This window comes from Pseudomonas sp. NFX98 (assembly GCF_047784845.1).
Lineage (GTDB): Bacteria > Pseudomonadota > Gammaproteobacteria > Pseudomonadales > Pseudomonadaceae > Aquipseudomonas.
This window is the reverse complement of record NZ_JBLNNF010000002.1, coordinates 1-56,070: the sequence shown is the minus strand read 5'-3', so window position 1 is coordinate 56,070 and position 56,070 is coordinate 1. Positions and strand designations below refer to the sequence as shown.

42 protein-coding genes are annotated in these 56,070 nt (G+C 60.1%); 17 read left to right on the top strand and 25 right to left on the bottom strand.

Annotated elements, in window-relative coordinates:
- Positions 1 to 116: 116 nt before the first annotated feature.
- A complete protein-coding gene (locus ACM110_RS02675) occupies positions 117 to 854 on the bottom strand; it encodes a TorF family putative porin (protein ID WP_416126445.1) in 738 nt (245 codons plus the stop codon).
- Between the two features lie 123 nt (positions 855 to 977).
- Positions 978 to 2,720: an amidohydrolase gene (locus ACM110_RS02670; protein WP_416126444.1), complete on the bottom strand. Its 1,743-nt coding sequence runs from the start codon at positions 2,718 to 2,720 to the stop codon at positions 978 to 980.
- A gap of 103 nt (positions 2,721 to 2,823) precedes the next feature.
- Here ACM110_RS02670 and ACM110_RS02665 point away from each other — a divergent pair, with 103 nt between their 5' ends.
- From ACM110_RS02665 to ACM110_RS02645, 5 genes are all read left to right on the top strand, one after another.
- Positions 2,824 to 3,747, top strand: a complete 924-nt coding sequence (locus tag ACM110_RS02665) for a LysR substrate-binding domain-containing protein (RefSeq protein ID WP_416126443.1) — start codon at positions 2,824 to 2,826, stop codon at positions 3,745 to 3,747.
- 161 nt (positions 3,748 to 3,908) lie between these two features.
- Entirely contained in the window at positions 3,909 to 4,526 is a 618-nt protein-coding gene (gene lexA, locus ACM110_RS02660) for a transcriptional repressor LexA (RefSeq protein WP_338581119.1), read from the top strand.
- Positions 4,526 to 5,143, top strand: a complete 618-nt coding sequence (gene imuA / locus ACM110_RS02655; protein WP_338581118.1) for a translesion DNA synthesis-associated protein ImuA — start codon at positions 4,526 to 4,528, stop codon at positions 5,141 to 5,143. Before lexA ends, imuA begins: the two co-directional genes overlap by 1 nt.
- A gap of 7 nt (positions 5,144 to 5,150) precedes the next feature.
- Positions 5,151 to 6,566 (top strand): Y-family DNA polymerase, encoded by a 1,416-nt coding sequence (locus tag ACM110_RS02650; protein WP_416126442.1) that lies wholly within the window; start codon positions 5,151 to 5,153, stop codon positions 6,564 to 6,566.
- Positions 6,542 to 9,640, top strand: a complete 3,099-nt coding sequence (locus tag ACM110_RS02645; protein ID WP_416126441.1) for an error-prone DNA polymerase — start codon at positions 6,542 to 6,544, stop codon at positions 9,638 to 9,640. Before ACM110_RS02650 ends, ACM110_RS02645 begins: the two co-directional genes overlap by 25 nt.
- Before the next feature lie 119 nt (positions 9,641 to 9,759).
- Here the strand turns inward: ACM110_RS02645 and ACM110_RS02640 are convergent, their stop codons facing one another.
- From ACM110_RS02640 to ACM110_RS02610, 7 genes are all read right to left on the bottom strand, one after another.
- Positions 9,760 to 10,422, bottom strand: a complete 663-nt coding sequence (locus ACM110_RS02640) for a flavin reductase family protein (protein ID WP_416126440.1) — start codon at positions 10,420 to 10,422, stop codon at positions 9,760 to 9,762.
- 24 nt (positions 10,423 to 10,446) lie between these two features.
- A complete protein-coding gene (locus ACM110_RS02635; RefSeq protein WP_416126439.1) occupies positions 10,447 to 11,931 on the bottom strand; it encodes an amidohydrolase family protein in 1,485 nt (494 codons plus the stop codon).
- Positions 11,928 to 13,124, bottom strand: a complete 1,197-nt coding sequence (locus tag ACM110_RS02630) for an amidohydrolase family protein (RefSeq protein ID WP_416126438.1) — start codon at positions 13,122 to 13,124, stop codon at positions 11,928 to 11,930. The genes ACM110_RS02635 and ACM110_RS02630 overlap by 4 nt, the downstream gene beginning before the upstream one ends.
- 144 nt (positions 13,125 to 13,268) lie before the next feature.
- The gene (locus ACM110_RS02625; RefSeq protein ID WP_416126437.1) at positions 13,269 to 14,318 is read right to left on the bottom strand and encodes an extracellular solute-binding protein; all 1,050 of its coding nucleotides are present in this window, start codon (positions 14,316 to 14,318) and stop codon (positions 13,269 to 13,271) included.
- Positions 14,319 to 14,335: 17 nt separating this feature from the next.
- Entirely contained in the window at positions 14,336 to 15,124 is a 789-nt protein-coding gene (locus ACM110_RS02620; RefSeq protein WP_416126436.1) for an ABC transporter permease, read from the bottom strand.
- Positions 15,121 to 16,038, bottom strand: a complete 918-nt coding sequence (locus ACM110_RS02615) for an ABC transporter permease (protein WP_416126435.1) — start codon at positions 16,036 to 16,038, stop codon at positions 15,121 to 15,123. The genes ACM110_RS02620 and ACM110_RS02615 overlap by 4 nt, the downstream gene beginning before the upstream one ends.
- A 1-nt stretch (position 16,039) precedes the next feature.
- Positions 16,040 to 17,125: an ABC transporter ATP-binding protein gene (locus ACM110_RS02610; RefSeq protein ID WP_416126434.1), complete on the bottom strand. Its 1,086-nt coding sequence runs from the start codon at positions 17,123 to 17,125 to the stop codon at positions 16,040 to 16,042.
- Between the two features lie 140 nt (positions 17,126 to 17,265).
- Here ACM110_RS02610 and ACM110_RS02605 point away from each other — a divergent pair, with 140 nt between their 5' ends.
- The 3 genes from ACM110_RS02605 (at position 17,266) to uvrA (ending at position 23,046) form a co-directional block, all read left to right on the top strand.
- Positions 17,266 to 17,955, top strand: coding sequence for a GntR family transcriptional regulator (locus tag ACM110_RS02605; RefSeq protein ID WP_007987445.1), 690 nt, complete (start codon positions 17,266 to 17,268; stop codon positions 17,953 to 17,955).
- Between the two features lie 213 nt (positions 17,956 to 18,168).
- The gene (locus ACM110_RS02600) at positions 18,169 to 20,280 is read left to right on the top strand and encodes an ATP-binding protein (RefSeq protein WP_416126433.1); all 2,112 of its coding nucleotides are present in this window, start codon (positions 18,169 to 18,171) and stop codon (positions 20,278 to 20,280) included.
- Between the two features lie 141 nt (positions 20,281 to 20,421).
- The gene (gene uvrA / locus ACM110_RS02595) at positions 20,422 to 23,046 is read left to right on the top strand and encodes an excinuclease ABC subunit UvrA (RefSeq protein WP_416126432.1); all 2,625 of its coding nucleotides are present in this window, start codon (positions 20,422 to 20,424) and stop codon (positions 23,044 to 23,046) included.
- 106 nt (positions 23,047 to 23,152) lie between these two features.
- Here uvrA and ACM110_RS02590 read toward each other — a convergent pair whose 3' ends face one another.
- From ACM110_RS02590 to ACM110_RS02565, 6 genes are read right to left on the bottom strand one after another with little or no spacing between them, the layout of a single operon-like run.
- Positions 23,153 to 25,096, bottom strand: a complete 1,944-nt coding sequence (locus ACM110_RS02590) for a response regulator (protein ID WP_416126431.1) — start codon at positions 25,094 to 25,096, stop codon at positions 23,153 to 23,155.
- Entirely contained in the window at positions 25,086 to 25,961 is an 876-nt protein-coding gene (locus tag ACM110_RS02585) for a sensor histidine kinase (protein WP_416126430.1), read from the bottom strand. The genes ACM110_RS02590 and ACM110_RS02585 overlap by 11 nt, the downstream gene beginning before the upstream one ends.
- On the bottom strand, positions 25,954 to 26,958 hold the full coding sequence (locus ACM110_RS02580; protein WP_416126753.1) for an ATP-binding protein: 1,005 nt from the start codon (positions 26,956 to 26,958) through the stop codon (positions 25,954 to 25,956). Before ACM110_RS02580 ends, ACM110_RS02585 begins: the two co-directional genes overlap by 8 nt.
- A complete protein-coding gene (locus ACM110_RS02575; protein ID WP_338581102.1) occupies positions 26,955 to 27,359 on the bottom strand; it encodes an anti-sigma regulatory factor in 405 nt (134 codons plus the stop codon). Before ACM110_RS02575 ends, ACM110_RS02580 begins: the two co-directional genes overlap by 4 nt.
- The gene (locus ACM110_RS02570) at positions 27,356 to 27,718 is read right to left on the bottom strand and encodes an STAS domain-containing protein (RefSeq protein WP_338581101.1); all 363 of its coding nucleotides are present in this window, start codon (positions 27,716 to 27,718) and stop codon (positions 27,356 to 27,358) included. Before ACM110_RS02570 ends, ACM110_RS02575 begins: the two co-directional genes overlap by 4 nt.
- A 4-nt stretch (positions 27,719 to 27,722) precedes the next feature.
- Entirely contained in the window at positions 27,723 to 28,574 is an 852-nt protein-coding gene (locus tag ACM110_RS02565; protein WP_416126429.1) for an STAS domain-containing protein, read from the bottom strand.
- 260 nt (positions 28,575 to 28,834) lie between these two features.
- Here ACM110_RS02565 and ACM110_RS02560 point away from each other — a divergent pair, with 260 nt between their 5' ends.
- Positions 28,835 to 29,059, top strand: a complete 225-nt coding sequence (locus ACM110_RS02560; RefSeq protein ID WP_338581097.1) for a hypothetical protein — start codon at positions 28,835 to 28,837, stop codon at positions 29,057 to 29,059.
- 57 nt (positions 29,060 to 29,116) lie between these two features.
- On the opposite strand, the gene ACM110_RS02555 is transcribed toward ACM110_RS02560, so the two are convergent.
- A complete protein-coding gene (locus ACM110_RS02555; protein WP_416126428.1) occupies positions 29,117 to 29,641 on the bottom strand; it encodes a DUF4142 domain-containing protein in 525 nt (174 codons plus the stop codon).
- A 208-nt stretch (positions 29,642 to 29,849) separates the two neighbouring features.
- On the opposite strand from ACM110_RS02555, the gene ACM110_RS02550 reads away from it, so the two are divergent.
- Both ACM110_RS02550 and ACM110_RS02545 read left to right on the top strand, forming a co-directional pair.
- Positions 29,850 to 30,083: a DUF465 domain-containing protein gene (locus ACM110_RS02550; protein WP_150700636.1), complete on the top strand. Its 234-nt coding sequence runs from the start codon at positions 29,850 to 29,852 to the stop codon at positions 30,081 to 30,083.
- A 111-nt stretch (positions 30,084 to 30,194) separates the two neighbouring features.
- Positions 30,195 to 30,353: a hypothetical protein gene (locus ACM110_RS02545; RefSeq protein WP_416126427.1), complete on the top strand. Its 159-nt coding sequence runs from the start codon at positions 30,195 to 30,197 to the stop codon at positions 30,351 to 30,353.
- 34 nt (positions 30,354 to 30,387) lie between these two features.
- Here the strand turns inward: ACM110_RS02545 and ACM110_RS02540 are convergent, their stop codons facing one another.
- The 3 genes from ACM110_RS02540 to ACM110_RS02530 form a co-directional block, all read right to left on the bottom strand.
- On the bottom strand, positions 30,388 to 31,476 hold the full coding sequence (locus ACM110_RS02540) for an SMP-30/gluconolactonase/LRE family protein (protein WP_416126426.1): 1,089 nt from the start codon (positions 31,474 to 31,476) through the stop codon (positions 30,388 to 30,390).
- Entirely contained in the window at positions 31,473 to 32,618 is a 1,146-nt protein-coding gene (locus tag ACM110_RS02535; RefSeq protein WP_416126425.1) for a sterol desaturase/SRPBCC family protein, read from the bottom strand. Before ACM110_RS02535 ends, ACM110_RS02540 begins: the two co-directional genes overlap by 4 nt.
- A gap of 106 nt (positions 32,619 to 32,724) precedes the next feature.
- On the bottom strand, positions 32,725 to 33,588 hold the full coding sequence (locus ACM110_RS02530) for a LysR family transcriptional regulator (protein WP_338581092.1): 864 nt from the start codon (positions 33,586 to 33,588) through the stop codon (positions 32,725 to 32,727).
- Between the two features lie 125 nt (positions 33,589 to 33,713).
- Here ACM110_RS02530 and ACM110_RS02525 point away from each other — a divergent pair, with 125 nt between their 5' ends.
- Positions 33,714 to 36,344, top strand: coding sequence for an MGH1-like glycoside hydrolase domain-containing protein (locus ACM110_RS02525; protein WP_416126424.1), 2,631 nt, complete (start codon positions 33,714 to 33,716; stop codon positions 36,342 to 36,344).
- A gap of 170 nt (positions 36,345 to 36,514) precedes the next feature.
- Here the strand turns inward: ACM110_RS02525 and ACM110_RS02520 are convergent, their stop codons facing one another.
- Both ACM110_RS02520 and ACM110_RS02515 read right to left on the bottom strand, forming a co-directional pair.
- Entirely contained in the window at positions 36,515 to 36,829 is a 315-nt protein-coding gene (locus tag ACM110_RS02520) for an SCP2 sterol-binding domain-containing protein (protein WP_339556166.1), read from the bottom strand.
- 64 nt (positions 36,830 to 36,893) lie between these two features.
- On the bottom strand, positions 36,894 to 37,604 hold the full coding sequence (locus ACM110_RS02515; protein ID WP_416126423.1) for a histidine phosphatase family protein: 711 nt from the start codon (positions 37,602 to 37,604) through the stop codon (positions 36,894 to 36,896).
- Positions 37,605 to 37,805: 201 nt separating this feature from the next.
- On the opposite strand from ACM110_RS02515, the gene sohB reads away from it, so the two are divergent.
- Entirely contained in the window at positions 37,806 to 38,828 is a 1,023-nt protein-coding gene (gene sohB / locus ACM110_RS02510) for a protease SohB (RefSeq protein ID WP_416126422.1), read from the top strand.
- A 69-nt stretch (positions 38,829 to 38,897) separates the two neighbouring features.
- Here sohB and ACM110_RS02505 read toward each other — a convergent pair whose 3' ends face one another.
- Complete coding sequence (locus ACM110_RS02505) at positions 38,898 to 39,392, bottom strand: DUF934 domain-containing protein (RefSeq protein ID WP_338581082.1); 495 nt, start codon at positions 39,390 to 39,392, stop codon at positions 38,898 to 38,900.
- Entirely contained in the window at positions 39,376 to 41,034 is a 1,659-nt protein-coding gene (locus tag ACM110_RS02500) for a nitrite/sulfite reductase (protein ID WP_416126421.1), read from the bottom strand. Before ACM110_RS02500 ends, ACM110_RS02505 begins: the two co-directional genes overlap by 17 nt.
- A gap of 523 nt (positions 41,035 to 41,557) precedes the next feature.
- Between ACM110_RS02500 and ACM110_RS02495 the strand changes: the two genes are divergently transcribed.
- Complete coding sequence (locus ACM110_RS02495) at positions 41,558 to 42,643, top strand: ABC transporter substrate-binding protein (RefSeq protein WP_416126420.1); 1,086 nt, start codon at positions 41,558 to 41,560, stop codon at positions 42,641 to 42,643.
- A gap of 6 nt (positions 42,644 to 42,649) precedes the next feature.
- Here the strand turns inward: ACM110_RS02495 and ACM110_RS02490 are convergent, their stop codons facing one another.
- Positions 42,650 to 42,868, bottom strand: coding sequence for a DUF2970 domain-containing protein (locus ACM110_RS02490; protein ID WP_416126419.1), 219 nt, complete (start codon positions 42,866 to 42,868; stop codon positions 42,650 to 42,652).
- Between the two features lie 179 nt (positions 42,869 to 43,047).
- Here ACM110_RS02490 and ACM110_RS02485 point away from each other — a divergent pair, with 179 nt between their 5' ends.
- A complete protein-coding gene (locus ACM110_RS02485) occupies positions 43,048 to 47,922 on the top strand; it encodes a dermonecrotic toxin domain-containing protein (protein WP_416126418.1) in 4,875 nt (1,624 codons plus the stop codon).
- A gap of 154 nt (positions 47,923 to 48,076) precedes the next feature.
- Positions 48,077 to 49,618 (top strand): NEL-type E3 ubiquitin ligase domain-containing protein, encoded by a 1,542-nt coding sequence (locus ACM110_RS02480; protein ID WP_416126417.1) that lies wholly within the window; start codon positions 48,077 to 48,079, stop codon positions 49,616 to 49,618.
- A gap of 152 nt (positions 49,619 to 49,770) precedes the next feature.
- On the opposite strand, the gene metH is transcribed toward ACM110_RS02480, so the two are convergent.
- On the bottom strand, positions 49,771 to 53,481 hold the full coding sequence (gene metH, locus ACM110_RS02475) for a methionine synthase (RefSeq protein WP_416126416.1): 3,711 nt from the start codon (positions 53,479 to 53,481) through the stop codon (positions 49,771 to 49,773).
- A gap of 155 nt (positions 53,482 to 53,636) precedes the next feature.
- On the opposite strand from metH, the gene ACM110_RS02470 reads away from it, so the two are divergent.
- The gene (locus ACM110_RS02470; protein WP_416126415.1) at positions 53,637 to 55,934 is read left to right on the top strand and encodes a fatty acid cis/trans isomerase; all 2,298 of its coding nucleotides are present in this window, start codon (positions 53,637 to 53,639) and stop codon (positions 55,932 to 55,934) included.
- The last annotated feature ends 136 nt before the right edge of the window (positions 55,935 to 56,070 follow it).

Below are 56,070 nucleotides of genomic sequence, written 5' to 3'. Positions count from 1 at the left end.
GTAGGAGCTGTCGAGTGAAACGAGGCTGCGATCTCTTGATCTTGTCTTTAAAAAAGCAAAGTCAAAAGATCGCAGCCTCGTTTCACTCGACAGCTCCTACAAGGGATCATCGTTGTTTAGAAGGACTTGCTCACGCTCGCCACCACTGTCGCGCTGCACACATCATCGAAGCCCCAATTACTGGCGCACTGGCTCTTCGACAAATCGGTATCGATGTAACTCAGTCCGAGCATCACCCCCGCCAACTCGTGAGTCAGTTTGACCTCCCATTCACGGTACGAGTCTTCGGCCTCACCCGAGCGCGAGTACAGGTGCGGGTCCTTGAAATCCATGTCGCCGTAACGCAGTTTCAGGCCCACGCCGTAAGGCAGCTCGGTTTCATAACCGACGTAGCTGTAGAGCGAGTTCTGTTCGCTGTCGATACCCGGCGCATCGGCGGAGTAATAGGCCGCCAGTTTGACCCCGTAGACGCTGAGAATGCCGTAGGCCTCGCTCTGATTGAACTGACTTTCCTTCGGATACGAATACTTGAGATAGCCAAGATCCAGGCTGACGTCATCGGTGGCCTGCCACAGCCAACCGGCGTAGTAGTCGACTTCCTGGCGGGTTTTCAGGCCGCCGCCAAAGTCGACGTTGGATGTCCACGCGCCCAGATAAAGGCCACTGCTGTGGGCCAGGGTCGTGCCGAATTGAATGGTCGGATCGTTCTGGGTCTGCGAGATGCCGCGAGTGCGGTAGTCGCTGGCCAGGGTTGCATCCAGCAACAGTGAGAAATCATCGTTCAAGGTGATGGCCTGGCTGCTCAAGGGCAGCAAAGTCAAGGAACCGAGGGCGATCAGGGTGAAGGCTTTCATGGGTTACGTCCCGTTATTGTGCTTGTTATGGGCAGGTTTGTTATGGGTAAAAGCGGGGCAAGGCTGCGCCGGGCCTCGTGCTGAAAAACACGAGGTCGGGCAGAGGGGTGGTTGCAGTTTTTGTTAGAGAGTCGGTGCGTAGACTTGACGGCCGGCGAACCAGGTTTGAAGCACTTGGGTGTCGTGCAGGGCTTTCTCATCGACGCTGAACACGTCGCGGTCCAGAACGATAAAGTCAGCCTGTTTACCGACGCTCAACGAGCCGATGGTCTTGTCCAGGCCAATGGTGCGCGCAGCGTTGAGGGTGTAGGCGTAGAACATGGTTTCGCGGTCGATGCGTTCATCGGCGTTGAGCACCCCCAAAGGGCCGACCCGCGTCATGGCCTGGGCCATGGCGTTGAACGGGTTCGGCGACGACACCGGCCAGTCGCTGGCGCCGGCGATGGTCGCGCCCTGTTTGAGCAACGAGTGCGCCGGGTACTGGTAACGAAACGCCAGGGCGCTGACATAGGGCTTGATCATGTCCGTGGTGTAGTCGTCGGCGCTGGCCCAGAGCAGTTGCATCGAGGCGATGACGTCGAGGGGCTTGAACCGGGCGAATTCTTTCGGGTTGACCATCTGCAGGTGAGTGACGGAGTGGGTCACGCCGCTCTGCCGGTCTTTGCGTGCCTGGGCGATACCGTTAAGCGATTCAAGTACCGCGCGGTCGCCGATGGCGTGGATATGCACCAGCCAGCCCCGTTGATCGATGGCGCTGACCAGCTCACCGAAGTGTTTTGGATCGATCAGCAGCTCGCCCTGTTTGTGCGAGTTGCTGTAAGGGTCGATCATCGCCGCGCTTTGCGCCGGGTACTCGATCACGCCGTCGGCGAAAATCTTGATGCCGGGCAGCGTCAGGTTGGGGATGCCCTGAAATTGTTGGCGAACCTTGTCCAGCGTGTCTAGGTCGGCGGGCACGCTTTTCGAGTTGGCCACCAGCAGCGCCGCGACGTGGGCGGTCATGCCGCCGCTTTCGGCCAGCGCCTTGTACACCGGCAACACGCCGACGGTTTTTTCCGTGGGCTTGAGGGCGAACACTGGCTCGCCCGGCGCAGCGTTGGCAGCGGGGTCCATCCAAGCAGTAATGCCGACGCTGTTGTTGTAGCTCACGGCGGTTTGCGCGGCCTTGAGCATGTCGGCGGCGCTCGGCGCCGGCATTTTCGAGGCGACCCGGTCCCAACCGGCGTCTACCAGAAAGCCGTTGGGCGCGCCGTTCTTGAGCTTGCCGATGGTGCCGTCTTCAGCCGTCGGCAATGACGTGATCAGCGCAGCATCGACCCCGGCGCGCTTGAGCATCACGTCGTTGGCCCAAGCCGTGTGGTGGTCGCTGCCGATAAACACAACGGGCACACTGGCCCATTCGCCGCTGTTGAATTTCTTGCCCAACGCTTCGGCCTGAGCCCAGTACGCCGAACTCATGCCGGCGATGCTGAGCACGTCGCCGTGCTTCGCCGTGCCGTCATCGCGCCAGCTGCGCAGGCGTTTTTCCAGTTCGTCGAGCTCGACCACTTCATCGGCCATGTTGGCCGAGACCATTTCCAGACCGCCGAAAATCGCGTGGGAGTGGCTGTCGATCAGTCCGGGCATCAAGGTCTTGCCCTGCAGATCGATGACCTTGGTTCCCGATTCGATCAAGGCCTTGATCTGCGCATCGCTGCCCACTTGCAGCACTTTGCCGTCCTGCACCGCCAGCGCCTGAACCTTGGGCTGGTTGCGGTCGGCGGTGAATATCTTGCCGTTTAACAACACCAGGTCAGTCGCCGCCATGGCTTCCAACGAGGCAAAACTCACTGCGGCCATCAAGAGATTCGGGATGAATCTTTTCATTGAATGTTTCCTTGTTATTGCGTCTGATGGCCAGATTAGTGGCTTGCCGCGCTCGGCAGAACGCCTCGCTCACGAAAAACGTTTTTGCCTGAATGGAAAAAGTATGGACAAGCTGGGTGCATTGAAAATGTTCGTGGTCACGGCGCAACTGGGCAGTTTCAGTCGCGCCGCCGAGCAATTGGGCAAGACCCCATCGGCGCTGACCAAAGCGGTCAATCACCTGGAGGCCGAGCTCGGCGCGCGTTTGTTCGAGCGCAGTACTCGGCGGATTTTGCTGACAGAATCCGGGCGGCTTTATCTGGAAACCGCACGTCAGGTGTTGCAGCGCCTCGACGAGGCCGGCGAGGAAATCGAGCAGTTGCAGCATGGTTTGCGCGGCAGCCTGAAAATCACCGCGCCGCTGGCCTATGGGCAGGCTTTCCTCGATCAAGTGTGTGGCGGTTTTCTTGAGCAGTATCCGCAGATCAACCTGCAAGTGGACTTGTGCGACGAGTTCGTCAATCTGCTGGAGAGCGGCTACGACCTGGCCTTGCGTGAAGGCCACGACGATTTGCCGGGGCTGATCGCCCGCGTGGTTGGCAGCAATCGCCTGGCACTGTGCGGCAGCCCGGAGTATCTGGCGCGCAAGGGGCTGCCGGTCACCCCGCAGACCCTCGACGACCACGAGTGGTTGCTGTATCGCCATCCATTGTTGAGTCGCGAATTCTGGTGGGCCGAGCGTGACGGGCAGCGCCTGAGCCTGCCGCAACCTCAGGCACCGCGCCTGCGCAGCGACAATTACGACTTGCTGCTGGCCAATGCCCTGGCCGGGCGCGGCTTGCTGCACACGCCGCTGTGGAGTGCCGCGCCGTACATCGCTGACGGGCGACTGGTGCGGGTCATGGCCGACTACGACATCGATCCGGACAGCTTCGGCCCGTACATTCTGGCGGTGTACCCGAGCCATCGACGGGCCACGGCCAAGGTGTTGGCATTCATCGATTACATCGCAGGGTTTTTGGCGTCTCGCGGGTTGATCGCTGACTGACTTGCCCCTCGCTCTCCTGTAGGAGCTGTCGAGTGAAACGAGGCTGCGATCTCTTGATCTTGTCTTTAAAAAACAAAGTCAAAAGATCGCAGCCTCGTTTCGCTCGACAGCTCCTACGCACGTCGACAAGTGCTTGTCAGGTAAATGCCAAAAGAGTACAAATGTACTCCATGACGACTCTCACTCCCCGCCGTACCGCCATCCTGACCTTCATCCGCGAGCGTATCGCGGAACACGGTCAGTCCCCGAGCCTCGCTGAAATCAGCGAGGCGTTCGGCTTCGCCTCCCGCAGCGTGGCGCGCAAGCATGTGCTGGCGCTCACCGACGCCGGGTTTATCGAGGTCAACCCGCATCAGGCCCGGGGCATTCGCCTGCTTGGGCAACCGCCGCGTCCCGAGTTGCTGGACATCCCGGTACTCGGCCGGGTGGCGGCCGGTGCGCCGATCGGTGCCGATGCCGAAATCCATAGTCGCTTGCTGCTCGATCCGTCGATTTTCTCGCGGGTGCCGGACTACATGTTGCGGGTGCGCGGTGATTCGATGATCGAGGACGGTATTCTCGATGGTGATCTGGTGGGCGTGCACCGCAGCCCCGAGGCGGTCAACGGCCAGATCGTTGTGGCGCGACTCGACGGCGAAGTCACCATCAAGCGCTTCGAGCGGGTCGGTGACACGGTTCGCCTGTTGCCGCGCAACCCGGCTTATCAGCCGATCATCGTCGAAGCCGACCGGGACCTCGCTATCGAAGGGGTGTTCTGCGGTCTGGTGAGGCAAGGCTGATGGGCGCCGTCGTTGCGTTGGATACGCTGTTCAATGGCGGCCAGGTCTGGAAGGGCCGGCCTGCGCCGCCGGCCGTCAGCCCGCAACCCACCGGGCATGCCACGCTGGATGCGGCGCTGCCCACCGGTGGCTGGCCCGAGGCGGCGCTGACGGAAATCCTGCTGAGCGGGCAGGGTGTCGGCGAATTGCAACTGGTGTGGCCGGCGCTGGCACGGCTGTCGGCGGCGGGCGAGCGCATCGTGTTGGTGGCGCCGCCTTACGTACCGTACCCCCAGGCCTGGCAGAATGCGGGTGTCGATCTGCGCCAGTTGTCGATCATCCAGGCCAGCGAGCGCGATGCGCTGTGGGCCGCGGAGCAATGCCTGCGTTCGGGCAGTTGCGGCGCGGTGCTGTGCTGGCCGCACAAGGCCGATGATCGCGCCTTGCGTCGCTTGCAGGTGGCAGCGGAAACCGGCCAGACCCTGGCGTTCGCCTATCGCTCGCTCAGTGAAGCGATCAACCCGTCGCCCGCGGCCCTGCGCATCGCCATCGATGCCAAGCCTGCGCAATTGCGGGTACTCAAGTGCCGGGGCGGGTTGGCTCGTTCGGCGCCGATTGCCTTCGCCGTGGGGCATTGAGGTTGCCATGCGTTGGGTCTGTATTCTTTTCCCGCAATTGGCGCTGGACGCGGTACTGCGTCAGCGCACCGATCCCGATGAGCCATTGGCGCTGCTGACCGGTCCGGCCCAACGCCGGGTATTGCAGGCGGTCAATGGCCCGGCGCGGGAACTGGGCTTGCGCCCCGGCCAGTCCATGAGCGCCGCGCAGGCCTTGAGCAAAGGCTTTGCCACCGCCGAGTACGACGCCGCTCAGATCGAACACTGGCAGCAGTTTCTGGCCGCTTGGGCCTATCGGTTCAGCGCTCAGGTCAGCGTGCATTACCCGCGGGCTCTGGTGTTCGAAATCGAGTCCAGCCTGGGCCTGTTCGGCAATTGGCCGCAGTTCGAGGCGCGCTTGCGTCGCGAACTCGGCGAACTGGGTTTTCGTCACCGTATCGTTGCTGCGCCCAATCCGGTGGCGGCACGAATACTGGCCAACGCCTATGACGGTCTGGTGGTGCCCGACGATCAAGCCTTGCAGCATCACCTCGGGCAAATGCCCGTCGACCGCATCGGCCTGGAGGCCAACGTCGCCACGGCGTTGTCACGCATGGGGCTGCGCACCTTGAGTCAGCTGCAGGCGTTGCCCCGGCAGAGTTTGGCCCGGCGTTTCGAGGCCCAGGTGCTCAAGCATCTGGACGCCTTGCTCGGGGTGCGGCGGCTGGCGCTGGCGTTCTACCTGCCGCCGGATCGCTTCGATGTGCGCATCGAGCTCAATTTCGATGTGCAATCCCATCAGGCCTTGCTGTTTCCGCTGCGCCGCTTGACCGGTGACCTGTCGGCGTTCCTGTGCGGGCGCGACAGCGGCGTGCAGCGTTTCGACTTGCACCTGGAACACGCCGGGTTGCCGGACACGGTCATCAAGGTCGGCCTGCTCAGCGCCGAGCGTGATCCGGCGATGCTGTTCGAACTGGCCCGGGGGCGACTGGAGCAGGTGCAGGTCGAGGCGCCGGTACGCGGTTTTCGCCTGCGCGCTGAAGACTTGCCGGCCTTCGTGCCGCAGTGTCAGGAACTGTTCGACGACCGCCCACAGCAGTCCTTGCCCTGGGAGCAACTGCGCGAACGCCTGCGCGCACGGCTGGGCGATGACGCGGTGCATGGCCTGCGTTTTCAGGCCGATCACCGACCCGAGTGCGCGTGGCAGGCCAGTGCCGATAACCAGCCCTGCGGCGGGTTCCCGACCGTGCAGCGACCGGGCTGGCTGCTGACGGAACCGCTGGCGGTACACGAAGGCTCGACCCGCATCCTCATGGGACCGGAGCGCATCGAATCCGGCTGGTGGGACGGTGATGATGTGCGCCGCGATTACTACCTGATCGAAACCCGTGCCGGCCAGCAGGGCTGGGCTTATCGGGCGGTGGGTGAAGACGGCCCGTTGTGGTTGCAGGGCTGGTTCGCATGAATGTCGAATATGCCGAGTTGCATTGCCTGTCGAACTTCAGCTTCCAGCGAGGTGCCTCCAGTGCCCTTGAGTTGTTTCAACGGGCAAAAAAACAGGGTTATCAAGCCCTGGCGATCACTGACGAATGCACGTTGGCCGGCATCGTCCGCGCCTGGCAAGCGGCGAAGTCCGTAGAGTTGCCGCTGATTATCGGCAGCGAGATTCGCATCGAGAACGGTCCGAAACTGGTGCTGCTGGTGGAGAACCTTGAGGGTTACCAGACGCTGTGCCGACTGATCACCCGCGCCCGTCGGCGCACGCAGAAAGGCCAGTATCAAATACTGCGCGATGACTTCAGCGAGCCGTTGCCGGGGCTATTGGCGCTATGGGTGCCGGACGCGGTCGATGATTTCGAGCAGGGTCACTGGCTGAAGCAGGTTTTCGCCGAACGCCTGTGGCTGGCGGTGCAGCTGCATCGCAGCCAGGACGACACTCGTCGGCTGAACGATCTGCTGACCCTGGCCCGGGAGCTGCAAATTACTCCGGTGGCCAGCGGCGATGTGCACATGCACGCACGCGGGCGGCGTGCCTTGCAGGACACCATGACCGCAATCCGTCATCACCTGCCGGTGGCCGACGCCGGGTTGCGCTTGCACCCCAACGGTGAACGGCATCTGCGCAGCCTCGATGTTCTCTCTGGTCTGTACCCGCAAGCTTTGCTTGATGAAACGTTGGCGATTGCCCGGCGTTGCACGTTCGACCTCGGCCAGTTGCGTTATCAATATCCACGAGAGTTGGTGCCGGACGGACACACGGCCACGTCGTGGCTGAGTCATTTGACCGAGGAGGGCATTCGCGCGCGCTGGCCGCAAGGTGCGAGTGAGAAGGTGCGCGGGCTGATCGACAAGGAACTGGGACTGATCGCCGAGCTGGGCTATGAGAGTTATTTCCTTACGGTCCAGGACATTGTCGCCTTCGCTCGGCGCGAAAAAATTCTTTGTCAGGGCCGAGGCTCGGCGGCTAACTCTGCGGTGTGCTTTGCCTTGGGCATTACCGAGATCGACCCCGACCGGATGAACATGTTGTTCGAGCGTTTTCTCTCCAGGGAACGCGATGAACCACCGGATATTGATGTGGACTTCGAGCACGAACGCCGCGAAGAAGTCTTGCAGTATGTGTTCCAGCGCTATGGCCGGACCCGCGCGGCATTGACCGCCGTGGTCAGCACCTACCACGCGGCAGGCGCCGTTCGCGATGTGGCCAAGGCGCTGGGTTTGCCGCCGGATCAGATCAATGCCCTGGCTGATTGCTGTGGTCACTGGAGTGATGAAACTCCGCCCGTGGAGCGTCTGCGTGAAGGTGGGTTCGATCCCGAGAGCCCGGTGCTGCGCCGGGTGTTGAGTTTGACCCAACAGTTGATCGGGTTTCCCCGGCACCTGTCCCAGCACCCCGGTGGTTTCGTGATTTCCGAGCAGCCGCTGGACAGTCTGGTGCCGGTGGAAAACGCCGCCATGGCCGAACGCACCATCATCCAGTGGGACAAGGACGATCTGGATGCGGTCGGTTTGCTCAAGGTGGATATCCTCGCGTTAGGCATGCTCAGCGCGATTCGTCGTTGTTTCGATTTGCTGCGTCGTCACCGCAATCTGGACTTGAGCCTGGCGTCGGTCCCCTCCGAAGACTCGTTGACCTACGACATGATTGGCCGCGCCGACACCGTCGGCGTGTTCCAGATCGAATCACGGGCGCAAATGTCGATGCTGCCCAGGCTCAAGCCGCGTAAGTTCTATGACCTGGTGATCGAGGTGGCCATCGTTCGCCCCGGGCCAATTCAGGGTGGCATGGTGCATCCGTACCTGCGTCGCCGAAACAAGGAAGAACTCGAAAGCTATCCGTCAGAAGAGTTGCGGGAGGTGTTGAAACGTACCCTCGGCGTCCCTTTGTTCCAGGAACAAGTGATGCAGATCGCGATTGTCGCCGCCGACTACAGCCCCGGCGAAGCCGATCAGCTGCGCCGCTCCATGGCCGCGTGGAAACGCCACGGCGGGCTCGAACCGCACAAGGAACGCCTGGCAGCGGGGATGAAGAAAAAAGGCTATACCGCAGACTTCGCCACACAGATTTTCGAGCAGATCAAAGGCTTCGGCAGTTACGGTTTTCCCGAATCCCACGCTGCCAGTTTTGCCTTGCTGACCTACGCCAGTTGCTGGTTGAAGTGCCATGAGCCGGCAGCGTTCGCCTGTGCGCTGATCAATAGCTGGCCCATGGGTTTCTACAGCCCGGACCAGATTCTGCAGGACGCACGCCGTCATCATTTGCAGATTCGCCCGGTGGACGTGCGGGCCAGCGACTGGGATTGCAGCCTGGAGCCGATCACCGGTGCGCAACCGGCGATTCGCATGGGTCTGCGCATGATCAAGGGCTTTCGCGAGGACGATGCCCGACGCATCGAGGCGGCGCGCTCAAGAGGTGCGTTTGCCGACATAGCCGACCTCGGCGAACGGGCGCGGCTCGATGCCCGCGCCCAGGAACAACTGGCCGATGCCGGTGCGCTGCGCGGGTTGGCCGGTGATCGTCATCGTGCGCGCTGGGAAGTGGCGGGGGTGCAGAAACAGCTTGGGTTGTTCGCCGGGCTGCCGAGTCAGGAAGAGGGCGCAATCGCGCTGCCCAAACCCACTGTCGGCGAAGACCTGCGGGCCGATTACGCCAGTGTCGGCACCACCCTCGGGCCGCATCCGCTGGCGTTGTTGCGCGCTGAATTGAAAGCCCGGCGTTGCCGCAGTTCGAAGGAGTTGCTGGAGGTCGAGCACGGACGACCGGTCAGCGTCGCGGGGCTGGTGACCGGAAGACAAAGGCCGTCCACCGCCAGCGGCGTGACCTTCGTCACCCTGGAAGACGAGTTCGGCAACGTCAACGTGGTGGTGTGGCGCGACCTGGCCGATCGGCAGCGAAAGGTACTGGTCGGGTCGCAGTTGCTCAAGGTTGATGGGCGTTGGGAGAAGGAGGGCGAGGTTCGGCATCTGATTGCCGGGCGCTTGAGTGACTTGAGCCCCTTGCTGGACGGCATCAGCGTGCGCAGCCGGGATTTCCACTGAAACACGCATTTCCCTGTAGGAGCTGCCGAAGGCTGCGATCTTTTGGCTGCCTTGAGATACCGAAGATCACGATCAAAAGATCGCAGCCTTCGGCAGCTCCTACAGAGATCACATACGTTTTATTTGGCAATCGGCCAAAACCGCTCGCCGCCCCCAGGCGCATCCGTCCACGCCTGCAACGACCGCGTCGGCAAATCGAAGTAGTCCCGCGTGCGCGCATAGCCATGCCCGCCCATCCGGCCAATCGCATCAAGCCCCAGTTGATCGATGTACAGGGTTTTCGGGTCGATCAATTCATCCCGCACATGAGCCATCAGCACTTCACCAAAGATGATCTCCCGGGATTGGCCGATGTTCAGCGCCATCATCCGTCGGCATTCCAGCGCAACCGGGGCTTCACCGATGCGCGGGCATTTGACCGTGGTGCCGGGAATGGCGGTAAGGCCAGCGGCGGTCAGCTCATCGAAGCCGGGAGCGAAGGGCACGGCGCAGACGTTCATGGCTTCCACCAACGCATCGCTGACGATGTTGACGGTGAATTCCTGGTTGAGCTGGATGTTGCGCGTGGTGTCCTTGGGGCTCTGGTCGCCGTAATTTTCCACGCCCAGCGCAAGAATCGGCGGATCGGCCGAGAGCGCGTTGAAGAAGCTGAACGGCGCGGCATTGATGCGGCCTTCACCGTCGATGGTGGTGACCAGGGCAATCGGTCGTGGCACCACGCTGCCGATCAGAATCTTGTATTTGTCCCGTGGGCTCAGTTGGCTGAAGTCGAAGCTTTGCATGGGCAGAATCTCTAAAGAAGTGGATCAGTCGCGCTCAGTGGCGCTCAGTGGCGCTTGCGCGCTGTAGTCGTCGGCGAACGGGATGGCCGGTTGGAAAAGACTTTTCCAGTCCGGCTGGCCGAAGGCCCGGTCGCTGTGGCTGCGCATCAGTTTTTCGAATTGCTGTTGGGCCTGGCGTTGCAGGGCCGGGTAGTCGATACCGTTGACCTGACCGTTGTGCATGACGCAGCGGCCGTCGATGAAACTGGCGATGCAGTCATCACCGCGCCCGGCCAGCACGAGGTTTTTCAGTGGATCGAACAGTGGCCCCAGGTGCAGGCCGCGCAGGTTGAACACGGTGATGTCGGCTTTGGCTCCCGGCGCCAGACGCCCAAGATCATCGCGACCCAGCGCTTTAGCGCCGCCAAGGGTGGCGGCGTTGTACAGGTCCAGCGTGCTGGTCAGTGAATTGCCGCCCTCCATCAACCGGGCGATGTTCAGACCCTGACGCATGTTTTCCAGCAAATCCGCCGGCCAGGTATCGGTGCCCAGTGCGAAGTTGATGCCCTTGGCCCGATAGCGACCAAACGAGTTCAGCGCCTCGCCGTCCCGGGCAAACACCACCGGGCAATGCACGAGACTCGCGCCGCCATCCACCAGCCGTTGCAGGTCGTCATCGCCACAGGTGTAGATGCCGTGGGGCAACAGGCTGCGCGGGGTCAGCAGGTCCAGTTGTTGCAACCAGGCCAGTGGTGAGGTGCCGCGCAACTGCTCGACCATCGCCACTTCACCGAGGCCCTGGCAACAATGCAGACGCATCGGTGCGTTCAGTTCCCGGCTCAGCGCGGCGGTACGTTGAAGCAAAGCGGGCGCGCAGGTCTGGATGCGATCGGGCAACAACGCGCCGCGAATCAAATCATGGTTAGAACCGTCGAAATCCCGGAAAAACCGCTCGGCCGCGTCGAGCCCGGCCATGCCCCGGGCTTCATCCCAGTGGTGAGCCAGCATGCCGTCGGCCTGCCAGTAACTCATGCCGCTCATGTAGCAGGGGCCGAGGTACGTGCGCAGCCCCAGCACAGCCGCCACATCGGCGACTGCGGCAAATTCATCGTAGGTCTCCGCCCACTCGCGGTAGTACATCGAGGTGATCGGCATGGCCGTGGTGATGCCGTTACGGATCAACTGTGTGAAGGCGTAGTGGTATTTGAAAACTTCTTCTTCGGGGCTGTAGCTTTCCCGAGGGCCGCGCGCCAGATACTCCGCCGACCACATGCGGCCCATGTCGCGCTCGTCGCCGTTGTCCAGGGTCAGCACCGTGGAGTCGAGATCGCCCAGCGCATCCAGATCAATGAATCCCGGACCGATCAACGCGTTGCCGTAGTCGATCCACTGATCCACCGGGCCGGCATAACCGCGCCCGACGAACTCAATGCGCGAACCTTCGAAGACCACTTCGCCGTCTCGCCACAAAACATGCTGCGCACCGTCGAAGCCGACCACGCAGCTGGCCCGCAAGCCGATGCGCTTCACAAACGGCTGTCCAGCAAACGACCACCGGCCGCAATCAACTGCCCGCCGCGATAAACCTGGCGCAGCGGCCGTGAGACAACCGCTTCACCGAGCGTCTGCACCGGCATCAGCAAAAAGTCTGCTGGCCGGCCCATCTCAAAACCGTAACCTTCACAACCCAGTGCGCGAGCGCCATTGACCGTCGCGGCTTCGAATGCCGCCGTCAATTCTTCGTCCTTGTTCATATCGAAACGGAACGCCAGCAACATCGCCCGTTCCAGCATGTCGCCGTTACCCATGGGCGACCAGGCATCGCGAATGCCGTCGGAGCCCAGGCACACGTTCACACCGGTTTCGCGCAGGGCGAGGAACGGCGGCACTGCGCAATCGGCCGGGGCCGAACTCATCAGCGAAATACCCAGCGCCGCCAAGCGTTCGGCCACCGGTTTGACCTGACTCCACGGCAGCATGCCGAGGCAATAGGCATGGCTGATCATCACTCGGCCCTGAAGCGTGAATCGCTCGGTGTAATCGGCGATCAACGCGATCTGCCACAGGCCCAGCTCACCCTTGTCGTGCAGATGAATGTCGACGCCACGGTCGAACTCGCTGGCCAGTTTGAACACGAAATCCAGTTGTGCGACGGGATCGTTGTCGATGCCGCACGGGTCCAGTCCACCGACGTTTTCCACGCCCAGAGCCATGGCTTCACGCATCAGCTCGGCGGTGCCGGGGCGGCTGATCAGGCCGGTTTGCGGGAACACCACCAGTTGCAGGTCGATCAGGTCGCGGTATTTTTCCCGCAGCTGCTGCATGGCCTCAACGTGGCGCAGGCCGAATTCCGGGTCGATGTCGACGTGGCAGCGCATGGTCAGCGAACCCCGGGCGATGCAGTTTTCCAGCAGCGCGCCGGCCCGTTGCGCAATCGGTGTGGTGACTTCGCGCAGGATGCGCCGCTCGTTGGCGATGTAATCCTTGAGGGTCGGGCCGGCGCTGTTCGGGCGCCAGGGTTGGCCCCAGAGGGTTTTGTCCAGGTGCACGTGGCTTTCCACCAAGGCCCCGGTGAGCAGTTGGTTCTGGCCATCGATGTCGGTGGCGAGCAGCTCGCTGGTCGAGGCCGGGCGGCGTTGGATGAAGCGGCCGTTTTCGATCAGCAGGTCTTCGGCGGGTACGCCGTAGGGGCGCACGTTGCGTAGCCAGCGGGGTCGGGTCATACAAACCTCAAATTTGTGTTGTCTGGGAGGGCCTGATCGCTGGCAAGCCAGCTCCCACAGGGTTTGGGGTGTCACAAAATGTGTGATCTACACAAATCACTGTGGGAGCTAGCTTGCCAGCGATGGCCGCAACTCGGTCTCGGATCAGCCCTTGAGCTTCGCCCAAATCCGGTCCTGCAGCTCCCGCGCCTTGTTGCTGCATTCCTTCTCGGGACGCAGGCGCGAGGCGAATTCGTCGGGCATGTTGATGGCGTCCATCACTCGCCATTTGGCGTCGATCAACTTCTCGCTCTGGATGCCGTTGTCGTAGGCGATGGCGTTGGACACGGCGGCGGCGTTTTCCGGCTTCATCATCCAGTCGATGAAGATTTTCGCGTTGCCGGGGTGCGGTGCGCTTTTCGGCACGGCGAAGTTGTCCTGGAACATTGCCAGGCCTTCCTTCGGATACACGTACTTGATGGTGCTCTTCTGCAACGTGGCCCGCGCGGTAGAACCGTTCCAGTTCTGCATCATGATCACTTCACCGGAGGCCATGCGGTCGACGGTGTTGTCCGAGCTGTACATCTTCAGGAACGGTTTCTGTTTTTGCAGCAGTTCCAGAATGCGCTTGGCGTCCTGCGGGTTTTCGCTGCACTCATCGACATTCAGGTAATGGCTGGCGGCATTGATCACGCTGCTGGACGTGTCGAGGGCGGCGAGCTGGCCTTGCAGTTCCTTGCGTGGTTCGAAGAACTCTTTCCACGAGTCGTCCAGTTTGCCGCCAGGCACTCGCGCGCTGTCATAGGAGAACCCGGTGGTGCCCCACAGGTAAGGCGCCGAGAACTTGCGGCCGGGGTCGAAGCTCGGGTCGCGGAACGCCGGTTTGACGTACTGGAAGTTGGGCAGGGCGGAGGCGTCGATTTCCAGCAGCAGGTTCTGGTTGATCAGGGTGCGCATGATCGATTGCGACGGCACGATCACGTCATACGCAGCGCCGCCGGCCTGCAACTTGGCCAGCAGGGTTTCGTTGCTGTCGTAACCGTCCATGGTGACCTTGATGCCGGTCTCCTTTTCGAACTTGGCCAGCAGCTCGACCGGGTAGTAATCGGTCCAGTTATAGAAGAACAGTTCCTTGGGCTCGGCGGCCTGGACGCTGAAAGCGGTGAAGCAACTCAGGGCCAGACCGGCAACGGCGAAACGCATGTTTTTTTTCATCAGAGAACGCTCCAGACTCATTGTTGTTTGCCGCGCTGTCCCAGCCAGAAGGCCAGCACCACCAGCACGATGGAAATCACCAGCATCAGGGTCGAAATCGCGTTGATCTCCGGCGTCACACCGGCCTTGATCGCCGAAAAGATGTACACCGGCAAAGTCGTGGAACCGGGCCCGGCGACGAAGAAAGTCATGATGAAATCGTCGAGACTGACCACGAATGCCAGCACCGAACCGGACAGCACAGCCGGCCATAGCAATGGCAAGGTCACCCGACGAAACACCTGCCACGGATTGGCGTACAGGTCGTTCGCCGCTTCCAGCAGACTCTTGTCCAAATCGTTGAGCCGCGCACGGATCGGCAGGTAAGCGAAGGGAATGCAGAAGCCGATGTGGGCGATGATCACCGTCAGCAAACCGAGCTTGATCCCCAGCGCCATGAACAGCAGCAACGTGGCCACGGCGGTGACGATCTCCGGCAGGATCAACGGCAGGTTGATTCCGCCCTCGACCATTTTCTGCCCGTAGAACGGCCGGTAAGTCGCCAATGCCGCGAGCAATGCAATCGCCGTGGCGCAGACCGTGGCGATGCTGGCGACGATGATCGAGTTCAGCGCCGCGGTCTGGATCGACGGGTTGGCCAGGATTCGTCCATACCAGTCGAACGAGAACTCGGTCCACACCGTAGCCGAGCGGTTGGCGTTGAAGCTGTAGGCGATGAGAACGAAGATCGGCAGGTACAGATAGGCCAGGATCAGCAGGCTGACTTCACGGGTCAGCGGCAGTTTTTTCAGGTGCAGGGCGATCATGCTTGGGCTCCCCGACGCAGGGTCTTGGCGGCATTGCGGCTATAAAGGGCGTAAAGCACCAGGGACACCAACATGATTCCCAGCAACAGGAACGACAGCGAACTGCCCAGCGGCCAGTTGCGTGCGGTGCCGAATTGCTGCTGGATCAGGTTGCCGATCATCAAGGTCTTGCCGCCGCCGAGAATCGCCGGGGTGATGAAGGCACCGAGGCTCGGCACGAACACCAGCAGGGAGCCGGCAATCACCCCCGGCATCGACAGTGGCAGGATGATCCGACGCAACGCGTGCCAACGGTTTGCGCCCAAGTCGTAGGCCGCCTCCACCAAGCGCCAGTCAAGTTTTTCCAGGGTGGAATAGATCGGTAGAATCATGAACGGCAGGAAGCTGTAGACCAGCCCGACGCTGACCGCGAAGTCGTTGTAGAGCAGGGTGATGCCACCGGCCTGGGGCAGCAGAGCGTTGAGGCTCTGGGCGACCCAGCCGTGTTCACGCAGGATGATCAGCCACGCGTAGTTGCGGATCAGCAGGTTGGTCCAGAACGGGATGGTGATCAGCAACACCATCAGGTTGCGCCGGCGCGGTGTCAGGCTCGACATCCACAACGCCACCGGAAAACCGAACAGGAAACACAACACCGTGGTGCCACCGGCCTGGAACACCGAACGCAGCAGCGCCTGGGCGTAGACCCAGTTCAGCTCCAGTTCGCCGTCGAAACCTTCCTGGAAAAACAGCTGCACGTAGCTTTGCAATTGCCAGTCGGCCTGCCAGTCGACGCCGCCATAGACGTTGCGCGGCAACAGGCTGATGTAACCCATGATGCCCAGCGGAATGGCGATCAGGGCCAGCAGGGTCAAAACCACCGGGCTGAGCAACAGCGCGCGGTTGAGGGCTGGGGAGGTGCTGCTGACGCTCATCTCAGGCCTCCATCAGCAGGCAGGCGTGGGGCGGCAGGTTGACCGCGACGCGATCACCGACCACCCGGCCATGGTTCAGGCCTTCGTTGTTCTCGCGCAGCATGACCTTGATGTCGTTGTTCAACCGGCATTGGTAAAGCGTCGCGGTGCCGACATACAGCACGGCTTCGATCACGCCGCGCAGGTGATGCGGTTGAGTCGGGTCAACCAGTTGTGAGCGCTCGGGACGAAACGCCAGTTGCACCCGCGAACCGTCGAAGCCTTGCGACGGGCAGGGGATTTCCACCGGCATGCCGTTGGGCACGAAGAGGTTTTCGTTTTGCTGGCCGCGCTTGAGGTGGCCGGGCAGGAAGTTGATGTCGCCAATGAATTGCGCGACGAACTGGTGTTGCGGCCGCTCGTAGATCTCGTTGGGCGTGCCGATCTGCAGGATCTTGCCGGCCGACATCACGGCAATGCGATCGGACAGGGTCAGCGCTTCTTCCTGATCGTGGGTCACGAAAATGAAAGTGATCCCGGCTTCTTTCTGCACGCGCTTGAGTTCGACCTGCATTTCCTTGCGCAGCTTGAGGTCCAGTGCCGACAGCGGCTCATCCAGCAACAGCACTTTCGGTTTCGGCGCCAAGGCCCGGGCCAGAGCCACGCGCTGTTGTTGTCCGCCGGACAGTTCGGCCGGTTTGCGCTTGGCCAGGTGTTGCATTTGCACCAGCGCGAGCATTTCATCGACACGCTGCGGAATCAGTTTGCGTTCAAGACCCTGCATCTCGAGGCCGAAGGCGATATTCTGCGCAACACTCATGTGCGGAAACAGCGCGTAGCTCTGGAACACCGTGTTGACCCGGCGTTTGAACGGCGGCAAATCGTTGACCGGTTCACCGGCCAGACGAATCTCACCCTCGCTGACATGTTCGAAGCCGGCGATGGTGCGCAACAGGGTGGTTTTGCCACAGCCGGAGGGGCCGAGCAGGGTGAAGAATTCGTTGTCGGCAATGTCGACAGAAACGTTGTCCAGCGCTGGGGCCAGTCCCGGATCGTCGGAATACCGCTTTGAGACGTTTCGCACTTCAATTGCAACTGGATGACCCATAATGGTGCATTCCTCTAATTATTGTATGCAAAATCTGGATGCAATTTAGAAATACCCGGATTAACCTGCTCGTGCAAGCCCCTTTTTCAATGGCTGTTCATCCGCCAGGGTTGGTTGCACAGGGCGCAAGGAGTTGATGAATGACGGAAAAGAAACTGGAAACCACGGTCGACCGCGTCTACCAAGGGGTTTACGAGGCGATCAGCAAACGCTCGCTGCGTCCGGGGATGAAGCTCGGCGAAGCTTCATTGGCCGAGCTTTTCAATGTCAGCCGAACGTCGGTTCGCGCGGCGCTCAAGCAGTTGGAAGCCGATGGACTGGTCACCACCGAGCCCAATAAAGGTGCGTCGGTGTCGTTGCCGAGTGACGAAGAGATTCGTTCGCTGTTCGAAACCCGGCGCCTGATCGAGATCGGCATCGTCAGCGAACTGTGTCGTCGTCGCGATACAGCGGTGACCCAGGATCTGCGCGATCACCTGCTGCTTGAGGACGAGGCGCATCAAAGCGGGGATCACGAACGGCTGATCCATTTGCTTGGTGAGTTCCATATCAAACTGGCCCGCAGCCTGAACAATCCGGTGCTGCTCGACTGGTTCCAGAAACTGATCTCCCGCGCCTCGCTGTACGCCGCTGCGTTGGATGACGACAGCCACGAAGCCTGCCGCGACGATGAACACCTGCGGCTGATCGAGTACATCGAGGCGGGCAACCAGAGTGCGGCAATCGAGCTGACGTGCATGCATTTGAATGGCATCGAAAAGGCGATTCTCGATGTGGCGGCCACTTTGAAAAGCAGCTACAACCCGCTCAAGCATTTGATTGAGGTTTAGCCCACATCCCCTGTAGGAACTGCCGCAGGCTGCGATCTTTTGACTTTGTTTTTTAAGGCAAGATCTAAAGATCGCAGCCTGCGGCAGCTCCTACAATTGGCGGTGCATGCCACAAAAGCCCGGGAGATGAGATTCAGCTATACCTCTATGAAACGAATAACGTTCACCGTGCTCGAAACAAACGGGTGTGGATGACCGGGATAGAGCCAAGCGATGCAGTTTCTAGACGATAGCCACGGGTGTTCTGGCTGGAGCGGCGAAATGGCCGGGCGCATTCGTGCGTTCGACTGGAGCCGGACCGAGCTGGGAGCGCTAGATTCCTGGACTCGGAGCCTGAGCAGTACGGTGCAGCTGATGCTCGCTTCACCGTTGCCGATGGTGATGCTCTGGGGCCGTCCCGGCTACATGATCTACAACGACACCTATTCGACATTTGCCGGCGGGCGCCATCCTTATCTGTTGGGTTCTCCGGTGGAGCTGGGCTGGCCGGAAGTCGCCGAGTTCAACCGGCATGTGGTGGATACATGCCTGGCCGGTGAAACGTTGTCCTATCGCAATAAAGAACTGGTGCTGCTGCGCGACGGGGTTCCCGAACAGGTCTGGATGGACCTCTACTACAGCCCGGTTGCCGATGATGACGGACGTCCGGCCGGGGTCATGGCGATGGTGGTCGAAACCACTGAACGAGTGATTTCCGAGCAACGCCGCCAAACTGCCGAAGATGCCTATCGCGCCGACAACGAACGGGTGCGCCTGGCGTTGAATGCCGGGGCGTTGCTCGGTTCCTTCGTCTGGGACATCAAGGCCAATCTGCTGTCCGGCGATGAGCGATTCGCCCGGACTTTTTCCTATCCGACGGCGCAAGACCTGAACAATCTGTCACAGGAATTCGCCGAAACGCGGATTCATCCGGATGACCGCAGTTGGGTGCAAGAGCGGGTCAAGCTGTCGGTCGAGGTCGGCGAGGCCTATAACGCGGAGTACCGCATTCTGCGTCCCGATGGCAGTTATCTGTGGGTGCTGGCCAGCGGTTGTTGCGAGTTCAACGAGCAGGGCGAGGCCTTTCGTTTTCCCGGCGTGTTGATCGACATCCATGAACGCAAGACCGCCGAAGAATCGCTGCTCCGGTTCACCCGCAACCTGGAGCAACGCGTGGCCGACGAAGTCGAAGCGCGGTTGGCGGCCGAAGAGCAATTGCGCCAGTCGCAGAAGCTCGAAGCCATCGGTGGCCTCACCGGTGGCGTGGCCCACGACTTCAATAACCTGCTGCAAGTCATCGCCGGCAACCTGCACCTGTTGGCCCGGCATGAAGCGGGCAACGCCAATGTGCAGCGTCGGGTCAGCGCTTCCATTGCCGCCGTCGAACGCGGTGCAAAATTGTCTTCACAGTTGCTGGCTTTCGCGCGCCGCCAGCCGCTGTCCCCGGCGACTTGTACGCCACAGCAGATCTTCGACGGCCTCGGCGAACTGTTGCAGCGCGCGCTGGGGGAAACAATCCAGGTCAACATGGCCGCCCCCGTTGATTGCTGGCAGGTGTTCGTCGACCGTAATCAACTGGAAAACGCCATCCTCAACCTGGCAATCAACGCCCGCGATGCGATGAAGGGCGAAGGCACCATAGACCTCAGCGCCGACAACATCAGCCTCGATCGCGCGTTTTGCGCAGGCAAAGGTATTGTGGCCGGGGACTATGTGCAGGTCTGCGTGGCTGACACGGGAGTCGGCATGCCAGCGCAAGTACTCGCGCAGGCCTTCGAGCCGTTTTTCACCACCAAACCCGACGGCCAGGGCACGGGGCTGGGGTTGAGCATGGTGTTCGGTTTCGTCAAGCAGAGTGGCGGCCATATCGAGATGTCCAGCGTTGTCGGCGAGGGCACGCGGGTGCAGCTGTATTTCCCCCGCAGCCTGCGTTCGATGGACAGTGAAACACCCACGCCGGACACGCATCAGCGGGGCGGACACGAGCGGGTGCTGGTGGTGGAGGACAACGAAGCAGTGCGTGCTTCGTCGGTGGAGTTGCTGCGGGAAGAGGGCTATCAGGTGCTGACGGCCGCCAACGCCGACCTCGCCATGCAAATGCTGCTGGAGGGGGCGCAGGTGGACTTGATCTTCACCGATGTGGTCATGCCCGGCCTGATCAAGAGTTCCGATCTGGCCGCATGGGGCAAGGTGCAAAATCCTCCGGTGGCGGTGCTGTTCACCTCGGGGCATACCCGTGACATTATCTCGCGCAATCACCAGCTCAGCCCGGATACCCATTTGTTGAGCAAACCCTATAGCCCGCAATCGCTGGCCCGAATGATTCGCACCGTGCTCAATGGCTGATCACAAATCCTGTGTAGGAGCTGCCGCAGGCTGCGATCTTTTGATCTTGATCTACAACCATTTCAAGACAGCCAAAAGATCGCAGCCTGCGGCAGCTCCTACAGTCGCGACTATCCATCAACTTTTGAACAGGGCTGTATGATGACCTCCAACCCTCCCTCCGGCATGGTCAGGGTGCGCGGCGCCCGGGAACACAACCTCAAGAACGTCGACGTCGATATTCCCCGCGACGCCCTCGTGGTGTTCACCGGGGTGTCCGGTTCGGGCAAGTCGTCCCTGGCGTTTTCGACCCTCTACGCCGAAGCGCAACGCCGTTATTTCGAGTCGGTGGCGCCGTATGCGCGGCGGTTGATCGATCAGGTCGGCGTGCCCGACGTGGATTCCATCGAAGGTCTGCCGCCTGCGGTAGCCTTGCAGCAGCAACGGGGCACGCCGAGTACGCGGTCTTCGGTGGGCAGCGTGACGACCTTGTCGAGTTTGATCCGGATGCTGTACTCCCGCGCCGGCAGTTACCCGGCGGGGCAGCCGATGTTGTACGCCGAAGACTTTTCGCCGAACACGCCGCAAGGCGCGTGTCCCGAGTGCCACGGCTTGGGCCGGGTGTATGAAGTCACCGAGGCGTTGATGGTGCCGGACCCGAGCCTGACTATCCGTCAGCGCGCGGTCGCCTCCTGGCCCTTGGCGTGGCAAGGCCAGAACCTGCGGGACATCCTGGTGACCATGGGCTACGACGTCGATATCCCTTGGCGCGACCTGCCGAAAAAGCAGCGCAACTGGATTCTCTTCACCGAAGAAACCCCGACGGTGCCGGTGTATGCCGGGCTCACGCCGGAAGAAACCCGCGTCGCCCTCAAGCGCAAAATGGAACCGAGTTACCAAGGCACCTTCACCGGCGCGCGCCGCTACATCCTGCACACGTTCACCCACTCGCAAAGTGCGCTGATGAAGAAGCGTGTCTCGCAATTCATGCTTGGCAGCCCTTGCCCGTTGTGCGACGGCAAACGTCTGAAGCGCGAGGCGTTATCGGTGACCTTCGCTGGTTATGACATAGGCGAATTGTCGCAGATGCCGTTGCTGCAAGTGGCCGAAGTACTGAAGCCGGTCGCGGCCCAGCATTACCTCGAAGAAGGTGAAGAGGCGGGCGACGTGCTGACTCACAACCAGACCCGCGAGGCCCGTGAACAGCGTGTAGCCCACGGCGCCAGCGGCCACGCCAATGCCCCGGATGTGCGGCACACACCGAACCTGTCCGTGGAAAAACGTCTGGCCGCGCAACGGATCGCACAGGATTTGCTGGAGCGGGTCAGTACCCTGACTGATCTTGGCCTCGGTTATCTGGCGCTGGAACGCAGCACGCCGACGTTGTCATCCGGCGAATTGCAGCGCCTGCGCTTGGCCACGCAACTGGGTTCGCAATTGTTCGGCGTGATCTACGTGCTGGACGAGCCATCTGCCGGTCTGCACCCGGCAGATGGCGAGGCGTTGTTCGAAGCCTTGCAGCGCTTGAAAGCTGCCGGCAATACCTTGTTTGTGGTCGAACACGATCTGGAAACCATGCGCCGCGCCGACTGGCTGATCGACGTCGGCCCGGCGGCCGGCGAGCATGGCGGGCGGGTGCTGTACAGCGGTGCGCCAGCCGGGCTGGCTGACGTTGCCGATTCGCAAACCCGCGCCTATCTGTTTGCCGAGCAAGTCAGCCAGTCGCGAGTCAGCCGCAAGGCCAGCGACTGGCTGCGGCTGGAAGGCATCACTCGCAATAACCTGAACAACCTCAGCGTTGAGTTTCCGCTGGGCTGCTTCACTGCGGTGACTGGCGTTTCAGGTTCCGGTAAATCGAGTCTGGTCAGCCAGGCCTTGCTCGAACTGGTCGGCACGCACCTCGGGCGCCCAGTCATCGACAGTGAAGCGGAAGAACCGAGTCTCGAAGACGATGCACCGCAAACCAGTGGCGGTCAGGTCACGGCGGGGTTGGCGTCGATCAAGCGTCTGGTGCAAGTCGACCAGAAACCCATCGGCCGCACCCCGCGCTCTAACCTTGCGACCTACACCGGGCTGTTCGACAACGTGCGCAAGCTCTACGCCGCCACGCCCGAGGCGCAGGCGGCGGGCTACGACGCCGGGCAGTTTTCCTTCAACGTCGCCAAGGGCCGCTGCGCGACGTGTGAAGGCGAGGGCTTTGTCAGCGTCGAATTGCTGTTCATGCCCAGCGTGTATGCGCCATGCCCAACCTGCCACGGCGCGCGCTACAACCCCGAGACGCTGGCGATTACTTGGCAGGGCCGCAACATTGCCCAAGTGTTGCAAATGACCGTGGACCAAGCCGTGGAAGTGTTCGCCGAGCAGGCGTCAATCCGTCGTTCGCTGGAGGTGCTGCGCGATATTGGCCTGGGCTACCTGCGTCTCGGCCAACCGGCGACCGAACTGTCCGGTGGCGAAGCCCAGCGCATCAAACTGGCCACCGAACTGCAACGCAATCAACGCGGGGCGACGCTGTACGTGCTCGACGAACCGACCACCGGGCTGCACCCGCGTGACGTCGATCGCCTGCTCGAACAGTTGAATAATCTGGTGACGGCAGGGCACACGGTGATTGTCGTCGAACATGAGATGCGCGTGGTGGCGCAAAGTGACTGGGTGATCGACATCGGACCGGGGGCCGGTGATCAGGGCGGCAGGATTGTCGTGGCGGGGACGCCGCAGAAAGTCGCGAAGAGCAAGAAGAGCCGGACGGCGCCGTTTTTGGCCAGGGTTCTTGGTATGGCTTGAATGTTCGGCGAACTTGCGGGCCTCATCGCGAGCAGGCTCGCTCCCACAGGGGATTTGTGGTGGTCACGGATCCTGTGGGAGCGAGCTTGCTCGCGATGGCAGATTATCAGGCACCGTCAATCGTACGCCGCACCTTGTCCAGCAGTTCATTGATCTGGAACGGCTTGATCAGCATTTCCATGCCTTCCCCCAGAAACACCTGACGGTTGATCGCGGTTTCGGCGTAGCCGGTCATGAACAGGATCGGCAATTTGTTGCGCCAGCCTCGGGCGATATCGGCCAGTTCCCGGCCGCTCATGCGTGGCAGGCCGACGTCGGTCAGCAGCAGGTCAATGGTTTGATCATTTTGCAGGCGTTCCAGAGCCCCCTCGATGTCAGCCACCTGTGTGCAGCGGTAACCGGCGTCCACCAGCACTTCGGCCACGAACATGCGCACGGACGGCGTGTCCTCGACGATCAATATGTGTTCGCCGGAGCCTTGCGGATCGACAGCGGTGGGCAACACTTCACTGGCCGTCGGATCGGAGCTGGCCGGCAGCATGATGGTCACTTCGGTGCCGCGCCGCGCCACGCTGCGGATGTGTGCATCGCCACCGGACTGACGGGCGAAACCATAGATGGTCGACAACCCGAGCCCGGTGCCCTGGCCCAGCGGTTTGGTGGTGAAGAACGGATCGAATACCTTGTCGATCACGCTGTGCTCGATACCGGTGCCGTCGTCGCGCACTGACAACGCGACGTAAGCGCCATCGGCCAGGTTGGGATCACCATGGGAATAGGCCGCATAGGTGTTGACCCAGATATTGCCGCCCTGTGGCAGGGCGTCGCGCGCATTGATCACCAGATTCAGCACGGCGCTTTCCAGCTGGATCGGGTCGACCAGGGCAATCGCCGCTTTGCTCGTCAGTTCAAGCTTCAGGGCAATGCGTTCGCCGATGGTCCGCACCAGCAGTTCTTCAAGGGAGCGAATGTGCTCGTTGATATCCACGGGCCGGGTGTCGAGCGGCTGTTGCCGGGCGAACGCCAGCAGGCGATGGGTCAGGGAGGCTGCACTCATCGCCGAATTCAACGCGGCTTCTGTGTAGAACTGAACCTTGTCGGTTCGCGCATCGGCCACACGTTTCTGGATCAGTTCCAGGCTGGTGATGATGCCGGTGAGCAAATTGTTGAAGTCGTGGGCAATGCCGCCGGTGAGCTTGCCCAGTGCGTCCATTTTCTGCACCTGCAACAACTGGGCTTCGGTGCGCACGCGTTCGGCGACTTCCTTGGCCAGTTGCGTGGTGGCGTCGTCCAGCCGCGCCAGGTGCGAGCGCTCGCGGTGGCGGTGCTCGGTGACGTCCTCGACAAACACCAGGCTGAGTTCCGGTGAGCGGTAGGGCGAGATCTGCCATTCGGTTTCGCGGATTTCGCCCTGGACCCGCATGCTCAAGGTGCCTTTCCAGCGTTCACCGTAGCTCAGGCGCAGACGCAGTTCGTCGATGATGCCGGATTGGTCGTCGGCAAAGCACTCGCGCAGCGTGTCAGGCGTGAGGTTGTCCTGAATCAACCGCGAGAAGGCATGGTTGCATTCATGCACCTTGAGCTGGGCATCCAGCACGGCAATGGGCGCCGAGACATTGATGAAAATCTCGCGAAAGCGCGCCTCGCTTTCCCGCAGGGCATTTTCCGTTTCCCGCACCCGCAGCAAGGTGCGCAGGGTCGCCAGCAGCACGTCCGGGTCTACCGGGTGGATCAGGTAAGCATCGGCGCCGGCATCCAGGCCGGTGATGATGTCGCCGGTCTGGATCGAGGCGGCCGACACGTGAATCACCGGGAGCAGGGCGGTCGCGGGGTCCGAGCGCAGTATGCGAACGATGTCGAAGCCACTCATGTCGGGCAGGTTGACGTCGAGAATCAGTGCCTCGATGGTGACACTGTCGATCAACTCCAGGCCCTCGCTGCCGGTACCGGCTTCGAGCACTTCATAGCCATGACGCTCCAGGCGTCGGCGCAGGGCATAGCGCGTGGCGACGTTGTCGTCGACGATCAGCAGGCGCAGGTCACGTTTCATCGGCAGGCTCCGTGGCGATGGCCAGCGGGATGATCACGAAAAAGGTCGAGCCAGTGCCCGGGGTACTCTGGAGCCCGACTTCGCCACCCAGCAAACCAGCGAAGCGCTTGCACAGGGACAGTCCGAGCCCGGTTCCACGCAGGCGCTTTTGCAGCGGTGAGTCGACCTGGGAAAAGTCTTCGAACAATGCGCCATGTAGCTCGGCAGCGATACCTATTCCGGTGTCGCTGACGGCAAAGCGCACATGGGAGCTGTTTTCCAGACGCGCCGACACGCGGACTTCTCCGCGGGTGGTGAACTTCAGCGAGTTGGAAATGAAATTGCGCAGGATCTGCGCGAGTTTCTTGTCGTCGGTGTACAGCCGGGGCAGTCCCACCGGCTCTTCGAAAATCAGGTCCACAGCGGTCGCATCGACAATTGGCCGAAACATACCGCGCAGTGCTGCGAACAGGTCGAACATGTCGAACCACGCCGGGGAAATAGTGATGCGCCCGGCTTCGATCTTCGCCAGGTCCAGCAGATCGTCGACCATATCGCTCAACTCGCGGGCGGAACTGCTGACGAAGGCTACCTGTTTGTGCTGTTCGGGGCTCAATGGCCCGTCGAGTTCATCGGTCAACAGGCTGGCGATGCTCAGGATCGAGCCCAGCGGGGTGCGAAATTCATGGCTCATGTAGGAAAGAAAGCGACTTTTCAGGTCCGAGGCCTGACGCAATTGTTCGGCCTGGGTGTCGAGTTCCGCATACAGCGCCAGTACACCCTGATTGGTTTCATCCAGCTCCGCGCGCAGGGCCTCGGCTTCGTTTTGCAGCCGGGCGATCAGCGCCGCTTGTTCGTCAGTCTGACTCATCGGTGCTTCAGGCATGGGCGGCCTCCAGAGCAATGACCAACACCGTGACATCGTCCCGTCCACGACAGAAATCACGGTGCAGAATGGCGGCGATCACGGCGGGATGGCGGTGCACCAGACCGGGATAATCCTGCAGGTTCCAGCGCGATTGCAGGCCGTCGCTGTACATGATCAACAGCTGTCCGCTCACTTGAGCATAGTCAAAGGCTTGCGCCTTTCGATACTGGCCGCCGACGATGCCGGGATGGGAGGCCAACCCCCGGGACTTGTCCGCTGCAATCAGGCAGGCGCCGATATTGCCGATACCGACGAATTTTAGTGCGGCGCCGTCAAATTGCGCGACGGCCACAGCACCGCCACGGGTACCGGTCATGGCGTGATGCATCTCCTCCAATGCCAGCACCGGTGACGCGAAAGGCGACAGTGCAAAGGCTTTTTCGCCGGCGCGGGCAGCCCGTTCGGCTTCTTCGCCGTGGCCCAGGCCGTCGATCACCAGCACGCTGATGCGTGGTCCGTCGAACGCCAAGTGCCAGACATCCCCGCACGCCGGGTCGTTGCGCAATGAGTGCTGGCTGATGCCTACGCGTCGATCCGGGGCCTTGTCCTGGCGCGGATACAAGCGTGCCAGCAACACGGCACCCCGTGAATCGGCGTAGACGTCGAACACTTCGGTCTGACGCGATACGGCGCCCAGCCCGATGCCCTGAGTCCCGCCGGTGGAGAATCCATCGGTCAGGCACGCCTGCAAATCGAAGCCTTGGGCGCGGTCGACGGCAAGCATTTCGATGCCGGCGCCACTTGCGCGGGGCAACACTCGCACGTGCAGTTCGCCATGGCTGGCGTGTTTGAGAATATTGCTGGCCAGCTCGGTGGCGACCAGTGCGACACGCCCGGCATCCGTACTGTCGAAGCCATTTTTTTCCGCCAGTTGCTGCGCGGTACGCCGTGCGTGGCCGATCTGACTGCTGTCTTCGATCACCAGCACTTGCGTCAGCGAACTGCCAATGTTCATGTCCATCGGGTGATCGTTATGCGAGTGCCCTGGCCAGGCGCGGTGTCGAGCTCGAACTCGTCCACCAGACGCTTGGCACCGGTCAGGCCCAGTCCGAGACCGCTGCCGGAGGTCCAGCCATCGGTCATCGCCAGCTTGATATCTGGGATGCCGGGACCTTCGTCGCGAAACACCAGGCGCAGGCCGCAGCGGGTCTGGTCGTCGAGGATCTGCCAGTCCATGTCGCCACCACCGCCGTACACCATGGTGTTGCGCGCCAGTTCGCTGACGGCGGTCACCAGTTTGGTCAGGTCGATCAGGCGCATGCCGCATTCCTGGGCGAGCTTGCGCGCCAGTTGCCGAGCAAGGACCACATCCTGCTCGATATGAATCGGATGAGAGCCACTGCTGCGTACGTTCATTGGTCACGTACTCGATCCTGAAGCAGTTTCATCCCGCGCTCGACATTCAATGCGGTACTGACCCCCGGCAGTGTCAGGCCAAGCTCCACCAGGGTGATGGCCACCGCCGGTTGCATGCCGACCAGCACCGTTTGGGCATCCATGATTTTCGAGAGTCCGGAAATGGTCCCGATCATCCGGCCGATGAACGAGTCGACCATGTCCAGCGCGGAGATATCGATCAACACGCCACGGGCGGAAGTTCGGCTGATCCGCTCGGACAAGTCGTCCTGTAGGGTCAGGGCCAACTGGTCATGCATGTCGACCTGGATGGTCACCAGCAGGAAGTCGCCCATCTGCAATATCGGAATGCGCTCCATGGGCTCATACCGCCTTGCTGATGGTCAGTCCCAACCGGGTCAGGGCCAGTTTCAGCGCATCGGCCAGATTGGCCTTGGTGACGACGCCTTGCAGGTCGAGGCCTAAATGCACGATGGTCTGGGCAATCTGCGGACGCACGCCGCTGATGATGCAATCGGCGCCCATCAAGCGAATGGCGGTGACGGTTTTCAGCAGGTGTTGCGCCACCAGGGTATCGACGGTTGGCACGCCGGTGATGTCGATAATGGCGATTTCCGATCCAGTGTCGACGATCCGCTGCAACAGCGATTCCATCACCACTTGAGTGCGTTGCGAGTCCAGCGTGCCGATCATTGGCAGTGCCAGTACGCCGTCCCAGAGCTTGACCACCGGGGTCGACAGTTCCAGCAGTTCTTCCTGTTGGCGCTTGATCACCGCTTCACGGGACTTCTGGAAAGTGCGGATGGTGTGCATGCCGAGGGCGTCGAGCAGTTCGGAGATTTCCCAAAGCTGTTCGGCCAACAGCGCCGGGCTGTCCTGATAGTGATTTTGCAGCATCGCAAACAACGGGCCTTTCAAGGCGAAGATGAAACTGGCGGTCTGTTGTGAGTCCTGGCCGAGCAGGGCACGGCTATGGGAGAGCTTTTCCAGAAACTGGCGAATCTCGTCCCAGCCGGAGGCGGCGATGTTCTGGCCGTTGCCGCTTTGCAGGCCCGAGATGATCAGTTGCAGGAATTGCGAAGTCTGCTGTTGCAAGTCCTGGTCTTTTAGATTGCGGGTGGCGTCACTGGCTTCGAGGCCGGTTGTCCATTCGGCAAGCAGTTGTGCCTGGTTCTTCTTCATCGCATCGAGAGTGCTGGATTGCAGTGCCGCCATGAGACTTGACTCCTTGTAGTGTAGGCGCCGACTCCCCAAGAAATGACCGGCGCAAATCAATGACATTTGCCGGATGAAATAGTTGTTCGCTTTCGAGAGCATTTTTCATCCGCTGCACATGGACTGTAGTCGGCGCCGGTTCTGATGGCGGTTTTTCATTGCAAATCAGCGGTCCGAGGGAACCCTTCCGGCCAGCAAACTTCGAAACCTCAAGACTCGACTATTCCGGCCGCGTACATGCAGTGACGAGCGAGGTAGCCATGAAAGACCAAACGATGACACCGCAAAGGGATCGAGCGCAGAGCGAAAACCCTGGCAAGCCCGTGGAAAGCACACCGGAGCCGCAAAGCGGCGATGGAACGGTTGATCAAAAGAACCGCCATACCGACAACGACAATGAATTCAGCCCAGGCTTCAAGCCCAATCCGGATCGACCCAAGCCCAGTGATGACACCGATGCCGATATCGATACCGATGGCGGTTAGGTGATTCTCAAACACAAAAGCCGCATCCTGGATGCGGCTTTTGCATTGGCAGCGTGATTATTTGCTCGGATGCGCGGCTTGGAGTTTTTTCGCCATATCCAGGTGCTTTTCCAGACCCGGCAGCATTTTCTGCGCAAAGCCTTTGAGTTCCACCGCGCCTTTGGATTTGTCGTCCGTCACGGTGTTGGCTTCTTTCTTGAACAGCGCAATGGTTTCTTCGTGAGCCTTGACCTGATTGTTGGCATAAGCCGCGTCGAAGGATTCGTCACGCATGTCGAGGATCTTTTCCTTGGCCTGCTTCACCAACGTCGTGCTGTCCGGCACTTCGATGTCATTCTTTTTCGCGATGGTCGCCAGTTCGTCATTGGCCTTGCCATGATCGGTAATCATCATGTTGGCGAACTCTTTGATGTCCGCCGATTGGCTTTTTTCGAGCGCCAGTCGACTGGCCTCGATTTCGGCGATGCCGCCAGCCGCTGCCTTGTCGACAAAATCATTGGAAGTCGCGGCAAATGCCGCACCCATCATGCCAGTGCTCAAAGCAACGGCCATAGCGAGGTGGCGCAGGTTAAATCCGTCCATTGGTGCTTCTCCACGCAGATGATCACGGTGATCGTTAACCAGTGGAGGCCAGCACTTGGGCAAAGGTTTTATCGCATTTGCCAGAGGACGACGAATGGACACCGCTGGTCTGACAGATGGTCGACAGAACCGGCCAACCGAGGCCATTCTGATAGTTGGCGAACGCAATCAGTCGCGTTTGCTACCGATCAACAAACGGAGGTGTTCCATGCCGGTGTCCCATGACCTTTATCAGGACCTGAGTTGCACAAAGGAAGAAATCCAGCAGAAACGCACCAAGGATCCGTTATTGGATTCGCTGATCAACAAGTATTCCCTGGCAGATGCCGAGGTGGTGAAGGCGGAGCAAGCCAAATCCAGCGATGACGCGGTGACAAAGCTCAAGGCGAAGCGCCTGGAGGTCAAGGACAAGATCGTCAAACAACTGCAATCGCCGTCCTGACCCATGGTCATGAGTCACCGACGACCGGTGACTGAAAAGTTGGAACGGCGATAAGAACCGGCACCTCGAATGTTCAGAACCCGACAAGACGGGCGGCAGGCGAGGTGCCTCATGAAACAGAAATATCCTAGCGAAGAGCAGGGTGGCTTCGACCCGATGCCGACCCATCCACAACCGTTGAGCCCGGCCCATACCACTGAACATCCTGAAGAAGAACCGGGCATTGACGATGTGCCGGAGGACGAAGGTATCGACTCCGATCTGAATTGAATGCAAGCCCGCTCCCACATTGGTTTTGTGGTGTTTATTGCATAGCCGTACTGAGCGGCAATCGCGCCATGTTCTTTGCTTTCAACGAACCGAAATACAACCAGTCGCCATACTCACGCACCGTCGTGATTGGGGAATAGTTGCCGTCGCTACCATCCTGCAGATTGGCGATGACTTTGCCCTCAACATCCAGCCCCAACGCAAAGGCGCGTTTTTCTACCGGTTTTGGCAGCACGGTCATGGCCCGCACGATCATCTTGCGTACGAATGGGTGCTCCGCCGTGGCATCCAGCAAGGCATTGCGCGGTGCATACAAGGCGACCCAGAAACGGTCGCGGCCGTTGAATGACAGGTTGTCCGGCAAACCGGGCAGGTTATCGATAAACACATCGTGGGTGCCGGCTTTCGGTCCGCTCAACCAGTAGCGGCTGATGCGATAGGCGCCGGTTTCGTTGACCAGCACAAAGGCATCGTCCGGCCCCAGTGCGACGCCGTTGGCAAACTCGAGCTTGTCCAGCAACAACGAGGTTTTACCGGTCTGGAAGTCGTAACGCAGCAAGCGGCCGTCGCCGCCGTGCTCGATGATCGCCTCGCCGTCCTTGCCGTAGCCGAAGCGACTGGAAGCGTCGCTGAAATAGGCGTAGTGACCGGGTTTGTCGATGACCACGTCGTCGGTAAAACCGAAGGGCACGCCGTTGGCCTCGGTGGTCATTGCCACCAGTCGACCCTGGGCGTCCAGCGACAGCAACCCCTTGACCGCATCGGCGATCACCAGCAAGCCATTGGGATGACGGGCCAGCCCCAATGGCCGACCACCGGTGTCGGCCAGGACTTTGGTGACCATGCCGTCGAGACTGGTGCGGATCAACCGGCCGTCATGCAATCCGGTGATCAGCGTATCGTTTTCCAGCAGCAGCGCTTCCGGGCCGTCGATATCTGCGGCGCCGACCCGTTCCACGCCCTTGAGTCGCGTGTTATCGGCATAAACGCCGCTGGTGAGGGAGGGTGCGGGCGGCGGCGTCCAGGCCACCGGTTGCACTTTGGTCGGCATCAGCAGCAGGAATGCGCCGATGGCGATGATCACCAGCAGCAGCCAATGGCGGAACCTGATGAATCGACTCACGCATTGACTCCCGATTGCGCCAGATGCTTTTGCGCCATTTCGCGCAGGGCCAGCATCGATTCGGCCGACTCGCGATCGATCCGCCGCTTGAGCAGCAGTGCATTGGCCACGCGCATTCCCAGGCCACTGAACTGGTATTCGAGGGTACGAACGAATCGCGTGCCAGTCCCCTCGGCCGCGCATTCGTAAGTCACCACCAACGACAGACCATGATCGCCATCGGCCCTGGCACTCCAGCGCCGCCCCGGCAAATACTCGTCGACCACCCAGCTCAAATGCCCATCGCGGCCGCCGGCGCGAATGTCCTCTTCGAACCGCGCGCCGGCATGCAATGAGCCTTTCTGCCCATTGATCTTGAGCGACGATGGATGCCACTCCGGCCAACGGGTCACGGTGCTGGCGTAGGCGAGCACGTCGATGGGGTTGCCGGCAATCTCGATCTGATGCTGCATGCGGGTCATGGGCGTTCTCGTCAGGTACGGGGTGGCGTGTTCCGGTTCCCAGTAGAGGGTGCCGAACAGGTAATCCATCAACGGAAAAACGATGTTGAAATTGCGCTCCTGCATCATCTCGCGGCGGTGATGCAGCTCATGCAGGCGACGCATCTGGCGAATCCACGGCAGGCGCGTTAACGGATTGTGCGGCGGCAGATGTTCACAGGCGTGAAACACCTCATAGGCCAGGTAACCGAGCACCGAGCAACCGCCGACCAGCCCGGCGACATTGGCGTCGAACTGTTTGAGCAGCCACCAGATCGGCAGGGTGATGACCAGTGTGTGCAACACGATCAGCCAGGCCGGAAACAGGATCACCCGCCAGTCGCGGGCGCTGTCGTAGGTCATGTGCCCGGGGGCGAAAAAACTGTGATGGTCACCGGCGTGACGCGCGTAGAACATCCGCGCGAAGGCTTTTTTGTGATGGCCCAGGTGCCGATGGACCATGTAAATGCCGAGGTTGAAAAACAGCAAGGTCAGCGGCACCGCCAGCCACTCCAGCGGTTGCACCTGCTGCACGGTGCTCCAGAATGCGGCGATGGCCAACAGGCCGAACAACAGCACAAAGGTGCCGTGCAGCCACGGGTTGTAGAGCGGATGGATGTTGGCGCGGTAACGGCTGCGGAATGCTTCGGTGGTCTGCCTCACTGCAATCACCTGTCGTTATTGTTATCTCCAGCAGATTAGACGATTCCGGCGTTTTGGCGGGCCGAACCTTGAGGACACAACTGCCATGATCCGGTGCAAAGCGGATTCAGGTCAGCGGGTTCCAGCGTTGCGACCAGTCATCATCGGACCGGATCACTTCGCGCAATAGATCGAAGGCCCGCTGCAGGGTTTCCGAGTCGCGATCGCGGGAATAAACCAGGTAGGTCGGGTAGCTGAATTCCGGGGCCTTGGGCACTTGTTCCAGCACGCCGCTTTCCAGGTAACTCTGCACGACGCGAGTGCGGAAGTAGCCGCTGCCGCCATTCTCCAGAATGTACTGCAAGGCCAGTGGACCGAGATTGAAACTCAGGGCAGCCTTGGCTTTTTCCGGCAGCGCGGCATCGTGTTGGCGACGGAAATCCGGGCCCCAGTCGATGTACACGTAAGGATCGGGGTGACCGGGTAGCCGTACGAGGATGAGTTTTTCCTCCAGAATCTGCTCGACTTGCAGGCGCGGCCAGTACTCGGGTTGATAGACCAGCGCCGCATCCAGAACCCCCAGTTCCAGTTGGCGTAGCAGGTTTTCGCCGTCGCGGATCTCCATGCGCAAGGCATGACTGGGGATTTTCTCTCGCAACTCGCCGGCCCAACTGAGCATCAGCGGGTTGCACAGACTGACCTCGCCACCGATGTGCAACACGTCGTGGTAACCCTCGGGCAGCGGCAAGTCCCGTCGCGCCGCTTCCCAGGTTTCCACCAGTTGATTGGCGTACACCACGAAGGCCTCGCCATTGGGCGTCAGCCGCGCCCCGGCACGGTTGCGCACGAACAGGGTGCTGCCCAACTGGCTTTCGAGTTTCTGCACCCGCGCGGTGATCGCGGTCTGGGTGACATGGAGTTTCTCGGCGGCGGCTGCAAGGCTGCCGTGGCGGACGATTTCCAGGAAGGTGCGGGCGAGGTCGATGTCCATGGGGTGGCCGGTTGGGGAAGTGCTGGCATTGTAAGAGCAGGTGCCGCCAGCGGCTACGGTGGTGTTCAGTCAAGCGGTTAGCCGAGGCACTACACTGCAACGGTCTCTCGCCCAACGGACCCGCCATGACCGCCAAACCCGCTGCGAACATCCAAGGCACCGTCGAAGGCCAGCGCCTGCTCGGCAGCGAGGCCGAGGCCTGGCGCGAATGGGGGCCGTATCTGAGTGAGCGCCAGTGGGGCACGGTGCGCGAGGACTACAGCGCCGATGGCGATGCCTGGCGCTATTTCCCCCACGATCATGCCCGCAGTCGCGCTTATCGCTGGGGCGAGGACGGGCTTGCGGGATTCTCCGACAAGGCTCAGCACTGGTGTCTGGGATTGGGGCTGTGGAACGGGCGTGACCCGATTCTCAAGGAGCGTCTGTTCGGCCTCAACAACACCGAAGGCAACCACGGCGAAGACGTCAAGGAGCTGTATTTCTATGTCGATGGCGTGCCGAGTCATGCCTACATGCGCATGCTCTACAAATACCCTCAGGCCGAATTTCCCTACGCCGACCTGATCGCGGAAAACGCCCGGCGTGGGCTGACGGATAACGAGTACGAGATTCTCGACACCGGCGTATTCGAGGACAACCGATACTTCGATGTCTCAGTGGAGTACGCCAAACACTCGCCCGACGACATCTTCATGCGTGTCACGGTGCACAACCGCGCCGATCAGCCAGCGCACTTGCACGTATTGCCTCAGCTCTGGGCGCGCAACACCTGGAGCTGGGTGGTCGACGGCCAGAAACCGAGCCTGACACTGGCCGGCGATCAGGTTCTGGCCTGGCATCCGCAACTGGCAGATCGGCAGGCCACGGCCTGGGGCGAGGAAGACTGCGAATGGCTGTTCTGCGAAAACCAGAGCAATTTCCCGAAACTTGATGGTGTGGCAGCGACCGGTCCGTACAAGGACGGGATCAACGACTTTGTGGTCGATGGCATCAATGACGCGATCCGTCGTGACACTGGAACGCGGGTGGCGGCGCATTTTGTATTGGCATTCGAGGCTGGCCAAAGTCGCAGCGTTTATCTGCGCTTCGCCCGGTCCGGTTCGGCTCAAGTGGATGCCACTGCGCTGTTCAAACGCCGACGCAGCGAGGCCGACGGGTTTTACGCAGTGCTGCAACGCGGGATCGACGACTCCGACGCGCGCAATGTTCAGCGCCAGGCCCTGGCCGGTTTGCTGTGGTCCAAGCAACTGTATTATTTCGACGTCAATCAGTGGCTCGACGGTGATCCGGGACAACCCGCGCCGCCGTCGGGGCGCTCGCACATTCGCAACACCCATTGGCGGCACCTGTCGAATTTCGACATCGTCTCCATGCCCGACACCTGGGAGTATCCATGGTACGCCTCGTGGGACCTCGGTTTTCAGGCGGTGGCCTTCGCGCTGATCGATCCAGAGTTCTCCAAGCATCAATTGTTGCTACTGGTCAAAGACCGCTTCATGCACCCTAACGGCCAGTTGCCGGCCTATGAATGGCGTTTCGACGACGCCAACCCGCCAGTCCACGCGTGGGCCTGTTGGCGTGTGTATCAGCAGGACAAGCGGCTGACCGGGACAGGCGACATGGATTTCCTCGAACGGATTTTCCACAAACTGCTGCTGAATTTTTCCTGGTGGGTCAATCGCAAGGATGCCGAGGGCCGCAACCTGTTCCAGGGAGGTTTCCTCGGTCTGGATAACATCGCGCTGTTCGACCGCTCAGCGACATTGCCACCCGGTTACGCACTCGATCAGGCCGACGGCACGGCGTGGGTCGCCGCCTACGCGCTGGACTTGATGCGCATCGCGCTGGAGCTGGCCAAACGCAACAGTGTCTACGTCGACATCGCGGTGAAGTTCTTCGAGCATTTTCTCTACATCGCCGGGGCGATCAATAAAATCGACTCCGACGCCGAAGGCCTTTGGGACGAGCAGGACCAGTTTTTCTACGACGTGCTGCACCGCCCGGACGGCGTCAACGAGCCGCTGCGCCTGCGCTCTATCGTCGGTCTGATGCCGCTGTTCGCCGTGCAGGTCCTGGAGCAGCACGAGCACGAGGGGTTACCTGGTTTACGCGAGCGCCTGCTGGGTTTCATGCGCCATCGACCGGATCTGGCCAGCCTGGTTTCGCGCTGGACCGAACCGGGTGAGGGCAACCGGTTGCTGCTGGCCCTGTTGCGCGGCGAACGCACCAAGGACTTGCTCAAACGCATGCTCGATGAAGAAGAGTTTCTCTCTGAATTCGGTATTCGTTCGCTGTCCAAGGCGTTTGCTGAGCGCTCCTTCGGCCTGCAGATCAACAGTGACCGACTCTGCGCCCGTTACGAACCGGCGGAATCGGATTCGCGGCTGTATGGTGGCAACTCCAACTGGCGCGGGCCGGTGTGGATGCCGATCAACTACATGCTGATCGAGTCCTTGCGCGAATTTCACCGTTATTACGATCAGGATTTCTCGGTGGAATACCCCACGGGGTCAGGTTTCCTGGCTTCGCTGGAGGAGGTTGCCGATAGTCTGAGCCAGCGGCTGACCCGGCTGTTCTTGCGCGATGAAGAAGGCAATCGACCGTCGATGGCGGCGTATGCGCAATTGCAGGGCGACCCCGCCAGCCGTGATCTGGTGCTGTTCCACGAGTATTTCCACGGAGAAACCGGGCGTGGTCTGGGTGCCAGTCATCAGACCGGGTGGAGTGCGTTGGTGGCGTTGTTGTTACAGCCTTGATCGAAGCAAATTCAATGTGGGAGCGAGCTTGCTCGCGATGGCGGCGGCACATCCAGCATGGATGCTGACTGATTCACTATTAATTTACGGTGCCGAAAACAACGAAACCCGCCACAAGGGGCGGGTTCCGTGTGCAACTACAGAGGCTCCCGAAAAAGGGAGCCACCATCTTACGAAGGGAACAGCTCGGACAGTTTCATCGCCAGCATCATGTCGCCTTCAGCGCGCAGTTTGCCGCCCATGAACGCTTGCATGCCGTCGGTCGAACCGTCGACGATGCCTTCCAGGGTTTCGCCGTCCATCACCAGGGTCACCTGGGCGTCAGGGTTTTCGCCTTCCAGCAGCTCGCAGGTGCTGTCCTTGACGACCAGCGAGAAGTTCTTGGTGTCGTCGATGCGGAAACCGAAGACCAGGTCCAGACCGGCAGCAGCGGCTGGGTTGAACTTGGCTTTCATTGCTTGTACGGCATCTGCTACGGAGGTCATGGTTTGATCCTTTTTCTGGTATTTAGAGCAGGGTGATTACAGCCAGGGTCACAATAGTCCGGACTCAGCGAAACGTGATGAGTTCCGGGGCCTTCAGCAGTTGCAGGTGCGCATGACTGTTGAAGGAAGCCAGGGCCACCTCGCGACCACGAAACTTGAGTTGGTTGAGCGAGGTGTTGACGATTTGCCAGTTCAACTCAAAGGCCTGTTTGGCAGGCATTTGCGTAATGAGGTGGAGCAGGGCGGTGATAGTGCCACCGGAGGTGAACACGGCGATTTTCTGCGTGTTGTCGGCCTGTTCGAGGATGCGGTGCAACCCGGCGCGAACCCGTTCGACAAACCCCAGCCAGCTTTCCAGCTCCGGCGTATCGTAGGTGCCGGCCAGCCAGCGTTCGATGATCAGGGCGAAGATGCGCTGGAACTCGGCGCGGTTTTGCGTGGCGTTGCGCAGGATGTTCAGGGCTTCGGGTTCGTCCGCCAGCATGGCGGGCAACAGCGCGCGAATCACGGCGTCGGCATCGAATTCATTGAACGCGGAATCGGTTTCCAGGATCGGCACCGGCAGGCCCACGGTAGCGAACTGTTCCAGCGCGCTGTTGGCGGTATGCTGCTGGCGGCGCAGGTCACCGGCAAGGCAGCGATCGAAGCTGATGCCGAGCTCGGCCAGGTGCTGGCCGAGGATTTCTGCCTGGCGAACACCGGTCGGCGACAGGACGTCATAGTCGTCTGCACCAAAGGAGGCCTGGCCATGTCGAATCAAATAGATGCTGCCCACGTCCGCGTCATCCCGGTACGTTGAAGGTTTGGCGAGGTTATGAGGATGGCGGTGAGCTGTCAATGAAAAAACATACGCTTGTTTGAAATGCTCGTTACAGGCCTGTTGCCAGAGGTTTCACGGCTGGTCGCAAGGCCGGCGCATGAGTATGCTGGTGGTATCCCGCGCGCGTTGATGCTGCGCATCGTTTAAGGAGTCCCTGTGGAGTTTTTGTCCGAGTACGCCGTTTTTCTGGCCAAGACCGTGACCCTGGTGATCGCCATTTTGGTGGTCCTGGCCAGTTTTGCCGCATTGCGCAGCAAGGGGCGACGCAAGTCGGCCGGTCAGTTGCAGGTCAGCAAGCTCAATGATTTCTACAAGGGGCTGCGCGAGCGCCTGGAGCAAACCTTGCTCGACAAGGACCAGCTCAAGGCCCTGCGCAAGTCCCAGGCTAAAACCGAGAAAAAACAGAAGAAACAACCCGAGACCAAACCCCGGGTGTTCGTGCTGGATTTCGACGGCGACATCAAGGCGTCGGCCACCGAAAGCCTGCGGCACGAAATCACCGCGCTGCTGACCCTCGCCACACCGAAAGACGAAGTGGTCCTGCGCCTGGAAAGCGGCGGCGGCATGGTTCACAGCTACGGCCTGGCGTCTTCGCAACTGGCGCGTATCCGTGAGGCCGGCGTGCCTCTGACCGTGTGCATCGACAAGGTCGCGGCCAGCGGCGGCTACATGATGGCGTGCATCGGCGAGAAGATCATCAGCGCGCCGTTCGCGATCCTCGGTTCGATCGGCGTGGTCGCGCAGTTACCCAACGTCAACCGTCTGCTGAAGAAGCACGACATCGACTTCGAAGTGCTGACCGCCGGTGAGTACAAGCGCACCTTGACGGTGTTTGGCGAAAACACCGAGAAGGGCCGGGAAAAGTTCCAGGAAGACCTGGACATCACCCATCAACTGTTCAAGAACTTCGTGGCGCGTTATCGCCCGCAACTGGCCATCGACGATGTCGCTACTGGGGAAATCTGGCTCGGTGTCGCGGCTCTCGACAAGCAGTTGGTGGACGAACTCAAGACCAGCGACGAATACCTGGCCGAACGCGCCAAGCAGTCCGAGCTCTATCACTTGCACTACGCCGAGCGTAAAAGCCTGCAAGAGCGTATCGGCATGGCGGCCAGCGGTTCGGTCGACCGCGTTCTGCTGAGCTGGTGGAGTCGCTTGACCCAGCAACGTTTCTGGTAACGCTGAACGTCATCTCGCAGCCATAAAAAAACCGGGGAAATCCCCGGTTTTTTTATTTCGATTCGCTGATCAGCGACGACGGAACAGCGGCAGCGGTTCGTCGGTGGCAGCCTGATAGGTCACCGAGAAGTCCTTGAGACCTTCCAGGGCTTCATACGGATCTTTGTCGGGGCGTACAGCAAACGCATCGAAGCCGCAGCGATGCATGTAGAACAACTGATCACGCAGCACATCACCAATCGCTCGCAGTTCGCCTTTGAAACCATAACGGTCACGCAGCAGGCGGGCGTTGGAGTAGTTGCGGCCATCGGTGAAGGCCGGGAAGTTCAGGGCGATCACCTTGAACTGGTTTGCGTCTTCACCGATCTCTTCGGCTTCTTCATCGGCATCCAGCCACACGCCCAGGCCGCCATCGCGGGCCAACAGCATGCGGCTATGTTCACGCCACAGTTGCAACGGCACGATGAGGTCGTCGCAGTTGCTGATCTCGTCGATGTTGAAGTCCTTGGGCAACAGGTGCCAGGTTTCGTCGACGACTTCGTTGTTCTTAATGATTCGCTGCATAGACGCGCTCCTTGAAGAGGTCAATGCCAATACGCTGATAGGTGTCGATGAAACGCTCGTCTTCGGTACGTTGTTCGATGTACACGTCGATCAGCTTCTCGATCACGTCAGGCATGGCTTCCTGGGCAAAGGACGGGCCGAGGATCTTGCCCAGGCTGGCGTCACGGCTGGCGCTGCCGCCGAGGGACACCTGGTAGAACTCTTCGCCTTTCTTGTCCACCCCGAGGATGCCGATGTGGCCGACGTGGTGGTGACCACAGGCGTTCATGCAACCGGAGATGTTCAGGTCCAGTTCGCCGATGTCGAACAGGTAGTCCAGGTCGTCGAAACGGCGCTGGATCGATTCGGCGATCGGGATCGACTTGGCGTTGGCCAGGGAGCAGAAATCACCGCCCGGGCAGCAGATGATGTCGGTCAGCAGGCCGATGTTCGGCGTGGCGAAACCTTTCTCGCGCAACTCGCCCCACAGGGTGAACAGCTTGTCCTGCTCGACGTCGGCCAGGATGATGTTCTGCTCGTGGGAAGTGCGCAGTTGGCCAAAGCTGTAGCGGTCGGCCAGATCGGCCACGGCGTCGAGCTGCTTGTCGGTGATGTCGCCCGGTGCAACGCCGGTCGGCTTCAGGGACAGGGTCACGGCAACATAACCCGGCTTCTTGTGGGCCAGGGTGTTGCGCGTGCGCCAGCGGGCGAAACCGGGGTTTTGCTGGTCGAGTTCGGCCAGTGCGGCAGTCTGGTTTTCCAGCGCCTTGTAGTCCGGGTCGACGAAGTGTTTGGCGACGCGATGCACTTCAGCTTCGGTCAGCGTGGTCTGGCCACCGCGCAGGTGCTCCATTTCCGCGTCGACTTTCTGTGCGAAGACTTCAGGCGTCAGCGCTTTGACCAGAATCTTGATCCGCGCCTTGTACTTGTTGTCGCGACGGCCATAGCGGTTGTAAACACGCAGGATGGCGTCGAGGTAGCTCAACAGGTCTTGCCACGGCAGGAATTCATTGATGAACGCGCCCACCACCGGTGTACGGCCCAGGCCACCACCGACCAGCACACGGAAGCCCAGTTCGCCAGCGGCGTTGTGCACCGGCTCAAGGCCGATGTCGTGGACTTCGATGGCGGCACGGTCGGAAGTCGAACCGTTGACGGCGATCTTGAACTTGCGCGGCAGGTAAGCGAATTCCGGGTGGAATGTGGTCCACTGGCGGACGATCTCGCACCATGGGCGCGGATCGATCAACTCATCGGCAGCGACGCCGGCAAACTGGTCGGTGGTGACGTTGCGCAGGCAGTTGCCGCTGGTCTGGATCGCGTGCATCTGCACGGTGGCCAGTTCAGCGAGAATGTCCGGGATGTCTTCCACGGTCGGCCAGTTGAACTGTACGTTCTGCCGGGTACTGATGTGGGCATAGCCCTTGTCGTAGTCGCGGGCAATCCTGGCCATCATTCGCATTTGGCGCGAAGTCAGTTGGCCGTAAGGCACCGCGACTCGCAACATCGGCGCGAAACGCTGGATGTAGAGGCCATTTTGCAGGCGCAGGGGGCGGAATTCTTCTTCGCTCAGCTCGCCTGCCAGATAGCGTCGGGTCTGATCACGGAACTGCTTGACGCGGTCCTCGATGATCCGCTGATCGTAATCGTCGTATACGTACATATAAGTCCTGTTCTCAGGCTTGGGTCGCTCGGATACAGCTGCGTTTTTGTGCTTGCTTGAGTCCGAAAGAGCCTCTGCAATTCTGCGCGCACGGCCGCGCACTCCCTATGGAGCCGGGGCAAGATACCAGTTTGCAGTTATGCGCAAAAGTGATGTTTGAGTATATGTAAAGAACCAAATCGACTAACGAGAATTGTTGTCAACTAACCCACATTTGTCGTGCGGACAATCATCGTCTTAACTGTGGTCGAGTCTTTATGCAATCACCGATAAAACCGACAAGAGGCGATGCAATGAGCAACCCAACCAAAGCAAGGAAAAGCGATAGCACGGTCGATGCCTGGGCGATTCTGTTCCTGATAATTCTGGTCGTCGGCACTGCGGTATTTTGGGTCAGTCACCAATAAGCGACCCCGTCCGGGCCTCGTTCCGACGATTGTCGGACAAAAACCGGAATAAACGCCGTTTTGCGGGCGTTCGCTGGCTATAATGCGCGGCGAATTTCCGGGGGCTCGGACGACAAATGTTGAAGTTTCTGTGTGGCGTATTGCTAACGCTGGGTATGGTCGTGGGACCTTGCGCGCAGGCGTCGTCGGTGCTGTTCCTCAATCCAGGAACCACCCGAGAAGCTTTCTGGGTCAGTTACTCGCAATTCATGCAGGCGGCCGCCAAGGACCTGGGCATGGAGCTGCGCATCGAGTATTCCGACCGCAACTCCGACATCACCATCAAGCAGGCGCGCGATGCGCTGCAAGGGCCCAAGCGGCCGGACTATCTGGTGTTCGTCAACGAGCAATACATTGCGCCGGAAATCCTGCGCCTGGCCCAAGGCAGCGGGGTGAAACTGTTTATCGTCAACAACGCCCTGACCCCGGACCAGATGCGACTCCTTGGCGCCCGGCCCGACAAATACCCCGATTGGGTCGGCAGTTTGGTGCCCAACGACGAGGAGGGCGGTTATCTGATGCTCAAGGAACTGATCCGGTTGCACCGTCCGGTGGCTCCCGGTCAGTCCATCGACCTGCTGGCATTCTCGGGGCTGAAAATCACGCCGTCCGCGCAGTTGCGCGAAAAAGGCATGCGCCGGGCATTGGCCGAACATCCTGAAGTGCGTTTGCGGCAGATGGTGTACGGCGGCTGGACCCGCGAACGGGCCTACGAACAGGCCAAGGTCCTGTTCAAACGCTACCCACAGACCTCGCTGGTGTGGTCCGCCAATGACGAAATGGGTTTTGGCGTCATGCACGCCTTTGAAGAGTCTGGCGGCAAACCCGGCAGGGACGCGCTGTTCGGCACCATCAACAATTCGCCTGCAGCATTGCAGGCGTTGCTGGACAACCGTTTGAGCGTGCTGCTCGGCGGGCACTTCAGCTTGGGCGGCTGGGCGTTGGTGCAATTACACGACTACGACGAAGGTGTCGACATCAGCCAATACGGCGGTCGCGACCGGCAGATTCCGTTGTTGCAATTGATTGACCGGGCACAAGCCAAGCGACTGCTGGCAATGGGCGCCAAGCAGGATTTCGGTGTGGATTTTCACAAGCTCTCGGCAAAAGGGCGACCGACGTCCTGGCGTTACCCGTTCACCTTGCAAACCCTGATGCACTGAGCCGCTTCAAATCCCCGCCAGATACAGCACCAGTTTGACGATGCCAAATAACGCCAGCGCAAACACGGCTGTGAAGCCGATCCCCAGAATCACGAAATGACTCGGTTTGCCGTGGGTGAAATCCCGCGCGCGATTCTTTCCGCTCTGCACACCGAATGCCGCGGCCATGACGCTGTGCAGCATCTGCCAGAACGTCGGCGGCTTGTTGTCGACTGGATCGTCCATATATCCCTCGCCTGGAAATAAGTCCTCAAAGCATAGCCAATGCGACGAATACTGTTGTGTTGAACCTGTCTGCGGATCGACGCAATTCGTTACCGGTTTTTCTCAAAGCGATAACTATCTACCGCAGTTGCGGCTTGGCGAAATGGTGTCCTGTCGATCCACTTTTATGGAGAGACAATATGCCTAACCATCCGCCGACTTCGTCCCGGCCGCTTCCAGGCCAAAGCAGTATTCACAGTGAGCTACTGGAACAACTGACGCCCCAATGGCTGATCAACGCCACGCCGCAAAGACGGGCCGCAATCAAGGACACCGGCACGCGGGCGCCGGACTGGTATCAGCGGTTGTCAACCGGGCAACAGCAGACACTCAAGGACCGTTTCAACGCCAGTTTTGCTGCGCAGTCCCGACTGGACAAGACGATGTCATCGCTGCAAGACATCGACACCTTTGCCGAACCGATACTCATCAAAGCCTTGAAGGAACGTTTTGGCGTTGAAGTAGACGTCAATAAAACCCAAGTCTGTCTCAGGCGCCCGCTGGAGGTGGGCGTGTTTGAAATAGAAGTTTCATCGTTTGAGGTGCTGAAGCTGTCGCTATTACAGGCGGCGCTGCATAACTTCGAAGCATCCGAGTGTGAGGACGGGGCCTTTCATCGCCAGTCCGGGTTTGTTGTCGAGACATCGACTCCGGGCACGTTCCAGGTTGCTACCTTCGAAATGACGGTGAGCGAGTTCCTGACACTGTGCCGCCAACTGGATATCGGCGCGCAGTACCAGACCCGTGTGAAAGCGTTTTTCCAGTCAGCGGATGCGCAGACACTTCGTCAGCAGTTCATTGCCAGTCAGAAAGCGGCAATGCGGGCCGCGGCCGAACTGGCCCTGCTGAAAAAGGACATCGAGCCCGAAGACTACACAATGATCCTCTCGGTCACTGAGGGCGAAATTCATCCCAAGGTTGGTAACAAGCCCGTCTGGTTTCGTGACTTGAATTTGATGAAGCGCCGGATGACAGGCTGCGTGGTGTTCAGCGTCAGTGAACCGTATCGCTACACCAGTGACTTCATCGTCTACATTCCCCATGACCCGGAACACCCGCTCAAGCGCTACACCTCCGAGCAGATGCGTGAAGAATTCAAGCGCCAGTTCACCGCCCGGGATGCATCGCCTGCCCCCAATGACGGGCCGACGGCTCACCAGCGTTTTTTCAGCCAGTTCGTGGCCTACGCCGACCGTCCTTATTACTTCAGCCAGTTCACCCGCAAAGCCGCTGACTCCCCTGCCGATCCTTTGCGTTCGTTTTGGATGAAAGTCGTCCAATACCTACCGCCGCTATCAACGGCAGCGCACATCAAAGAGTTGCCACCCGAACGGCCAGGTAAACGTGAGCCGGTCGACGATCCCTACCTCAATCCTTTCGGGATCACTCGCGAAGGTGTGGCCGGTATCTGGTCCGCCAACACTGATCTGTGGACTTATCTCTACCAACAAAACCGCGCCAAGGTGATCGCCGATGCACGCAGTCATGCGGTGCCCACGGCTGACGTCGACGCCAGGGTGCGGGCAGAAAAGCTCAATCACCTGCTGGAATTCGGCATGCTGGGGCTGAACATGGTGTCGATGTTCGTGCCGGTTCTGGGCGAAATCATGCTGACGGTGATGGCCGGTCAACTGCTGTACGAATCGTTCGAGGGCACGATCGAATGGAGTGAGGGCGATCGCATCGCCGCCAAGGGGCATCTGGTCGACGTGGCCGAGAATCTGGCACTGATCGCGGTGATGGCAGGAGGGGGCAAAGGGCTGGCCAAGTTGACGGCGGTGAAACCCGAAGCGGTGATCGAACGCCTGGAGCCGGTCAAGCGTGCCGATGGTGAAGCCCGGTTATGGAAACCTGACCTTAGCGCCTACGAAAGCAATATCACGCTGAATCGGCATTCAATGCCTGATGAGCTTGGACAGCATCCGGTCAATGGCAAAACCTTTATCCGGCAGAGCGGCAAGGTCTATGAAACAACCTTTGACCCATCGCTGGAGAAATGGCGCATCCGGCATCCGACGGACAAGCAGGCCTGGCAGCCGATCCTCGAACACAACGGGCACGGCGCCTGGCGCCATACGCTGGAGCGCCCGCGAACATGGGATCGCCTGACGCTGCTGCGGCGCATCGGCCACATCACCGAGGGCGTCTCCGATGAGCAATTGCTCGACATTGCCGACGCCTGTGGCGTCGAGGACAACGCCTTGCGCAAGATGCACACGGACCATCTGCCACCGCCTCCAGCACTGGCGGACGCCTTGCGGCTATTCGAAGGCGAGCCTGGCATGGGTGGGGAGTTGGCCGAAAAGTTGCGGCGCGCCAGCCCGGGGTTGAGCAATGCCGCTGCCCGGAGGGTTTTGCTGGACGCCAATGCCGAAGAGCTTTCACGTCTGAAAGCAACGCGCCGAATACCGTTGAGGATGCTGGAAGAGGCCCGTTGGTACACGCAGCAGGGGCGTGAGGCGCGCGCCTTCATCGACTTGCAGACGGGCAACATGACTTCCGCAGACAGCCGGTTGCTCGCGCTGCATGCCCTGGAAAAGTTGCCGGGTTGGTCCGGCGAGGTACGTCTGGAGGTTCGCGACGGCCATATCAACGGTCTGCTCATTGACGGTATCGGCAGTGAATCAGCCACCCGTCGCAAGTACGTCGTGAAACAGGGACCTTCCTATCAGGCATTTGATGAGCGTGGCGAGGCGCTCAATGGTGTGCCGGCCAGCGGCGACAACTTTTTTGCCTCGATCATGCAAGCCTTGCCTGACGAGTCACGTCAGGCACTGGGCGTTCCTCATGTCAGTCAAGGTGCCAATCTGCAGCAGGCCGTCATCGAATCGGCCGTCGAACATCGGGCGATGTTGTCACGCCTGTTGGCGGAGCGTGCCGGTAACCGCAAGTCTTTCAAACCACCTGCACGGGTCACCGAGCGCAGGGTGGGTTACTACGCCAGCGGGCGCGGGCAAGGTTTGAATCCTTCGCTGGTGACACGGGTGCAGGATGTGTATCCGGCGCTCACCGATCAGCAAGCCAACGGATTTATCCTGGCACAGATGCGGGCGGGCAAAACCGATACCCAGATCTACAGCTTGTTGAAGGGGCGCATGCGGGAATGGAAAGAACTGGAATCGACGCTCGATCAATGGGTTGGCGAGCCGGTTCCGGAGTCCATTTTGCAGTCGATACTGGGGAGCAGGAGCTCGGTCGCGCATAACATCAAACAAAGCTGGCGCAATTCGCCGTTGGCCGGGGAACACTCCCGCTTCAGGTTGCTGGATTTGGTCTGCCACGACCCGATCCCTCAGTTGTCGGCGGATTTTTCCCATGTACGTGATCTGAATGTCCGGGGTCGGTGCATCACTGACGTCAACGCCGATGCCCTTTTGACGAGTTTTCCAAAGCTTAAACGGCTGCGAATCAATGCTACAGGCAACGAGTTCAGCAACGTTCCCGAAGCATTGAGCGAAATGCACGACCTCAGGGACCTGAGCCTGTTCTCAGCGACTTCATACGCGGTGGATATGCCGTCAAGGTTGAATGCGTTGACTGGGCTTGAAGACCTCACGGTTTCTTCCTCCAGCTACGCGCCGCTGGCCCTGGATGTTTCCCGGTTGCACAAATTGCGTAGCCTGGAGGTCGTTGCCTCTTCAATGTTCGAATGGCCTGCCGGAGTTCTCGAACTGCCGCGCCTTGAGCGTTTAAGCTTGAGAGGGACAGGGATCAGAACATTGCCCGATAGCATTTTCGAAGGGCATGAAAAGCTCTGGTCCGGATTGTCACTGGAGTGGTCAAACTTCTCGCGGGAAAACTTCAAGCCGGCGTATGAATACGCCAAGAACCATCCTGCGCACCTTGTTGATCTGGAGGAAATGGTCAGGGGCTACAGCAAGGGTGAGTTAAAACGTCTCGGCAAAGGTATCAACGACTCTTTCGACGGGGTGTTCAATCAGTTTGCCGAGCAATGGCCGGATGCCGAGTCCAGGTTTGCGGCTGTTGAGGCCTTGAGTGAGCAATACAGCGTGCTCGAGCGACAACTCGATGACTGGTCCAGTCGTGCGATACAGACGCCAATGATCAAGGAGATGATGGGGCGCACCTGGGCGAAAAACGCCCTTAAAGACTGCTGGCGCAATGGCGTCTTCAAACGTTATGGCTCGACAGGCGATGCGTCGGTGCTCGATTTGCCGAATCTGGAACTCAGTGAATTTCCCGAGCTGCCGGCCGGTGCTTTCCCACATGTGCAGAACCTGTACTTGAAGGGCAGCAAAGCGTCCGCAGAACAGATTCGCGGCTTCATCGGTGGTTTCACTGAACTGCAAAAGCTCGACTTAAGCCGCAATGAATTGACTGAAGTGCCGATAGCGCCCGGTGAACTTGGGCAATTGATTCATCTGAATCTTTCCGACAACAGCATTGGTGCCGGTTCAGCAGCTGTGCAATATATTGAGGGGTTGCAGTCTCTCGAATACCTGGACCTGCGCAACAACCCGCTGCACGCGCTGGATGTCAGCGCATTGAGTCGCCTCAAAGCCTTGAGTCTGCGCGGCACAGCACTGCATGAATGGCCGATAGGGGCGCAAAACTTGCCAGAACTGACCTGGCTGGATCTGCGTGATAGTCAGCTCAGTGAACTGCCCGTGCAGCTTGCGGATGACATGCTGCTAAAGACCAATCTGACCGGCACGCCTTTGACCCCGCAATCCATTGCAACGCTAAAACTCGCCCAACAGCGTTTGGAGGTCGCCAAAGGGCTGCCACTCGGGATCCTGGAGCGGTTTGACCTGGAAGAGGTGCCGACGGTTTTCCCACCGTCCGAGAGCGGGGAATCGATCGCCCGACATTTGCTGCCGTTGACAGAAATCCCGGTGGGAGAAGGGCCTGCGTTTTTGACTAAACGCCTGCAACGGTTGAAACCTGACCTCGTCGATGAAGACGCCTTTCAGGTGATCGAACAGGTACGCGCGAATGGCTTAACGGACGCGGAACTCAGCTCGCGACTTTCCGAAATGGGAACAAACCTTTGAATTGCTCACCCGTCGTTTGAATGGCTGGCTGTATACGCGAGGCATTCAAGGTGCTGGCTGGATGACGTCTTCGGGCACTCGCAGGCTGGGGGCTTTACGAATCCTTGAATGCTGGCGTGAGGGTCTGCTCGGCACGCAAGGTGCTACGGATTCCGTGTTGAATCTGAATGGCCTGCAACTCGGAGACCTGCCCGAGCTGCCGGTAGCGTTCGATCATGTGGGCAGCTTGAACCTGACGAGTGTAAAGCTTACCGCTCAAGGTTCAGATGGATTCCTCAGGGCATTTACGCAACTGAAAACGCTGGAACTCAATGGCAATGGACTGGATCTCGTGCCTGACCCGGTTCAACACATGGCCAAGCTGGAACGGCTCGAAATGTCCTCGAATCTTGTAAACGATAACGAGCAATTGTATGCCTCGTTGGGTCATCTGGAACGGTTGAAATGGCTGGACCTGGGCTACAACGAACTGGATACCTTTGATGTCGGTTCTTTTGAAGCTCTGGAGACGCTCGACCTGCGCAACAACAACCTGACCGAATGGCCGGACGGTGCGCTCGACTCCTATCGGCTCAGAGCGTTGAACCTCAGTGGCAACGACATCACATCGATTCCTGAACAGGCTCTGGATGGCAGCCACGAAGTGCTGCTGCGCGGTATCGATCTGAGCGATAACTACAATGTGTCGCTGGAGAGCCTTGAGCGACTGCGGACCTATCGCGAACAGGGTTTGCACGAGACCGTTCTGGGGTTCACGCGCGCTGATCTGGATGAGTTGATTGATGATGCCCTTGGTTTCGACGAAGAGGGCAATGAAAGCGTCGAATCTGATGAAGAACTCACTGAAACCGAGCCTGACGCCGCGCAAAAGGAGCCCTGGTTAGCCAATGCACCCCCCGAGGAATTGGCTGGTAAAAGCGAGATCTGGAATCAACTGGCGGCGGAGCCGGACAACGCGGCGTTCTTCCATTTGATTGCCCGATTGCAGGATACCCAAGAGTTCAGAGTGGCGAATGCCGACCTGACCCGGCGAGTGTGGACAGTCATGGACGCCGCCGCCGGCAACAGCGAACTGCGTGAGGTGTTGTTCGCCAGTTCCGCGACCCATGGTACCTGTGTCGACGGTCGAATCCTGACGTTCAGCGGGCTGGAAAGCAAAGTGTTCACCCACAATGCCTTGCTCGATCTTCCTGTCGGAGGCTTGAGCGTGAAGGGTGAAGCACTGTTGAAATTGTCCCGGCAGTTGTTTCGTCTGGACAAGGTAGATGAGCTGGCCACAAGGGCCACTCGTATTGGTCTGGATGAGGCTGAGGTACGTCTGGGTTATCGAATCGGTCTGACTGATGGCTGGGATGATGGCCTGAGCCTGCCAGGGCAACCGAAACACATGACCTATGCCTCGGGCGTTACGCCTCGGCAAATGGCGGACGCGCGCATTGAGATCCTCAATGCAGAACGCTCCGATGCCTTTCTTGAAGACCTGATCCAGCGTGACTATTGGGTGAGTTATCTCAAGGAGAAATACCCTGGGGTCTTCCAGGCACTTGATGAGATGGATGTTCAGGAGGAGGTGGATAACGCCGATGAAGCTGTCTTCTTGAGCCAGCTTTTCGAACAGGCGGCGGCACGCAACGCGAAGATGATCGAGTTGTCCCGACATGAGGTTGCGGAGCTGGCGGGTGGCTCAAGCAGCTAAATCAGTAAAACCACATTACCTTTGGGAGCGAGCTTGCTCGCGATGAGGGCCCGATATTCAACATCAATGTTGACTGACACGCCGCCATCGCGAGCAAGCTCGCTCCCACAAGGGATCTTTGCCAACCACAATGTTGTGGTTGGCAAAGCAGCTTAGTTGTCGTAACCAAGGTTCGGCGCCAGCCAGCGTTCGGTCACGCTCAACTCCTGGCCTTTACGCGAGGTGTAGCTCTGCACCTGGTCCTTGTCGATCTTGCCCACGGCGAAGTATTGCGCCTGCGGGTGAGCGAAGTACCAACCGCTGACCGCCGCTGCCGGGAACATCGCGTAATGCTCGGTGAGGAACACGCCGCTGCGGCCGGCACGCATTTCGGCGGCGTCGGGGTCGAGCAGGGCGAACAACTGGGCTTTCTCGGTGTGATCCGGGCACGCCGGGTAGCCCGGAGCAGGGCGGATGCCGGTGTATTGCTCTTTGATCAGCGCCTCGTTGTCCAGGGTTTCATCCTTGGCGTAGCCCCAATGTTCTTTACGCACTTGCTGGTGCAGCCATTCGGCGCAGGCCTCGGCCAAACGGTCGGCCAGGGCCTTGACCATGATCGAGTTGTAGTCGTCGCCCGCGTCCTGATAGGCCTTGGCCACTTCTTCGGCACCGATACCGGCGGTGGTGATGAAACCACCCACGTAGTCGGTGAGCTCGCTGTCTTTGGGCGCGACGAAGTCGGCCAGGGAGAAGTTAGGCTTGCCGTCGGTCTTGATGATCTGCTGACGCAGGTGATGCAGCTTGGCCAATGGCTTGCCGTCATCGCCGTAGAGCTCGATGTCGTCGTCGCGCACCTGGTTGGCCGGCCAGAAGCCGAACACCGCGCGGGCGCTGATCAGCTTCTCGTCGATCAGTTTGGCGAGCATTTCCTGGGCATCGGCGTACAACGCGGTAGCCGCTTCACCGACCACTTCGTCCTGGAGGATGCGCGGGAATTTACCGGCCAGGTCCCAGGAAATGAAGAACGGCGTCCAGTCGATGTATTCGGCCAGCACTTTCAGGTCGATGTTATCCAGCACTTTGGTGCCGGTGAACGTCGGTTTGACCGGCTCGTAGGTGCTCCAGTCGAACTGTGGTTTTTTCGCGATCGACGCGGCATAGCTCAGGCGTTCGGTGCGGGCGCTGCGGTTGGCGGTGCGCTCGCGAACGTCGATGTATTCCAGGCGGGTTTTCTCGACGAAAGCCGGTTTCAACTCTTTCGACAGCAATTGCGTCGCCACGCCCACGGCGCGGGAGGCGTCGGTGACGTAGATCACCGCATCGTTGCTGTACTTGGGTTCAATCTTCACTGCCGTGTGCGCTTTGGAAGTGGTCGCGCCACCGATCATCAACGGCAGGTGGAAATCCTGGCGCTGCATCTCGCGCGCCACGTGGACCATTTCATCGAGCGACGGGGTGATCAGGCCGGACAGGCCGATGATGTCGCACTTTTGTTCCTTGGCCACCTGGAGGATTTTTTCCGCCGGGACCATCACGCCGAGGTCGACGATGTCGTAGCCGTTGCAACCCAGCACCACGCCGACGATGTTCTTGCCGATGTCGTGCACGTCGCCTTTCACCGTGGCCATGAGAATCTTGCCCTTGGCTTCCGGTTTGTCGCCTTTTTCCAGCTCGATGAACGGGATCAGGTGCGCCACGGCCTGCTTCATCACGCGGGCGGATTTCACCACCTGCGGCAGGAACATCTTGCCGGCGCCGAACAGGTCGCCAACGATGTTCATGCCGGACATCAAAGGGCCTTCGATCACTTCGATCGGACGGGCGAACGACTGACGCGACTCTTCGGTGTCTTCGACGATGTGCGTGGTAATGCCTTTGACCAGCGCATGTTCCAGGCGCTTGTTGACGTCCCAGTTACGCCACTCTTCGGTCTCGGCTTCCTTGACGCTGCCGTCGCCCTTGTACTTGTCGGCGATGGCGAGGAGGGCGTCGGTGCCTTCCGGGGTGCGGTTGAGGATCACGTCTTCGACGGCGTCACGCAGTTCCACCGGAATCTGGTCGTAGATCTCCAGTTGACCGGCATTGACGATACCCATGGTCAGGCCGTTGCGGATCGCATACAGCAGGAACACCGAGTGAATGGCCTCGCGCACCGGGTTGTTGCCACGGAACGAGAATGACACGTTGGACACGCCGCCCGAGGTCAGGGCATACGGCAGTTCATCACGGATGTAGGCACAGGCGTTGATGAAGTCCACAGCGTAGTTGTTGTGTTCTTCGATGCCGGTGGCTACGGCGAAGATGTTCGGGTCGAAGATGATGTCTTCCGGCGGGAAGCCGACTTCGTTGACCAGGATGTCGTAGGAGCGTTTGCAGATTTCTTTCTTGCGCGCTTCGGTGTCGGCCTGGCCGGCTTCGTCGAAGGCCATCACCACCACGGCGGCGCCGTAGCGTTTGCACAGTTTGGCGTGATGAATGAACTGTTCGACGCCTTCCTTCATGCTGATCGAGTTGACGATGCCCTTGCCCTGAATACATTTCAGGCCGGCTTCGATCACTTCCCACTTCGAGGAGTCGATCATGATCGGTACGCGGGAGATGTCCGGTTCACCGGCAATCAGATTGAGGAAGGTCACCATGGCCTTCTTCGAATCGAGCATCCCTTCGTCCATGTTGATGTCGATCACCTGGGCGCCGGCCTCGACCTGTTGCAAGGCGACTTCCAGGGCTTCGGTATAGTTGTCTTCACGGATCAGGCGGGCGAACTTGGCGGAACCGGTGATGTTGGTACGCTCGCCGACGTTGACAAACAGCGAGCTGCGATCGATGGTGAACGGTTCCAGGCCCGAGAGACGGCAGGCCTTTGGAATCTCCGGAATCTCGCGCGGCGCATAACCGGCCACGGCTTTGGCGATGGCCTCGATGTGGCCCGGCGTGGTGCCGCAGCAACCGCCGACGATGTTGAGGAAGCCGCTTTGGGCGAATTCTTCGATGACCTTGGCGGTTTGCGACGGCAGTTCGTCGTACTCGCCGAATTCGTTCGGCAGGCCGGCGTTCGGGTGCGCGGAAACGTGGGTGTTGGCCTTGTTCGACAGCTCTTCGAGGTACGGACGCAGTTCGCTGGCGCCGAGGGCGCAGTTCAGGCCGACCGAAATCGGTTTGGCGTGGGCCACGGAGTTCCAGAAGGCTTCGGTGGTCTGGCCCGACAGCGTACGGCCGGAGGCGTCGGTGATGGTGCCGGAAATCATGATCGGCAATTCGATGCCCAGTTCTTCGAACACGCCTTGCACGGCGAAGATCGCGGCTTTGGCGTTGAGGGTGTCGAAGATGGTTTCGATCAGGATCAGGTCGGCGCCGCCTTCGATCAGGCCCTTGGTGGATTCGGTGTAGTTTTCCACCAACTCATCGAAGGTCACGTTGCGGTAGCCAGGGTTGTTGACGTCCGGCGACAACGAACAGGTGCGGCTGGTCGGACCGAGCACGCCGGCAACGAAGCGCGGCTTGTCCGGGGTTTCCAGGGTCTTGGCGTCGGCCACCTTGCGTGCAAGGCGCGCGCCTTCTACGTTTAACTCGTACGCCAGGCCTTGCATGCCGTAATCGGCCAGGGAAATCTGGGTGGCGTTGAAGGTGTTGGTTTCCAGAATGTCGGCGCCGGCATCCAGGTAAGCCTTTTCAATGCCACCGATCACGTCCGGGCGCGTCAGCACCAACAGGTCATTGTTGCCTTTGACATCACTCGGCCAGTCGGCGAAGCGTTTGCCACGATAGTCCTGCTCTTCGAGCTTGTAGCTCTGGATCATCGTGCCCATGCCGCCATCGAGAATCAGGATGCGCTCTTTAAGGGCGTGCTTGAGAGCTTGAAGGCGAACGCTGCGATCGGACATTTGGACTACTCGATAAGGCCATGACGAAGGGCCGAGATAATAGCAAACCTGTGCGCTTTTAGAGCATGTTCGGGTTTTGCATGAATATCGTTCATGTTGGTGCGAGCGTCAGACCGGTAGAATCGCGGCGTTTTCAAAGGATCGGGGCCAGGGACATGTCGTATCGCGTCGTCATCAGCAGTGTGTTGATGTTTTTAAGCTGGGGCGCGGTCGCGCAAAGTCCGGCGGTGTCCCCTGCGATCTCCTACACCCGCGATATTCAGCCGATCTTTACCGAAAAGTGTGTGGCCTGCCATGCCTGCAACGACGCCGCCTGTCAGCTCAATCTGGGCAGCGGTGAAGGCGCGGCGCGGGGGGCGACGAAAGTTCCGGTGTACGACGGCGACCGCAGTCAGGCCGTTGCACCGACCCGGTTGTTTTATGACGCTTCCGGTAAACGGGCCTGGCAGCAAAAGGGCTTCTATTCGGTACTCGATGCCCAAGGCAGCCAGGCGGCACTGATGGCGCGAATGCTTGAACTGGGCCACAGCGTGCCGTTGCAACCTAACGCCAAGCTACCTGAAGACATCGTCCTGGGCCTGAACCGCGACAACACCTGCGCCATGCCTGCCGAGTTCGACGGCTACGCCAGTGCCCATCCGAAGGAAGGCATGCCGCTGGCGGTGACTGGCCTGACCGATCAGCAATACCAGACGCTGCAACGCTGGCTGGCCTCTGGCGCGCCGATCGACGAGCAAGGCCTGGTGCCGAGCGCACAAGAAGCCTTGCAGGTAGTGCAGTGGGAGAATTTGCTCAACGCGCCGGGTGCCCGACAAAGTCTGGTGGGGCGCTGGCTGTTCGAACACTGGTTCCTCGCGCACATCTATTTCAAGGACGGCGAGCCGGGGCATTTCTTCCAGTGGGTGCGTTCGCGCACGCCGACCGGCCAGCCCATTGACGTGATCAACACCCGTCGCCCGAACGACGATCCGGGCGTGCAGTTCTATTACCGCTTGTGGCCGGTGCAGGGTGTGATCGTGCACAAGACCCACATTACCTATCCGCTGAGCGCGGCGAAAATGGCCCGGGTCAAAAGCCTGTTCTACAACGGCAACTGGCAGGTCAGCGCCTTGCCGGGTTATGGACCTGAACGTCGGGCCAACCCGTTTTCCACGTTCGAAGCCATCCCGGCCCAGGCGCGTTACCAGTTCATGCTTGATAACGCCGAATACTTCGTGCGCACCTTTATTCGCGGCCCGGTGTGTCGGGGGCAGATCGCCACGGACGTGATCCGCGACAACTTCTGGGCAATGTTCCAGGCGCCGGAACACGACCTCTACATCACCGACCCGAACTATCGCGGCCAGGCCACGCCGTTGCTGGCGATGCCGGGGCAGAACGACGATGTCGGCAGCGTCCTGACCCTTTGGCACGATTACCGCGACAAACGTAACGAATACGAGGCCTTGCGCCGGGACAGCTACGCCGATGAGCCGGCACCGAGTTGGTCGACGTTGTGGGCCGGAAACGACAATGCGCTGCTGAGCATCTTCCGGCATTTCGACAGCGCCGCTGTGACCAAAGGCTTGATCGGCGAGGTTCCGCAGACCATGTGGCTGTTCGATTACCCCTTGCTGGAGCGCACGTATTATCAGTTGGCGGTGAATTTCGACGTGTTCGGCAACGTCTCCCACCAAGCCCAGACACGCCTGTATTTCGACCTGATCCGTAACGGTGCCGAGCAGAATTTCCTGCGCTTGATGCCGGCCGATTCGCGGGACGATTACCTCGATGACTGGTACCAGAGCAGCGGCAAATTCAAGATGTGGATGGACTATGAAGCCATCGACGACGACAAGCCGAGCGCGCTGAAACTCGACGAGAAGGACCCTAAACGCGATTTCGCCAAGCAATTGCTGGCGCGTTACGGCGAGCTCAACGCAAAGCCTGATCCGATCAATCGCTGCGACGGCGCCTATTGTTCACGGCCGAACATCGACCCAGACCTGCAAAATGCCGAGCAAGCCTTGAGCACGCTCACCGCGCGTCCGGCTGCCGGGCTCAAGGTCATTGATCAACTGCCGGAAGCAACGATGTTGCGCGTCGAAACCGCGAGTGGGCAGCGTGTGGTCTACAGCCTGCTGCGCAATCGCGCGCACAGCAACGTGGCATTCCTGCTCGGCGAATCGCTGCGTTATCAGCCGGGGCTGGACACCCTAACCATTTTCCCCGGCGTACTCAGCAGTTACCCGAACTTCATGTTCAACATCCCGGCTGATCAGGTTCCGGCGTTTGTGGAGGCGATGGAAAATGCCAAGGACGCCAACCGTTTCGAAAAAATCGTCGAACGTTGGGGGATCCGCCGCAGTCATCCGCAATTCTGGCAGTATTTTCATGATTTGAGCCGCTATATCCACGAGACCGAGCCGGTGGAAGAGGGCGTGCTGGACATGAATCGCTACGAAAACCTCTGAAACACGCTAATCCCCGTAGGAGCTGCCGCAGGCTGCTATCTTTTGATCTTGAAAACAAAATCAAAAGATCGCAGCCTGCGGCAGGTCCTACAGGGATATTGTCCAGTTTCCCGCGTTACTGAGTGACGCAGCGCGT

Excerpts from the sequence above, each read along its gene's own strand:
- ACM110_RS02675 (WP_416126445.1), bottom strand. The coding sequence starts at position 854 with ATGAAAGCCTTCACCCTGATCGCCCTCGGTTCCTTGACTTTGCTGCCC.
- ACM110_RS02670 (WP_416126444.1), bottom strand. The coding sequence starts at position 2,720 with ATGAAAAGATTCATCCCGAATCTCTTGATGGCCGCAGTGAGTTTTGCC.
- ACM110_RS02665 (WP_416126443.1), top strand. The coding sequence starts at position 2,824 with ATGGACAAGCTGGGTGCATTGAAAATGTTCGTGGTCACGGCGCAACTG.
- lexA (WP_338581119.1), top strand. The coding sequence starts at position 3,909 with ATGTACTCCATGACGACTCTCACTCCCCGCCGTACCGCCATCCTGACC.
- imuA (WP_338581118.1), top strand. The coding sequence starts at position 4,526 with ATGGGCGCCGTCGTTGCGTTGGATACGCTGTTCAATGGCGGCCAGGTC.
- ACM110_RS02650 (WP_416126442.1), top strand. The coding sequence starts at position 5,151 with ATGCGTTGGGTCTGTATTCTTTTCCCGCAATTGGCGCTGGACGCGGTA.
- ACM110_RS02640 (WP_416126440.1), bottom strand. The coding sequence starts at position 10,422 with ATGCAAAGCTTCGACTTCAGCCAACTGAGCCCACGGGACAAATACAAG.
- ACM110_RS02630 (WP_416126438.1), bottom strand. The coding sequence starts at position 13,124 with ATGACCCGACCCCGCTGGCTACGCAACGTGCGCCCCTACGGCGTACCC.
- ACM110_RS02625 (WP_416126437.1), bottom strand. The coding sequence starts at position 14,318 with ATGAAAAAAAACATGCGTTTCGCCGTTGCCGGTCTGGCCCTGAGTTGC.
- ACM110_RS02620 (WP_416126436.1), bottom strand. The coding sequence starts at position 15,124 with ATGATCGCCCTGCACCTGAAAAAACTGCCGCTGACCCGTGAAGTCAGC.
- ACM110_RS02615 (WP_416126435.1), bottom strand. The coding sequence starts at position 16,038 with ATGAGCGTCAGCAGCACCTCCCCAGCCCTCAACCGCGCGCTGTTGCTC.
- ACM110_RS02610 (WP_416126434.1), bottom strand. The coding sequence starts at position 17,125 with ATGGGTCATCCAGTTGCAATTGAAGTGCGAAACGTCTCAAAGCGGTAT.
- ACM110_RS02605 (WP_007987445.1), top strand. The coding sequence starts at position 17,266 with ATGACGGAAAAGAAACTGGAAACCACGGTCGACCGCGTCTACCAAGGG.
- ACM110_RS02600 (WP_416126433.1), top strand. The coding sequence starts at position 18,169 with ATGCAGTTTCTAGACGATAGCCACGGGTGTTCTGGCTGGAGCGGCGAA.
- uvrA (WP_416126432.1), top strand. The coding sequence starts at position 20,422 with ATGACCTCCAACCCTCCCTCCGGCATGGTCAGGGTGCGCGGCGCCCGG.
- ACM110_RS02590 (WP_416126431.1), bottom strand. The coding sequence starts at position 25,096 with ATGAAACGTGACCTGCGCCTGCTGATCGTCGACGACAACGTCGCCACG.
- ACM110_RS02585 (WP_416126430.1), bottom strand. The coding sequence starts at position 25,961 with ATGCCTGAAGCACCGATGAGTCAGACTGACGAACAAGCGGCGCTGATC.
- ACM110_RS02580 (WP_416126753.1), bottom strand. The coding sequence starts at position 26,958 with ATGAACATTGGCAGTTCGCTGACGCAAGTGCTGGTGATCGAAGACAGC.
- ACM110_RS02575 (WP_338581102.1), bottom strand. The coding sequence starts at position 27,359 with ATGAACGTACGCAGCAGTGGCTCTCATCCGATTCATATCGAGCAGGAT.
- ACM110_RS02570 (WP_338581101.1), bottom strand. The coding sequence starts at position 27,718 with ATGGAGCGCATTCCGATATTGCAGATGGGCGACTTCCTGCTGGTGACC.
- ACM110_RS02565 (WP_416126429.1), bottom strand. The coding sequence starts at position 28,574 with ATGGCGGCACTGCAATCCAGCACTCTCGATGCGATGAAGAAGAACCAG.
- ACM110_RS02560 (WP_338581097.1), top strand. The coding sequence starts at position 28,835 with ATGAAAGACCAAACGATGACACCGCAAAGGGATCGAGCGCAGAGCGAA.
- ACM110_RS02555 (WP_416126428.1), bottom strand. The coding sequence starts at position 29,641 with ATGGACGGATTTAACCTGCGCCACCTCGCTATGGCCGTTGCTTTGAGC.
- ACM110_RS02550 (WP_150700636.1), top strand. The coding sequence starts at position 29,850 with ATGCCGGTGTCCCATGACCTTTATCAGGACCTGAGTTGCACAAAGGAA.
- ACM110_RS02545 (WP_416126427.1), top strand. The coding sequence starts at position 30,195 with ATGAAACAGAAATATCCTAGCGAAGAGCAGGGTGGCTTCGACCCGATG.
- ACM110_RS02530 (WP_338581092.1), bottom strand. The coding sequence starts at position 33,588 with ATGGACATCGACCTCGCCCGCACCTTCCTGGAAATCGTCCGCCACGGC.
- ACM110_RS02525 (WP_416126424.1), top strand. The coding sequence starts at position 33,714 with ATGACCGCCAAACCCGCTGCGAACATCCAAGGCACCGTCGAAGGCCAG.
- ACM110_RS02520 (WP_339556166.1), bottom strand. The coding sequence starts at position 36,829 with ATGACCTCCGTAGCAGATGCCGTACAAGCAATGAAAGCCAAGTTCAAC.
- ACM110_RS02505 (WP_338581082.1), bottom strand. The coding sequence starts at position 39,392 with ATGCAGCGAATCATTAAGAACAACGAAGTCGTCGACGAAACCTGGCAC.
- ACM110_RS02500 (WP_416126421.1), bottom strand. The coding sequence starts at position 41,034 with ATGTACGTATACGACGATTACGATCAGCGGATCATCGAGGACCGCGTC.
- ACM110_RS02495 (WP_416126420.1), top strand. The coding sequence starts at position 41,558 with ATGTTGAAGTTTCTGTGTGGCGTATTGCTAACGCTGGGTATGGTCGTG.
- ACM110_RS02490 (WP_416126419.1), bottom strand. The coding sequence starts at position 42,868 with ATGGACGATCCAGTCGACAACAAGCCGCCGACGTTCTGGCAGATGCTG.
- ACM110_RS02485 (WP_416126418.1), top strand. The coding sequence starts at position 43,048 with ATGCCTAACCATCCGCCGACTTCGTCCCGGCCGCTTCCAGGCCAAAGC.
- metH (WP_416126416.1), bottom strand. The coding sequence starts at position 53,481 with ATGTCCGATCGCAGCGTTCGCCTTCAAGCTCTCAAGCACGCCCTTAAA.
- ACM110_RS02470 (WP_416126415.1), top strand. The coding sequence starts at position 53,637 with ATGTCGTATCGCGTCGTCATCAGCAGTGTGTTGATGTTTTTAAGCTGG.